This window comes from Aeromonas aquatilis, assembly GCF_054052405.1.
Window position 1 is genome coordinate 1 of sequence record NZ_JBSTYP010000022.1, and the last position, 57671, is coordinate 57671.

General features: G+C 58.3%; 49 protein-coding genes, 1 tRNA gene and 1 riboswitch (1 of these 51 running past the window's edge). Of the genes, 17 read left to right on the plus strand and 33 right to left on the minus strand.

All coding sequences use genetic code 11. The features are described 5' to 3' along the window. Positions 1-131: 131 nt before the first annotated feature. Positions 132-1298 (minus strand): type III PLP-dependent enzyme, encoded by a 1167-nt coding sequence (locus ACW5W8_RS10535; protein WP_498627773.1) that lies wholly within the window; start codon positions 1296-1298, stop codon positions 132-134. Between the two features lie 506 nt (positions 1299-1804). Then, positions 1805-1920, plus strand: a riboswitch (glycine riboswitch). A 264-nt stretch (positions 1921-2184) separates the two neighbouring features. Between ACW5W8_RS10535 and ACW5W8_RS10540 the strand changes: the two genes are divergently transcribed. Continuing rightward, positions 2185-3561, plus strand: a complete 1377-nt coding sequence (locus tag ACW5W8_RS10540) for an alanine/glycine:cation symporter family protein (protein ID WP_498627774.1) — start codon at positions 2185-2187, stop codon at positions 3559-3561. A 112-nt stretch (positions 3562-3673) separates the two neighbouring features. Here ACW5W8_RS10540 and ACW5W8_RS10545 read toward each other — a convergent pair whose 3' ends face one another. Together ACW5W8_RS10545 and ACW5W8_RS10550 are read right to left on the minus strand one after the other, a co-directional pair. Then, positions 3674-4390, minus strand: coding sequence for a lipoyl protein ligase domain-containing protein (locus tag ACW5W8_RS10545; RefSeq protein WP_498627775.1), 717 nt, complete (start codon positions 4388-4390; stop codon positions 3674-3676). Positions 4391-4490: 100 nt separating this feature from the next. Further along, positions 4491-5888 (minus strand): nucleobase:cation symporter-2 family protein, encoded by a 1398-nt coding sequence (locus ACW5W8_RS10550; RefSeq protein ID WP_498627776.1) that lies wholly within the window; start codon positions 5886-5888, stop codon positions 4491-4493. A 245-nt stretch (positions 5889-6133) separates the two neighbouring features. On the opposite strand from ACW5W8_RS10550, the gene ACW5W8_RS10555 reads away from it, so the two are divergent. Beyond that, positions 6134-7255: a GGDEF domain-containing protein gene (locus tag ACW5W8_RS10555; RefSeq protein ID WP_498627778.1), complete on the plus strand. Its 1122-nt coding sequence runs from the start codon at positions 6134-6136 to the stop codon at positions 7253-7255. Positions 7256-7288: 33 nt separating this feature from the next. On the opposite strand, the gene ACW5W8_RS10560 is transcribed toward ACW5W8_RS10555, so the two are convergent. Next, positions 7289-7537 (minus strand): YciN family protein, encoded by a 249-nt coding sequence (locus ACW5W8_RS10560; RefSeq protein ID WP_421254379.1) that lies wholly within the window; start codon positions 7535-7537, stop codon positions 7289-7291. Between the two features lie 123 nt (positions 7538-7660). Next, positions 7661-9040, minus strand: coding sequence for an MATE family efflux transporter (locus ACW5W8_RS10565; protein WP_498627780.1), 1380 nt, complete (start codon positions 9038-9040; stop codon positions 7661-7663). 120 nt (positions 9041-9160) lie between these two features. Between ACW5W8_RS10565 and ACW5W8_RS10570 the strand changes: the two genes are divergently transcribed. Both ACW5W8_RS10570 and ACW5W8_RS10575 read left to right on the plus strand, forming a co-directional pair. After that, positions 9161-10009, plus strand: a complete 849-nt coding sequence (locus tag ACW5W8_RS10570) for a helix-turn-helix transcriptional regulator (protein ID WP_498627781.1) — start codon at positions 9161-9163, stop codon at positions 10007-10009. A gap of 78 nt (positions 10010-10087) precedes the next feature. Beyond that, on the plus strand, positions 10088-11782 hold the full coding sequence (locus tag ACW5W8_RS10575) for an NAD-dependent malic enzyme (protein ID WP_498627782.1): 1695 nt from the start codon (positions 10088-10090) through the stop codon (positions 11780-11782). A 93-nt stretch (positions 11783-11875) separates the two neighbouring features. On the opposite strand, the gene ACW5W8_RS10580 is transcribed toward ACW5W8_RS10575, so the two are convergent. From ACW5W8_RS10580 to ACW5W8_RS10595, 4 genes are all read right to left on the minus strand, one after another. Beyond that, positions 11876-12913 (minus strand): OmpA family protein, encoded by a 1038-nt coding sequence (locus tag ACW5W8_RS10580; protein WP_498627784.1) that lies wholly within the window; start codon positions 12911-12913, stop codon positions 11876-11878. 228 nt (positions 12914-13141) lie between these two features. Next, positions 13142-14143, minus strand: coding sequence for a porin OmpA (gene ompA, locus ACW5W8_RS10585; RefSeq protein WP_498627786.1), 1002 nt, complete (start codon positions 14141-14143; stop codon positions 13142-13144). Between the two features lie 307 nt (positions 14144-14450). Continuing rightward, positions 14451-15473: an OmpA family protein gene (locus ACW5W8_RS10590; protein WP_498627787.1), complete on the minus strand. Its 1023-nt coding sequence runs from the start codon at positions 15471-15473 to the stop codon at positions 14451-14453. 308 nt (positions 15474-15781) lie between these two features. After that, positions 15782-16378, minus strand: a complete 597-nt coding sequence (locus ACW5W8_RS10595) for a hypothetical protein (protein WP_498627789.1) — start codon at positions 16376-16378, stop codon at positions 15782-15784. A gap of 256 nt (positions 16379-16634) precedes the next feature. On the opposite strand from ACW5W8_RS10595, the gene ACW5W8_RS10600 reads away from it, so the two are divergent. Both ACW5W8_RS10600 and ACW5W8_RS10605 read left to right on the plus strand, forming a co-directional pair. Beyond that, a complete protein-coding gene (locus tag ACW5W8_RS10600; RefSeq protein WP_005338367.1) occupies positions 16635-16901 on the plus strand; it encodes a helix-turn-helix domain-containing protein in 267 nt (88 codons plus the stop codon). 199 nt (positions 16902-17100) lie between these two features. Then, positions 17101-18441 (plus strand): APC family permease, encoded by a 1341-nt coding sequence (locus ACW5W8_RS10605; RefSeq protein WP_498627791.1) that lies wholly within the window; start codon positions 17101-17103, stop codon positions 18439-18441. A gap of 68 nt (positions 18442-18509) precedes the next feature. Here ACW5W8_RS10605 and ACW5W8_RS10610 read toward each other — a convergent pair whose 3' ends face one another. Beyond that, the gene (locus ACW5W8_RS10610; RefSeq protein ID WP_498627792.1) at positions 18510-19385 is read right to left on the minus strand and encodes a patatin-like phospholipase family protein; all 876 of its coding nucleotides are present in this window, start codon (positions 19383-19385) and stop codon (positions 18510-18512) included. 46 nt (positions 19386-19431) lie between these two features. Further along, positions 19432-20970, minus strand: a complete 1539-nt coding sequence (locus ACW5W8_RS10615; protein WP_498627793.1) for a diguanylate cyclase — start codon at positions 20968-20970, stop codon at positions 19432-19434. A gap of 197 nt (positions 20971-21167) precedes the next feature. On the opposite strand from ACW5W8_RS10615, the gene ACW5W8_RS10620 reads away from it, so the two are divergent. The 3 genes from ACW5W8_RS10620 (at position 21168) to ACW5W8_RS10630 (ending at position 27837) form a co-directional block, all read left to right on the plus strand. Next, the gene (locus ACW5W8_RS10620) at positions 21168-22217 is read left to right on the plus strand and encodes an efflux RND transporter periplasmic adaptor subunit (protein ID WP_498627794.1); all 1050 of its coding nucleotides are present in this window, start codon (positions 21168-21170) and stop codon (positions 22215-22217) included. Next, complete coding sequence (locus ACW5W8_RS10625; protein WP_498627795.1) at positions 22217-25345, plus strand: efflux RND transporter permease subunit; 3129 nt, start codon at positions 22217-22219, stop codon at positions 25343-25345. The genes ACW5W8_RS10620 and ACW5W8_RS10625 overlap by 1 nt, the downstream gene beginning before the upstream one ends. A gap of 194 nt (positions 25346-25539) precedes the next feature. After that, positions 25540-27837: a YgiQ family radical SAM protein gene (locus ACW5W8_RS10630; RefSeq protein WP_498627797.1), complete on the plus strand. Its 2298-nt coding sequence runs from the start codon at positions 25540-25542 to the stop codon at positions 27835-27837. A gap of 78 nt (positions 27838-27915) precedes the next feature. On the opposite strand, the gene ACW5W8_RS10635 is transcribed toward ACW5W8_RS10630, so the two are convergent. Continuing rightward, the gene (locus ACW5W8_RS10635; RefSeq protein ID WP_498627799.1) at positions 27916-29235 is read right to left on the minus strand and encodes a hypothetical protein; all 1320 of its coding nucleotides are present in this window, start codon (positions 29233-29235) and stop codon (positions 27916-27918) included. A 455-nt stretch (positions 29236-29690) separates the two neighbouring features. On the opposite strand from ACW5W8_RS10635, the gene ACW5W8_RS10640 reads away from it, so the two are divergent. Further along, positions 29691-30641 carry a transposase gene (locus ACW5W8_RS10640; protein WP_498627800.1) on the plus strand — a complete coding sequence of 317 codons (951 nt, stop codon included), beginning with the start codon at positions 29691-29693 and terminating at the stop codon, positions 30639-30641. 366 nt (positions 30642-31007) lie between these two features. Here the strand turns inward: ACW5W8_RS10640 and ACW5W8_RS10645 are convergent, their stop codons facing one another. The 3 genes from ACW5W8_RS10645 to ACW5W8_RS10655 form a co-directional block, all read right to left on the minus strand. After that, positions 31008-31226: a DUF7661 family protein gene (locus ACW5W8_RS10645; RefSeq protein WP_498627802.1), complete on the minus strand. Its 219-nt coding sequence runs from the start codon at positions 31224-31226 to the stop codon at positions 31008-31010. A gap of 49 nt (positions 31227-31275) precedes the next feature. Continuing rightward, entirely contained in the window at positions 31276-31920 is a 645-nt protein-coding gene (locus ACW5W8_RS10650) for a hypothetical protein (protein WP_498627803.1), read from the minus strand. Between the two features lie 358 nt (positions 31921-32278). After that, a complete protein-coding gene (locus tag ACW5W8_RS10655) occupies positions 32279-32887 on the minus strand; it encodes a short chain dehydrogenase (protein WP_498627804.1) in 609 nt (202 codons plus the stop codon). A 105-nt stretch (positions 32888-32992) separates the two neighbouring features. Here ACW5W8_RS10655 and ACW5W8_RS10660 point away from each other — a divergent pair, with 105 nt between their 5' ends. Both ACW5W8_RS10660 and ACW5W8_RS10665 read left to right on the plus strand, forming a co-directional pair. Then, positions 32993-33874 carry a LysR family transcriptional regulator gene (locus ACW5W8_RS10660; protein ID WP_498627805.1) on the plus strand — a complete coding sequence of 294 codons (882 nt, stop codon included), beginning with the start codon at positions 32993-32995 and terminating at the stop codon, positions 33872-33874. Between the two features lie 128 nt (positions 33875-34002). Then, positions 34003-34917: a Gfo/Idh/MocA family protein gene (locus tag ACW5W8_RS10665; RefSeq protein ID WP_498627807.1), complete on the plus strand. Its 915-nt coding sequence runs from the start codon at positions 34003-34005 to the stop codon at positions 34915-34917. A gap of 111 nt (positions 34918-35028) precedes the next feature. Here ACW5W8_RS10665 and ACW5W8_RS10670 read toward each other — a convergent pair whose 3' ends face one another. The 3 genes from ACW5W8_RS10670 to ACW5W8_RS10680 form a co-directional block, all read right to left on the minus strand. Then, positions 35029-35379, minus strand: a complete 351-nt coding sequence (locus tag ACW5W8_RS10670; protein ID WP_498627808.1) for a TusE/DsrC/DsvC family sulfur relay protein — start codon at positions 35377-35379, stop codon at positions 35029-35031. Between the two features lie 24 nt (positions 35380-35403). Beyond that, positions 35404-37557, minus strand: a complete 2154-nt coding sequence (gene yccS, locus ACW5W8_RS10675) for a YccS family putative transporter (RefSeq protein ID WP_498627809.1) — start codon at positions 37555-37557, stop codon at positions 35404-35406. Positions 37558-37721: 164 nt separating this feature from the next. Then, positions 37722-38378, minus strand: coding sequence for a Bax inhibitor-1/YccA family protein (locus tag ACW5W8_RS10680; RefSeq protein ID WP_042009855.1), 657 nt, complete (start codon positions 38376-38378; stop codon positions 37722-37724). Between the two features lie 208 nt (positions 38379-38586). Between ACW5W8_RS10680 and ACW5W8_RS10685 the strand changes: the two genes are divergently transcribed. After that, positions 38587-38674: transfer RNA gene (locus ACW5W8_RS10685), tRNA-Ser, on the plus strand. A gap of 114 nt (positions 38675-38788) precedes the next feature. Here ACW5W8_RS10685 and ulaR read toward each other — a convergent pair. The 4 genes from ulaR to ulaG form a co-directional block, all read right to left on the minus strand. Then, a complete protein-coding gene (gene ulaR / locus ACW5W8_RS10690) occupies positions 38789-39547 on the minus strand; it encodes an HTH-type transcriptional regulator UlaR (RefSeq protein ID WP_498627811.1) in 759 nt (252 codons plus the stop codon). Positions 39548-39644: 97 nt separating this feature from the next. Beyond that, positions 39645-40517: an L-ribulose-5-phosphate 3-epimerase gene (locus ACW5W8_RS10695; protein WP_498627814.1), complete on the minus strand. Its 873-nt coding sequence runs from the start codon at positions 40515-40517 to the stop codon at positions 39645-39647. 14 nt (positions 40518-40531) lie between these two features. Next, on the minus strand, positions 40532-41356 hold the full coding sequence (locus tag ACW5W8_RS10700) for a Cof-type HAD-IIB family hydrolase (RefSeq protein WP_498627816.1): 825 nt from the start codon (positions 41354-41356) through the stop codon (positions 40532-40534). Positions 41357-41481: 125 nt separating this feature from the next. After that, the gene (gene ulaG, locus ACW5W8_RS10705) at positions 41482-42549 is read right to left on the minus strand and encodes an L-ascorbate 6-phosphate lactonase (RefSeq protein WP_498627818.1); all 1068 of its coding nucleotides are present in this window, start codon (positions 42547-42549) and stop codon (positions 41482-41484) included. Between the two features lie 511 nt (positions 42550-43060). On the opposite strand from ulaG, the gene ACW5W8_RS10710 reads away from it, so the two are divergent. The 4 genes from ACW5W8_RS10710 (at position 43061) to ACW5W8_RS10725 (ending at position 46834) form a co-directional block, all read left to right on the plus strand. After that, complete coding sequence (locus ACW5W8_RS10710) at positions 43061-44812, plus strand: PTS ascorbate-specific subunit IIBC (protein WP_498627819.1); 1752 nt, start codon at positions 43061-43063, stop codon at positions 44810-44812. Between the two features lie 44 nt (positions 44813-44856). Beyond that, positions 44857-45333, plus strand: coding sequence for a PTS sugar transporter subunit IIA (locus tag ACW5W8_RS10715; RefSeq protein WP_498627821.1), 477 nt, complete (start codon positions 44857-44859; stop codon positions 45331-45333). A 40-nt stretch (positions 45334-45373) separates the two neighbouring features. Then, the gene (locus ACW5W8_RS10720; protein ID WP_498627822.1) at positions 45374-46066 is read left to right on the plus strand and encodes an L-ribulose-5-phosphate 4-epimerase; all 693 of its coding nucleotides are present in this window, start codon (positions 45374-45376) and stop codon (positions 46064-46066) included. 123 nt (positions 46067-46189) lie between these two features. Further along, positions 46190-46834 carry a 3-keto-L-gulonate-6-phosphate decarboxylase UlaD gene (locus ACW5W8_RS10725; RefSeq protein ID WP_498627824.1) on the plus strand — a complete coding sequence of 215 codons (645 nt, stop codon included), beginning with the start codon at positions 46190-46192 and terminating at the stop codon, positions 46832-46834. 123 nt (positions 46835-46957) lie between these two features. Here the strand turns inward: ACW5W8_RS10725 and chbG are convergent, their stop codons facing one another. From chbG to exeK, 11 genes are all read right to left on the minus strand, one after another. Beyond that, a complete protein-coding gene (chbG, locus tag ACW5W8_RS10730) occupies positions 46958-47734 on the minus strand; it encodes a chitin disaccharide deacetylase (protein WP_498627825.1) in 777 nt (258 codons plus the stop codon). A gap of 53 nt (positions 47735-47787) precedes the next feature. Then, positions 47788-49134: a 6-phospho-beta-glucosidase gene (locus ACW5W8_RS10735; protein ID WP_498627827.1), complete on the minus strand. Its 1347-nt coding sequence runs from the start codon at positions 49132-49134 to the stop codon at positions 47788-47790. Positions 49135-49279: 145 nt separating this feature from the next. Then, the gene (chbR, locus tag ACW5W8_RS10740) at positions 49280-50107 is read right to left on the minus strand and encodes a transcriptional regulator ChbR (RefSeq protein WP_108540997.1); all 828 of its coding nucleotides are present in this window, start codon (positions 50105-50107) and stop codon (positions 49280-49282) included. Positions 50108-50161: 54 nt separating this feature from the next. Further along, positions 50162-50515, minus strand: coding sequence for a PTS N,N'-diacetylchitobiose transporter subunit IIA (chbA, locus tag ACW5W8_RS10745; protein WP_498627829.1), 354 nt, complete (start codon positions 50513-50515; stop codon positions 50162-50164). A gap of 36 nt (positions 50516-50551) precedes the next feature. After that, positions 50552-51934: a glycoside hydrolase family 1 protein gene (locus ACW5W8_RS10750; protein ID WP_498627831.1), complete on the minus strand. Its 1383-nt coding sequence runs from the start codon at positions 51932-51934 to the stop codon at positions 50552-50554. 68 nt (positions 51935-52002) lie between these two features. Beyond that, positions 52003-53364 (minus strand): PTS N,N'-diacetylchitobiose transporter subunit IIC, encoded by a 1362-nt coding sequence (gene chbC, locus ACW5W8_RS10755; protein ID WP_108541000.1) that lies wholly within the window; start codon positions 53362-53364, stop codon positions 52003-52005. A 10-nt stretch (positions 53365-53374) separates the two neighbouring features. Next, the gene (locus ACW5W8_RS10760) at positions 53375-53695 is read right to left on the minus strand and encodes a PTS sugar transporter subunit IIB (protein WP_005350034.1); all 321 of its coding nucleotides are present in this window, start codon (positions 53693-53695) and stop codon (positions 53375-53377) included. A gap of 628 nt (positions 53696-54323) precedes the next feature. After that, positions 54324-55091 carry a GspN family type II secretion system protein ExeN gene (gene exeN, locus ACW5W8_RS10765; protein ID WP_498627833.1) on the minus strand — a complete coding sequence of 256 codons (768 nt, stop codon included), beginning with the start codon at positions 55089-55091 and terminating at the stop codon, positions 54324-54326. Beyond that, a complete protein-coding gene (gene exeM, locus ACW5W8_RS10770; protein WP_498627836.1) occupies positions 55088-55579 on the minus strand; it encodes a GspM family type II secretion system protein ExeM in 492 nt (163 codons plus the stop codon). The genes exeN and exeM overlap by 4 nt, the downstream gene beginning before the upstream one ends. Further along, positions 55576-56760, minus strand: a complete 1185-nt coding sequence (gene exeL / locus ACW5W8_RS10775) for a GspL family type II secretion system protein ExeL (RefSeq protein WP_498627838.1) — start codon at positions 56758-56760, stop codon at positions 55576-55578. The genes exeM and exeL overlap by 4 nt, the downstream gene beginning before the upstream one ends. Before the next feature lie 122 nt (positions 56761-56882). Beyond that, positions 56883-57671: the 3' portion of a GspK family T2SS minor pseudopilin variant ExeK gene (exeK, locus tag ACW5W8_RS10780; protein ID WP_498627840.1), read on the minus strand. 213 nt of this gene lie beyond the right edge of the window; the window shows 789 of its 1002 coding nt (coding positions 214-1002); its start codon lies beyond the right edge, outside the window — the gene reads right to left on this strand; its stop codon occupies positions 56883-56885.

The window sequence follows — 57671 nt, forward strand, 5'->3', positions numbered from 1 at the left end:
CTGGAGCGTTACGGGAGGGGCGTGAATATCAAAGCATGTTTGCATGAGGCGCTGGGGCACCCCATGCAACACGTAATTGGGACATAGCCTTGTTTTTGCCCAGTGAACCTGTTGGCGAGCGAGCGGTGTGCTCAGGCTACTGCCACCAGCTTCTGCCCCTTCTGGTTGCTGTCCAGAATGAGGATGCTGGCCTTGGGGAAGAAGTTGAAGGTGGAGGCCGATGCCCAGGTGTAGGCGCCCATCACCTTGCCAACCACCAACTCGCCGATAGCCAGATCCGGCAGCATGATGCCATCGCGGATCACATCCACGCTGTCGCAGGTCGGGCCGGAGAGCACCGAGTTGTGTTGCTCGCCACTGGCATAAGGCGTGCTCACCGGATAGGTTACGTGGTCATAGAGCTGGCCGTTGTAGCTGCCGTAGAGACCGTCATCCAGGTAGTACCAGATCTTGTCGCCACGGTGGGCCTTGCCCATCACGCTGGATACCGAAGTCATGGCCGGTGCGCTGATAAAGCGGCCCGGTTCGGCAATCTTCTGCACGGTAGCGGGCAACTTGGCCAGCGCTTCGCGGATCGGTGCGCAGAAGCCGTCGATATCGAACTCGCCCCCTTCATAGTCGACCGGGAAACCGCCGCCGATATCCAGTACCCAGGGCTTGAGCCCGAGCGCCCAGGCCTGCTCCATGATCTCGCGGCAGGCGTCGATGGCCTGCACATGGCGACGGGCATGAGGTACCTGGGAGCCGACGTGGAACGACAGTCCCATCACCTTGATCCCCTTGGCGTGGGCCAGTTGCAGCAGCGGCAGCGCCTGCTCCGGAGTGCAGCCGAACTTCTTGGAGAGATCGACCTTGGTTTCGGGGTTCGGGAAGCTGACCCGCAGCAGCAGTTTCACTTCGTCCTTGTAGGGAATGAACTTCTCCAGCTCCAGCGGGTTGTCGTAGACAAACACGGTGCAGCCGAACTCGAGCGCATAACGGATATCGCTGTCGCGCTTGATGGGATGGGTATGAATGCAACGTCCCGGGCGAACTCCCTGACTGCGCACCAGATCCACTTCGCCATTGGTGGCCAGATCGAAACAGGCCCCCTCTTCCTTCAAGACAGAGACCACCGCCTCATGGGGCAGGGGTTTGAGTGCATAGTGCAATCGTACATCGGGCAGGGCGGCGGCCAGGGCCCGATACTGTTTGCGGACGGCTGCCTTGTCGAGCAGCAGCAGGGGGGAGCCGAATTGTTCAACCAGCTGACGGTAATCTTGTGCGACCACATCTTTTGCAACCAGGGCGTCGTTCATTCTCTTTTGGTCATCCTTAGGGGGCGTGATATGCCCAAGCCATATGCGATTGAACCGGCGACGGCCGGGTCAGGCGAGCGGTCCGGTGGGACCAACCGAACACAGTGCATAAATTGATGGCAAAGTGCTTGGTTATGCAGCGGATTATCGGCTTATTGATTCTGTGCGCAAGCATTTTGATTGGATATGTCGGCAAGATTTTCTTAGCGAAACGAGAGGGATCACTGTTCTCTATCCGCCATTTTTCCCGTTTGGGCCACATTTGATCCGTGAGAGCCTAACTTGTTGATAGTTAACTAACATTTAACATTCTTGCCGCGGTTCTGGCGGTCACTAAAAAAATATAAATGGGGGCGGCAAGTGCGAGACAGCTCACATTTTTTGGATTAACATGCCGACTTCCTAATCCAAACTAGTTCGGATGAAGGTAGCAGGAGAGCGATGGGCAACCATCCACCGAAGAAGTGAATCTTTCAGGTACCGGGCAACCGGTGTGGACTGCTACTGGACGATACTCTGGAGAGACCCGTTAAATCGGGCGCCGAAGGAGCAAGGCACCATGACTACCCGCAAGGGCAGGCTGGCGCCGGAAACTCTCAGGCAAAAGGACAGAGGGGATGGGATGGTTGTACCTAGGCTTGGAACTGTTCACGATCTGTAACGAGAGGTCGTCAGCAAGGTAAAGAGCAGCGCAGGAACCGGAGCGTATAGACATACGTGAGCTTCTCGGTTCCACATAAGCGAGTCGCGCATGAGCCTTGATCACGGCCTCGCAGTAAGAGTGTGAACACGTTCTTGGCCTGCATCCGGTCGCCTTTGGCCGATCGCGACACCTATGGGAAGATCATCCTTCTCCTCCTTAATTTCTGTTTCTTAAGGAGGATGCATGTCATCAATTCAATCGGCGTTAACCGCCATCGATAGCTTTATCTGGGGGCCGCCCCTGCTGATCCTGCTGGTCGGGACCGGTATCTATCTCACCCTGCGTCTGGGTCTGCTTCAGGTAGTGCGCTTGCCGCTCGCTCTGCGGCTGGTCTTTGGCCGCGATCAGGGGCAGGGCAAGCAGGGGGATGTATCCAGCTTCGGCGCCCTCTGTACCGCGCTTTCAGCCACTATCGGCACCGGCAACATCGTCGGGGTCGCCACCGCCATCAAGCTCGGCGGCCCCGGTGCCCTGTTCTGGATGTGGATGGCAGCGCTGTTTGGCATGGCTACCAAGTACGCCGAGTGTCTGCTGGCGGTCAAATATCGCGAGCAGGATGCCAACGGCCAGATGGCGGGCGGCCCCATGTACTATCTGGAGAAGGGGCTCGGTTCCAAGCCGCTCGCCAAGCTGTTTGCCCTGTTCGGCATCGGCGTCGCCTTCTTCGGGATCGGTACCTTCCCGCAGGTTAACGCCATCAGTGACGCCATGAGCCTCTCCTTCTCGGTGCCCCGTGAAGCGACTGCCGTGGTGCTGACCCTGATCGTGGCGCTGGTGACCCTGGGGGGCATCCAGTCCATCTCCAGCGTGTCGAGCAAGGTGGTGCCCTTCATGGCCATCTTCTACATCGTCGCCTGTCTGGGCGTGCTGGTGAACAATGCCAGTGCCCTGCCGGAGGCGATAGCCCTGGTGATCGGTAGTGCCTTCACCGGCCATGCGGCGACCGGTGGCTTCGTCGGTGCCAGCATCATGCTGGCCATTCAGTCCGGGGTGGCGCGCGGGGTCTTCTCCAACGAGTCAGGGTTGGGCTCGGCCCCCATCGCGGCGGCGGCGGCCAAGACCGACTCTTGCGTGGAGCAGGGGCTGGTCTCCATGACCGGTACCTTCATCGACACCATCATCATCTGCACCATGACCGGCCTGACCCTGGTGGTGACCGGCGTGTGGAGCGGCGATGCAAGCGGCGCGGCCATGACCAGTCTGGCCTTTGCCCAGGGGCTAGATGCCCATGTTGGCCAGTATCTGGTGAGCATTGGCCTGCTGTTCTTCGCCTTTACCACCATCCTTGGCTGGAACTACTACGGCGAGCGCTGCACCGAGTACCTGTTCGGGGTGAAGGCAATCAAGCCCTATCGTCTGGTCTATCTGGCGCTGGTGGCGAGCGGTGCTTTCCTCCATCTGGACATGATTTGGCTCCTGGCCGATATCGTTAACGGCCTGATGGCGGTGCCCAACCTCATCGGCCTGATTGGCCTGCGCCATGTGGTGATTGCCGAGACCCGCGCCTACTTTAGCCGGGATCTGGATAGCGAAGCCGAGCCGGAGCCGCAGACGGCCTGAACGCCTCAGCCCGTTTCACGCTCCCCTTGAAATGAACAAGCCACGACTCCGGTCGTGGCTTTTTTGTGCGCTATCTCTGGATGGGCACTTTCCCTCTCCCTTAGGGATAAGGTCAGGACGAGGGGGATAGCCCCTCGCTCAGCAGGCTATCCAGACGTGCTCGCACTTTCTCTACCAGTGCCTGATCGCTACCGCGCCAATCGATGCAGCTTGCCAGCGTGGTGGAGGTTCCCGCCATAAAACGCAGCTCGCCGCCCGCCAATTCGTAGAAGCGGCTCGCCATCCTGGTTCCCTCATCCACATCACCCGCCACCAGCAGCATGGCTTGTGCCAGCACGGCACCCTGGTGATCCTGCCCCGGCGCCAGCCAGCGCTGGGCAGTGCCGGTGATCTTGCGTCCCCCGATCACCAGATTGTACTGACCATCGCAAAAAGAGCCGGGCACGAAGTCATAGCTTCCCTCAAGGCCGAACTCCGCCAGCAGGGTCAGCAGCGGCGCCCCCAGCAGCCGGTAGTAGTGGGCGAGCTCTGTGGTGGTGCGAGGCAGCAGCAGGGATAGGTTGAGGATCCCCGCCCCGTGGGGCACGGCGGTGCCACCGCTGTCGCGCACATGTACCGGCCAACCTTCAGCTGCAAGTTGCTGGCAGGCGGCTTCGTAATGGGGGAGGCGGGTATCCTTGCGAGTGACAATCAGGCATTGGGGCGCCTGCCACAGGTGAGCGCGGGGCTGGCCGTCATGGGCACAGTCGCGCAGCCAGCACTGCTCTTGCGCCAGTATCTGTGCGGGTGAAGCGGTATTGGAGAGGGGGGAGAGCAGGCGATAGGGCATGGCGGCATCCTCAAAAAAAGGCTGCCCAGCACACTACCCGTGGCGACTGGCAAGGTAAAGCCCCGCAGTGCGGGGCTGTTGGCTATCGGTAGGCGATCTCTTAGGAGTGACGCGCTTCGCGCTTGGGCAGCAGCAGGTTGAGCACGATGGCGGTGATGCCACCGGTGGCGACGCCATAGGAGAGCACGCTCTTGGCCAGCTCCGGCAGGTGTTGCAGCACTTCTGGCACCTGCGCGACCCCGAGGCCCATGGCCAGCGACACCGCCAGGATCATCAGGGCGCGGCGATCCAGCTCCTCGCGGGCAATGATGCGCACGCCAGCGGCGGCGATGGTGCCGAACATGACGATGGTGGCGCCCCCCAGCACGGGCTCGGGGATCTGCTGCACCAGACTGGCGACCGCCGGGAACAGGCCGAGCAGCGCCAGCATGGCGGCGATAAAGAGCCCGACATGACGGCTGGCGACGCCGGTCAGCTGAATAACGCCGTTATTCTGGGCGAAGGTGGACATGGGGAAGGTGGAGAAAACCGCCGCCAGCATGGAGTTGGCACCATCAGCCAGCACGCCGCCCTTGATCCGTTCCATATAGACAGGCCCTTCCAGTGGCTCGCCGGAGATATCCGAGGTGGCGGTCATGTCGCCGATCGCTTCGAGCGCCGTCACCACGAAGATGATGGCGAGCGGCACGAACAGCTGCCAGTCAAAGCCGAGGCCGTAGTGAAGCGGAATGGGCACCATCACCAGCGGGCCGTCGAAGGTGGGGGCGCTCACTTTGCCCAACAGCAGGGCCACGGCATAGCCCGCCAGCATGGAGATCATGATGGCGGAGAGGCGCAACCAGGGGTTGCGACTGCGTTGCAGCAACACGATAAGGCCGAGCACCAGCAGGGAGAGGAAGAGGTTGGTGTGGCTGGCGAAGCTGCCATCAGAGAGGGCTGCATAGCCGCCGCCCATGCTGATCAGGCCCACCTTGATCAGGGTCAGGCCGATCAGCAGCACCACTATACCGGTCACCAGCGGGGTGATGATCCGTTTCACCAGATGGAGGAAGCGGCTCATCACCACGATAGTGAGTGCGGCAACCATCATGGTGCCGAACAATGTGCCCAGCAGATCCTCGGTGGGCATGGTCGCCTGTTTGAGGGCGAGACCGGAGGCGATGATGGGGCCGAGGAAGTTGAAGCTGGTACCTTGCACCGAGAGCAGGCCGGAACCGATGGGGCCGAATCGGCGGGTTTGAATGAAGGAGGCGATGCCGGACATGACCAGCGACATGGAGACGATATAACGGGTGTCGGCGGCAGGGAGGCCGAGGGCATTGGCAATAATCAGGGGCGGGGTAATGATGGCGACAAACATGGCGAGCATATGCTGCAGGGCGGCGAACAGCGTCTGGGGCAGAGGGGGGACATCCTCTATGCCATAGACCAGTTCGCTATGGGCTCGCCTGGGTGGATGTGCCTCTCGATTGGCGCGTGTGACAGCAGCCTGTTCCATAAGTACCTCGAATTGTGTGGGGAGGGGGAGAAAATTGGGCGCTATTGTAGTGATTGAAATGAGACTGACCAGCGCTAATTATGCAAAAAAAGGTTTATTTTTTGATAGGTTGAAACGTTTGCGTGTTGCGATTATCATCTGTCGGTTTGTGTGATCTCCCTCTCTTTTTTATTCCCGCCACTAATGACAATTTTACCACTTTATAGGTGTAGAATGTTCATTCGACCTTGAAGTGGAGGGTATGGATGCTCAAGTTGTCAGAGTTCTGGAGTGCGAGGGTTCACTCCGAAGACTTTACTCGTACCCGTATGGGGTTTATGACGGTGCGGCTGCGTTTGCTCACCGCCCTGCTGATGATCGGGTTGCCAGCCTGGGCACTGATCGACTGGCTAACCCTCTCCAGCTCTCATTTCGAACAGCTGTTTCAAGCCCGCATTTTATGTACGTTGGCTCTATCGCCCCTCATTCCGCTCTCCTTTCTGATCCGGTTCAGGCGGGAACGAATGAGGCTGGCCCTCGCCTATCTGATGATGGTGATGATGGTTTTCTCGCTGGTCTGCCTGCACAGCTTTGGCAGTGAACAGGAGTTGCAAGCGGGTTACATCGCCTTTCCCTATCTGCTGATCACCCTGTTTGCCATCTTCCCCATCCCCCTCTCCCTCGGCTTGCAACTGGCAGGCGTGGTACTGGTGACCATGCTGCTGGGCCACTGGCTGCTGGTGGGCCAGAACATCTGGAGTCAGGCCACCCTGAATCAGGTGTGGGTGCTCGGCATGTTTACCATGGCCAGTTGCTGGGTGCAGTGCGGTCAACTCAACATGCTGCTGCGGCTCTATCGGGAATCGACCACCGATGAGCTGACCGGCATGATGAATCGCCGCCTGCTGATGAAGCAGCTGGAGCAGGCCAGAATCCGGCTGCAACTCAAGAAGAAGCCCTTTGCGGTGATGCTGCTGGATCTCGATCGCTTCAAGCGGATCAACGATATCTACGGCCATCTGGCGGGGGATGCGGTGCTCAAGGAGGTGGCTACCACCCTGGGCGAGCAGCTGGAGCCTGATATGGTGCTGGGGCGTTATGGTGGTGAAGAGTTTGCCATCCTGATGCACAACTGCGCCGATCCGGCGCTGGCGAGCAAAATGGCCGAGCGGCTGCGCATTGCTGTCGAGGCGCGGCTGGTGAAGAGCCCCACCTCGGACGAATTGCTGGAGGTGACTGTGAGTATCGGGATTGCCATGGCCCGTTCCGATGACACCATCGATATTCTGATCAACCGTGCCGACGAGTGTCTCTATCAGGCCAAGATGGCGGGACGCAACTGCGTGGTGGTCGAGGGGCAAAATCGCGCAAAAACAGATGCCGCCTGAGGGCGGCATCCTGTTGGCAAGGGGCTGACGAAATCAGCTCAGCTTGTACTTGCCGGAGAGTTGTTGGGCCAGCAGCTTGAACATGTTGAAGACCGCCATGGTCTTGCCGGTCGGGGTGCCATCTTCGGCCAGGAAATACTCCCCCTTGAACACCAGAATATCCCCCTTCTGCTCCACCGAATCGGCGCGCATACCGTGGATGAAGTCTTCATGCTCTTTGATGATCTTGTTGGCCATCTCAAGCAGGGCCGTCTCGGTGATCAGCTCTTTCTGTGGTTGCATGCTCGTCTCCTTAAACGACTACTGGACAGGGAAATCGTGGATCCCTGTCTCTGATTGAAGAGGCGCCCAGCATACTGCAAACAGGGTTTTTCTGTCATTGATATGACCCCGATTTGTGGCTGTTTATCCGATCACCAGATTCTTCAACCAGCAGCGCTGGCGAATACGGCGCTGCACCAGCAACACCTTGCTGAGCTCCTCCAGCAAGACCACCGCCACCACCCAGGAGAGGGACCAGCCGAGCAGCGTGACCGCCACCCAGGCGAGCGGGATACCGATGCACCACATGCCGACGATGTCGATAAAGATGCTGTAGTTCACATCGCCGCCAGAGCGCAGCACCCCGATGATCCCCACCATGTTGAACACCTTGAGCAGCATCCCGAGGCACATGATGCCGAGCACCTGTCCCGCTTCCGTCATCAGCTCGGGGGGCAGGTTGCCGACCCACTGCAACAGGTTGGCTTGCAGCAGCCAGACGATGATCCCCACCAGCAGGGCGCCGATGGGGGCGAGCAGCAAGAACAGCTGGGAGTGCTGCCAGGCAATCTCGTACTCCTCGGCCCCGAGCCGGTGGCCGAGCAGGGTGGAGCAGGCCACCGCCAGTCCGAAGAAGAGGGAGATAAGGATGCTCTCCAGGGTGCCAAGGGTGGTCATGATAGCCAGCGAGTCAGTGCCAAGATGGGCATAGAGAAAGCCGTAAATCAGCATGCCGAAGGCCCAGAGGCCGTCATGGAACAGCAGCGGCAGGGCGATCAGGGTAAAGCGCACCACCTCCTTGCGCTTGAAGGCGGCCAGCCAGTCTGGTGCGCGCGGGATCAGGCGCGCCTCATAACGCTTTACGTAGAGTAGCAGCAGGGCTGTCTGCAGCAGCCGGGAAATGGTGGTGCCCCAGGCCGAGCCGGCCACCCCCATTGCCTCGAAGCCGAAGTGACCGAAGATGAGGGCGTAGTTGAGGATGACGTTGGCTATGATAGCGATAATGCCGATGCGGGTTGGCGCAGCGGCATTGCCGACCGAGCGCAGGGCTGATTCAAGCGGCACTACGATAGCGGTACAGAGGATGGTGGCGCCGGTGATCATCAAGAATTGATCTGCCAGTGCCCGCAGTGCCGGATCTTGACTGGCAAAACCCAGTACGCTGCCCGGTGATAACACATAGATGAAGGCAAAGGGCAGGGTGACCAGCAGGGCACCCACTATGGCCAGCGCCAGGGAGCGGCGCACCCCGGCCATCTCCCCGCGCCCGAAGTATTGTGCTGCCAATACTGAGACCCCGCCCGCGAGGCCCGCTATCACCAGCAGATTGAAAAAGAAGACCCGGTTACCCAAGCCGACCGCCGCCACAGCCGTGGTGCCAAGCTGGCTCACCATCATGATATCGATGAGGCCGAGCAGGGAGAACATCATGGATTGCAGCGAGACAGGCAGGGCCAGCCGCCACAGTCGGGTCATGAACTCGCGATCGGTGGTTTGTTTTAAAATCGCTTGCCAATAATTCATAGTTGTTAACCGGGTATGAGAAAAGCAAGGTTTGTCAGGGGTATGATAGGGGCTGGTGAGGTCCTTCTCACTGTGAGTAGCTCTCGGTTTTCTTGTGTAAAACTATCCTGTTGAGGTGTTATGCCCTTTGTCAGCGAGTGTCTGGAGATAGCTCCCTCCTGCGATGAGCGGATGCTGGGGCGCGAAGGGCTGCCCCTGCTCGGCGAGGCCGGTATCTTTCTGACCGGCCTCTCGACCATTCGGGATCACTACCTTATTCGCCGCAATCGGCCCGAGTTTCACATTCTGATGGCGAGCCACAGCGAGGGGGGGGCGCTGCTTACCGATCGGGGCGAGCAGCCTGTCCCGAATGGTTCGCTCATCTTTTTGCCCGCCGCCGTGCCCGGTGGCCTCAAGCTGGTGGGGGAGCAGTGGCAGATGAGCTGGATTTTGCTCGATGACGTGCCGCGCTGGCAGCATCTACACCGCCTCGGCCACCGTATCTGGCAAGGGGATGGCGGTGATCAGCTTCATCATCTGCTCAGCCTGATCCAGCTCGAAGGGGTTCGTTCCCCGCTACAACCTCAACTGCTTAGCCTGTTGCTGGCGCTGCTGGAGCGCACCCTGCAGGGAGAGGTGCGTGGCACCCCGGAGCTGCGCCTGCAGGCGCTGTTTCGACGAGTGGAGGCGCGTCTCGACGAGCCCTGGAGTGTGGCCCTGCTGGCCCGACAGATGGCCTGCTCGGTGCCCCATCTGCACCGGCTCTGTCAGCAGCACTTTGGTATGGGGCCGATGGCGAGGGTGACCGAGCTCAGAATGAACAAGGCGCGCCAGTTGCTGCTCTATACCAACTGGCCACTTGGCGAGCTGGCGGCCCGGGTCGGTTATAGCGATGGCGCAAACTTTGCCAACAGCTTTCGTCGCCTCACCGGACAGACGCCGGGGGAATTTCGTCGCCTGGGTCGCAAACCTTTTGCAACGGATATGTAAATTCTTTGAAATTAAGGTGACAAGCCCCTAGGATCGGCGGGTTCCTGCGTCTAGCTAACCGTTTAGGTACCAAGATCCATGTTTGAAGATAATAACCAGAAACGTCCTCTCTACATTCCCTACGCCGGGCCTGCTCTGCTGGAGACCCCGCTGCTCAACAAGGGGAGCGCCTTCACCAGCGAAGAGCGCAGCAACTTCAACCTCGAGGGGCTGTTGCCCCAGAATATCGAGACCATCGAAGAGCAGGCCGAGCGTGCCTATCGCCAGTTTATGGCGTTCGGCAACGACATGGACAAGCACATCTACCTGCGCAACATCCAGGACACCAACGAGACACTGTTCTACCGGCTGCTGCACAACCATCTGACCGAGATGTTGCTCATCATCTACACCCCGACCGTCGGCAAGGCGTGCGAAGAGTTTTCCAACATCTATCGCCGCGCCCGTGGCCTCTTCATCTCCTATCCGGACAAGGACAGGATCGATGACATGCTGCAAAACGCCACCAAGCAGAACGTCAAGGTGATCGTGGTGACCGATGGCGAGCGGATCCTGGGTCTGGGTGACCAGGGCATCGGCGGCATGGGCATTCCCATCGGCAAGCTCTCCCTCTACACCGCCTGTGGCGGCATCTCGCCCGCCTACTGCCTGCCGGTGGTGCTGGATGTGGGCACCAACAACCAGCAGTTGCTAAACGACCCCTTCTATATGGGGTGGCGCAATCCGCGCATCTCCGGTGAAGAGTATGCCGAGTTCGTCGATGCCTTCATTCAGGCGGTCAAGCGCCGCTGGCCCGACATCCTGCTGCAGTTCGAGGACTTCGCCCAGAACAACGCCATGCCGCTGCTCAACCGCTACAAGAACGAGCTCTGCTGCTTCAACGACGACATTCAGGGCACTGCTGCCGTGACCCTGGGCAGCCTGATAGCCGCCTGCAAAGCCTCCGGCGCCAAGCTCTCCGAGAAGCGGGTGGCTTTCCTCGGGGCGGGCAGCGCCGGTTGCGGTATCGCCGAGCAGATCGTGGCGCAGATGAAGGCCGAAGGGCTGACCGATGCCCAGGCGCGCAGCCGGGTCTTTATGGTGGACCGCTTTGGTCTTATCACCGACAAGATCCCCAACCAGCTCGACTTCCAGCGCCGCCTCTCCCAGCCGGTGGAGCGCATCGCCGACTGGCCGGTGGGGGACAACATCTCCCTGCTGGAGGTGATGGAGCATGGTCGTCCGGACATTCTGATCGGGGTCTCCGGTCAGCCGGGGCTGTTTACCGAAGAGGTGGTCAAGACCATGCACAAGCACTGTGCCCGTCCCATTATCTTCCCGCTCTCCAACCCCACCTCCCGGGTCGAGGCGACGCCGGCAGACCTCATCCGCTGGACCGACGGTCAGGCGCTGGTGGCAACCGGCAGTCCGTTTGCGCCGGTGGAGCACAAGGGCAAGCGTTACGTCATCGCCCAGTGCAACAACTCCTTCATCTTCCCGGGGATCGGCCTTGGCGTCATCGCCTCCGGCGCCACCCGGGTGACCGACGCCATGCTGATGTCGGCCAGTCGCGCGCTGGCGGAGTGCTCGCCGCTGGTGAAAGGGGAGGAGGGTTCTCTGCTGCCGGATCTGGCGGATATCCATCAGGTTTCCCGCTACATCGCCAAGATGGTGGCCAAGACCGCCATGCTGCAGGGCAAGGCGGTGCAGACCCCGGACGAGGTGATCGATCAGGCCATCGAAGCGAACTTCTGGCATCCGGAATATCGCCGCTACCGCCGCACCTCGTTCTGATTGGACGGGGTGTGAATACCACGGAAAAGCAAAAGGGATGCCTCGGCATCCCTTTTTACTGCACGTCTGACATGGTTATCGCCTCAAGATGAACTACTCGCTGCCGCCCTGTACGCCGGTGACGCGCACCTCTACCCGGCGATCCGGCCCAAGGCAGTCGATGAGCGCCGTCTTCGCCTTGATGGCATCACACTGGTTGCCGGTGACCGGATTACTCGCGCCATTACCCTGGATACTCACCTTGTCGGCAGGCAATCCTTTGCTGATAAGAAAGTCGGCAACGGTTTGGGCCCGAGCTTCTGACAACCTCTGATTGTTGGCATCCGAACCGATACGGTCGGTATAACCCATCACTACGGCACTGCCATCCTTGGGCTGCACGTCGACGATCTGCTGGTAGAGATCGTCCAGCGCACTCATTCCCTCCGGTTTGAGGTTCGCTTTGCCAAAGGCGAACAGCACATCGGAACTTAGGTTAAAGGTCTGATCCACCACTTCCGGTTCGGCCGGTGGCGGGGGGACCACGACCGGCGCCGGGGTGGGGGCCGCTTCTGCGGGTTGGCTGCGGTTCGGGTGGATCACCAGCTCCAGCGTCGCGGTGCTGACATCGCTGACCCAGCGCTGGGTACCGCTGTTGGCTTTGCCGTTATCCGGATCATCGCCAACGCGCACTATGTAGCGATAACGCGCCTGCAGGTCGACCCAGTCATGGAGTCGGGCAGTGAGTCCCAGACCAGCCAGCGGTGCCAGGTTGTCGTCCCCGCCGTTGACTGATTCGACGTGATAGATATAGCCACCGCCCTCGGCAAACACCGAGAACATCTCGCTGAGCGGCAAGCGGCCAATCACTGACAGGGTTGCCCCCTTGCTGTTGAAGTCATGGCCGCTGATATCCCAGTCTCCGGTAGAGAGATAACCTATCTCGGCTCCCAGATTTTCCGTGAAGTTGTAGCCGCCAAACAGGGAGAGCGCAGTCGCATCCTTGCTGGCATCCTGACTGAAATCATTCAGATTGTGGGCAATGGCCCAGCCACCGCCGACCCCGGCATACCAGTCGTGAACCGGTACCGCTTGTGCGCCTGTGCTCGCCAATGCCAGTGCAATCCACACAGGTTTTACTCTTATGTTCATCGCGTATCCTCGTCGATGTTTGGTGTAGTGGGGATTTTTGTGAGTAAAACCCCACACTTATTTATAGGTGACGGGCTGCTTTTAACCACCCAAGAGGTATGGATAGTGGCAATAAGTGAACCCATGTCACTGAAACGATGCGGGGAGGAGGAAGGTGGTCTGCGGTGAGTGACAAAAGAGCCAAAAAAAGGAGGCCAGGTGGCCTCCTTGTTATGTCGGACTGCTGGGTTACTGTGTGACTTGCTGCACGCCGGTGACGCGCACTTCGACGCGGCGATCCGGTGCCAGGCAGCTGATCAGTTGAGCCTTGCCCTTGACGCTGTTGCACTGGGTGCCGGTGACCGGATTGGCTTCACCGCGACCTTCGATGGCAACCTTGCCAGCAGGCAGGCCTTTGCCAACCAGGAAGTCGGCCACGGTACGGGCACGGGCTTCGGAAAGCTTCAGGTTGTAAGCGTCAGAACCGATGCGGTCGGTGTAACCGACGACCACGGCGCTGCCATCTTTCGGCTGCACGTCGACGATCTGTTGATACAGGGTATTCAGCGCTGCGACACCTTCTGGCTTGAGGCTGGATTTGCCAAAGGCAAACAGCACGTCAGAGCTCAGGGCGAAGTTCTTGTCGACCAGTACCGGCTCGGGCACCGGCTCAGGGGCGGGGGCGGCAACCGGTGCAACATAGGAGGTACGATTCGGATGCATCACCAGTTCCAGGGTCGCAACGCTCATGTCGCTCTCCCAGGTTTTCTGCTCGTCACCCAGATTCCACAGATAGCGGTAGCGTGCCTGCACATCGATAAGGTCGGAGAGCTTGGCTGTCAGCCCCAGGCCTGCCAGCGGCGCAGTGCCGTTGGCGTCGTTGCCGTTACCGTTGACGTGGTTGAAGTAGGCACCACCTTCAGCGAATACGGAGAAGATATCGCCAAGCGGCAGGCGAGCGATACCGGACAGGGTCGCACCTTGGGTCTTGAAATCGGTACCGTCTACGCCAGCTTTGCCGGCGTAGAGATAGCCCAGCTCGGCAGCGAAGTTCTGGTTGAAGTTGTAGCCGCCGAACATGCTCAGTGCGGTGGCATCTTTGTCAGTGTCTTTGCCAAAATCATCCAGATTGTGGGCATAGGCCCAGCCAGCACCGATACCGCCATACCAGTCATCGACAGCAGCCTGAGCCGTGGTGCCAGCGGCGGCCAGCGCCAGTGCAATCAGGGTAGGAGCCATGTTGAGTTTCATCGGTTTATCCTCGTTGTGTTAGCCCAGTTTGGGCAATGCACTTGTTTTTATTGCTGCGAAAAATCGCCAGCAAAGTGGATAGCGAAGGCTTTGGGCTCTCATGATGCAGTGGCGTCATGGACAACAGACCGGACAAGAAGCGCTTTTTAGTGCTTATCCAATACCTTACAGGCGCAACTACTTTATGCTTTCGAGACGGGGCAGGCAAGGGCAGGGAGGCGGGAGTGAGGGATGCAAGCGAGAACGAGACAAACAAAAAGGGATGCCGCAGCATCCCTTTTTTTCGCACTATCTGAACGAGGTCAGATTATTGCTGAACTTCTTGTACGCCAGATACGCGAACTTCTACGCGACGATCCGGAGCCAGGCAGGAGATCAGTTGAGCTTTAGCAGTTACGCCGTTGCACTTGGTGCCGGTAACCGGGTTGGCTTCGCCACGACCTTCGATGGCCACTTTGCTGGCAGCCATACCTTTGCTTACCAGGAAGTTGGCAACGGTACGGGCACGGGCTTCAGACAGCTTCTGGTTGTAAGCGTCGGAACCGATACGGTCGGTGTAACCAACAACAACAGCGTTGCCATCTTTCGGCTGGAACTCAACGATTTGCTGATACAGACCATTCAGGGCTGCAACGCCTTCCGGCTTCAGGGTCTCTTTGCCGAAGGCAAACAGCACGTCTGAGTTCAGGGCGAAGTTCTTCTCTACCACTTGCGGAGCAGGAGCCGGCGCTTCTTCAACAACCGGAGCAGCTACCGGCGCTACGTAGGAAGAACGGAACGGGTGGTATACGGCTTCCAGAGTAGCAACGCTCTGGTTGGACTTGTAATGGGTGCCGTCAACGTTCAGGTCAGCCACGTCCCACATGTAGCGGTAGCGAGCTTGCAGATCCAGCGCGTCACTTACTTTGTAAGTCACACCGGCACCAGCCAGCGGGGAAACTTTAGTGTCGCTGATGCCCAGACCGTCGGTGTGAGCCCAGTAGGCGCCGCCTTCAGCGAACAGGGAGAAGTCGTTGCCAACCGGCAGACGAGCGATACCGGACAGGGTGGCACCCTGGTTTTCGTAACGCAGACCTTCGGTGTTGCCACGACCAGCATACTGGTAACCGAATTCGGTACCGAAGTTTTCGGTGAAGTTGTAACCAACGAAGGCGTTGGCTGCAGCTGCATCTTCAGTACCAGCGTAACCGCCGCCATCGATCTTGTTCAGACCGTTGAAGTGAGCAGCACCGACACCGGCACCGAAGTAGATGTCGTCAGCGGCGTGAGCAGCGGTAGCACCCAGAGCAGCCATGGCGATGGCGATCATGGACGGAGCCATTTTCATCATAAAAAAATCCTCGTTGAGATCGCACGTTATTCACGTGCTTCACACTTTGTAATTTATGTAAGCTGCAGGCTCCGCCGTACGGCTGGCGTCGAGTCTGGCAGATGACCCGGTATAACCGGGTGGCACACTCTCCTGGTGTGTCGAGTGCGCTGGCATGGCACGCAATGCGTGAAAAACCACGGCCAGGCAACTGATGTCATTCCAATGACGAGGCGCACTCTATGCCGATTTTAAAACATGATCAAGCTCACAAATGAGCCTTATGGCAAATTGTGTCGTGTTGTTAAATGGCTGTTTATCCAGATTAATTAGTGATCCAGATAGGCCCTGTGCAGTTTCTTTTCCAGCTTCATATAAGCCTGAACCCAGTCGGGATGCGGGTTGGCTGGATTCGCTCTGGCGGCAAAGACCGCGAGATAATCCTGCTCGGTTGCACTGTGCAAGAGCGGTGTAAAGCTGGTCAGAAAATGACGGGCCAAATAGGGATCCAATGGCCAGATATTGAGGATGGCCCGCGCCACCGGCTGAACCGCTGCGGCACAGAGAAAATGGCGGTGTCCCGCGTCCAGCCAGTCGGCCATCTCGCACATGCCCGATTCGGGCACCAGACCACCATCACCTTGGGTAGTTGCCAGCGCAATAACCTGACCATTTACCGTGATGAGCTGCTCATTGTTATGCAGGGTGCCGTCGTGGCTGCGCAGGGCAAGGTCCGCGCATGCCTGTTCAAGAAACAGGCTGCAGCTCTCCGGCAGGGCGGCCAGCAGCTCGCTGGCGTGGCTGGACATCAAGGCCGGAAGCCAGAATGCTTCGGCGCGATATTGTTCACCTTGCAGGCGCTGTTGTGCCAGCTCTGCTGGGCTTGAAACGGGGTGCAGGCGAGAGATAATGCCGGGAAACGCCATACTTATTCCTCTTAATGGGTAGCGGGCGGATTATACGAGTTATTGGGGTGGCAACAATAAAGGTTTCTTTTCGAGACTGTTTACCTGAGGCGGCTGAGGGATTACCATCCCCCTTGAAGGCAAGGGTTGTCGCCGAAAGGCGCTCATAAGATAGAGGCTCGACCATAACGAGTCCGCACAAAACTGATACACTTGACTACGAGTCGTCGCGAAAAATAAAGACGGATTTAATCCGTCAAACGGAGTATGGAACAATATGAATTCAAATATCGTCACTGTTGGCAAGAAGATCCGTCAGATCCGTGAAGCGGTTGGTCTGAGCCGTCCGAAATTTGCTGATCTGCTAGGTGTTCCCCCCACCACATTGAAAAACTACGAGCTGGGTTACCGTGAAGTTGGGGGCGCCTTCCTGGTTGCCCTGGCGCACCACCCGGATCTGCACAAGTTCACCCTCTGGCTGCTGGCAGACAAGAAAGTCGCCGAAATCGGCCAGATTGGCCCGGATGACCTCGCCAAGGCGTGATCATCGATGTGAATAGAAATGCCGCCTTCGGGCGGTATTTTTTTGGGTCGCCGATCGATATTTTGATCTAATACGCTTTGAATTATCCATGCAGGCCAACGAGAATAAGCGGCCCCGAAAAGTGGGCACCTGGTGGTATCTGGCCACCTGAACACTATTACATTCAGGATGATATGAGCAATCGGTATGGAGTATGGGTATGAGCAGTAATGAGTTGGATAAACGCTATGGCCTGATGACTGCCATTGCGATGGTGGTCGGGGTGGTGATCGGCTCCGGGGTTTTCTTCAAGGCCGATGATGTACTGCGTCTGACTGGCGGTAATCTGGCCATTGCGCTGCTGGCATGGGCGCTGGGGGCATTTTCGATGATCTTTGGCGCACTGGTCTTTGCCGAGTTTGCCCAGCGGATCGAAAAGTCCAACGGTATTGTCGATTATGCCGAAGCGGCATACGGCAAAATGTTTGGTTATCTGGTGGGGTGGTTCAAAGGCGTACTCTATTACGCCCCTCTTTCTGCCATCCTTGCCTGGGTCGCAGCTCTGTACACCATGATCTTACTTGGCAGCGATAATCCGACCAACTCTGGTGCGACCTGGATGCTGGCGGCTATCTATATGACAGTCACCTATCTGATCAACTTCTATGCCCCGGTTCTGGCGGGCAAGCTGCAAGTGGGTTCGACCCTGATCAAGTTGATCCCGCTCATTCTGGTTGCCATCGTGGGCACCATTTCTGGTCTGCTCAATGGCGTTACAGTAACCAACTTTGTGCAGGCGATGGATGGTATCGGCAGCACCGGAGGCACTCTGGCTACGGCCGTGGTTGCCACCGCCTTCGCCTACGAGGGGTGGATCGCTGCCGTGACCATCAACAGCGAAATTCGTGATTCCAAGAAGAACCTGCCCAGAGCGCTGGTGATTGGTACTCTGATCGTCTTTGTGGTTTATGTTACCTATTTCTTGGGGATCGCCAGTGTTCTGCCGACGGACGAGATAGTGGCGCAGGGGGATAACGCGGTGAATATTGCAACCACCAGCCTGTTTGGCGGGACTGCCTCGACTATTTTGACCGTGTTTGTGATTGTCTCCTGCCTCGGCACCCTCAACGGTTTGGTGCTGGCGACCATGCGCATTCCCTATTCGTTGGCGATCCGCAATCAGGGGCCAGCTCCCAAGTGGATGAGCCGTATCGAACCGCACCATCATATGCCCATCAACTCGGCCCGTGCAGCAGCGCTGTTGTCGGTGATCTATTCGGTGTTGTGGTATTGCAGCATCAACGAGACGTTCGGTCGTTACATCGCTCTGGACGAGATGCCGATCGTGCTGATTTATGGCCTCTATCTGTTCCTCTATGTCTGGTATATGCGCACCTTTACCGAGTTGGGCTGGATAAAGCGGTTTGTGATCCCGACCTGCGCCACCCTGGGCGCGCTCATCATTCTGTATGGCGGTATCACCAATCCCAGTCTGGGGCTCTATCTGCTGGTCTCTGTGGGGGTGATTCTGCTCGGGCTGCTCTTCTACCGTAAGGAGTGACCGGTTAAGTGAGTTGAAAAAGCGCCGAATGGCGCTTTTTTTATGTGTAAACCGCAGCATGCCGACAACTAACTGCCCAACAATCCGAGGCGGCCCAGTTCATCCTTGAGCTGATCGAGGTTGCGCTCGACGCAGGCTTCCCCCTCGTTGATGGCATCGCTGGCACGATGAAAATCCATGATGGAGAAGCTGCCAAGGCGCGGGCAGAGCTGGATCTCCGGCGGGTCACCGGCCATCCGGGCGCGGGTGATGCGTTCCTGCATGATGTTGATGGAGCCACTCATCACGCTCCACAGACCCGGGGTGGCTGGCGCGGATTCACCGCGATTGAGCCACTGGCTGAGCAGGCCGCCGCTGCCGGGTTGATCCGGTTCGTCGGTCCAGGGTTGGTGCATATCGGTGTTGAGGTTGACCGCAATCACCACCTCGGCCCCCATGGCGCGGGCCAGCGAGATGGGCACCGGGTTGACCACGGCGCCATCGACCAGCCAGCGGTCGTTGAACCGGGTCGGGGTGAGGATCCCCGGCATGCCGCAGGAGGCGCGCACCGACTGGCGCAGCGGGCCCTGTTGCAGCCAGATCTCGCGGCCGGTATCGAGTTCGGTGGCGATGCAGGCGAAGGGGATGGGCAGATTCTCGAGATCGGGGTCCCCCAGATGGCTGGCGGCAAGGCCAAATACCTTTTCGCCGCGAAACAGACCGCCGGAGAGGGCCGGGTCGAGCAGGCTGACCACCTGCAGGCGGGTAAAGCCGCGCACCCAGGTTTCCAGCCGATCCAGTTCACCGGCGGCATAGGCGGCACCGACAAAGCTGCCGATGGAGCAGCCAGCGATCAAATCCGGTTTGATGCCGAGACGTTCAAGGGCGCGGATGACGCCGATATGGGCCCATCCTCTGGCGGCGCCGCTCCCGAGAGCGAGCCCTACGCGGGGTTTACGTGGCACGACAGTCCTCCAAAAAAGGGGTTGAAGGCTCAGCTTACTCCGAGAGTCAGGAGGCGTCACCCTGCCATCTTTCGCTGCGGTTGCGACCGTTGGCCTTGGCCTGATAGAGCGCCACATCGGCGCGGCGCACCGCTTCGTGCAGGGGAAGGTTCTCCTGGTGGGGCAGATAGCCGAGGCTGATGGTGACCTCCAGCCCGGGTTCGATGGCGGCCCAGTCGTGATCCGCCACCGCCTTTCTCAGCCGCTCCGCCAGCTCGCCGAGCTGCGTTGCATCAGCGCGGCCAATCAGCAGCAGAAACTCTTCGCCCCCCCAGCGGATCAGGCGATCAGTGGGCCTAATCTGCTGCTGGCAGATCTGTACCAGCCGGATCAGCACGATATCGCCGACGGCATGGCCGAAGTTGTCATTGACCCGTTTGAAGTGATCCGCATCGAACATCAGGATCCCCGCTTGCAGCCGGGCCAGGTCGCCCGCCTGCTCCAGCAGCACCAGATAGTGGCGGTTGAAGGCACCGGTGAGGGCATCGTGGCAGGAGAGGTAGTTAAGCTGCAAGTTGAGGCGACGGGACCTGAGGCTGGAGAGGGCCGCCAACAGCAAAAAGAAGATGGCGAGCAGAGTTGGTGCTGATTGGCCGATCATGGCCCACGTCAGGGGCAGCAGGGTTACTCGGTGTACCAGTCGCAACGGGGTATCAGGGATCACCAGCGTCAACTGCAATGCCCCTTGCCGCCACTGGTATTCGTTGGTCGGCTCGGGGTCTTGCGGCACCACCGGTTGGTGTGCGCTGCTGGCCAGCACCTGATGGTACTGATTGAGCAGCAGATACTCACCCAGTGCCGGTGTCAGCAGGGACAGTTGTTGTTGCAGTTGAGTAAGCAACACGTCCATGTTGAGCATTCCCACCAAAGTTCCATCTCTATAAAGAGGTTGGGACATGGTGACCATCAGACCTCGCCCGATAAAGTCTTCATAGGGACGAGATAGCACGGTTTTTTGCTCTGGATTCGCGGTGTTGAGGGTGTCTTGCCAGAAGCTTTTTTGATAGATGGCTGGGTAAAACCGAAACACGCTGGAAGGCTGCCAGGGGTAGAGATAGATAAAGTTGTCCACACCGGTGAAGTAGGCCCAGATGATCTCTTTGCCAAGACGCTGGCTGGCCGTCGCCAGCAGGGGGGAGAGGCTAAGGGCCAGATGGATTCTCGCTTCTCGCTCGCTGCCTGTCGGTGGTAGCGGGCCTAATCCGGTGAGGTTACCCACCAATCCTTCAGGTAAATCGCCGGGCAATTTGTCCAGAACCAACCCCTCTGGCTGAACCTCGATATGACGATAGAGCTGGCGTGTCAGGCTTGACTGGGGATCGCTACGTAACCGCTCTTCGGCCTGCCCGCGCATCGCCTCCAGAAACACTTCGGTCTGTTTGAACCGATCCCGCAGGTAGATGGCGCTGTTGAGGGTATCGCTCTGGTAGAGCTGTTCTATCTGTTTGAGGCTGTGCTTCAGGGTTAAACCAATCAGCAGAATGACCACGATGACCAGTACCCAAGTCAGGCGAGTGATAAAGCGGTGGTCAGACATGTAGGGCATAGGCAGTCAGTCGGGTTGCGAAGGAAATTGTCGTTAGTGTATGCGATGTGGCGTGAAAACAAACGGCGCGACCTGAAACAGAGTGAGCTTATCCCGCTCTTGTTACGTTTTGTCACATTTATACATAGTCACGGCATAGTCTGGGGCTAAAATGGCCCCAATCTGGATTTACTCTCTCACTCTTCATGGACTGTTCGATGAAAATGCGTATCTGGCTCGGCTTGGGCCTTCTTCTAATCGTGGTTGCCGGCGTTTGGGCGCTGCGTTACAGCGAACCCGCCGCCAAAGCACCGACCAGACAGGTCAATATCCGCACTCAAACCGTCAAACAGAGTCTGGCCGAGCCGACCCTCAAGCTGGTGGGCAAGCTGGCGGCCAATCGTTCCGTTATCATCAGCCCCGAAGTGACCGGCCGCATCGTCAAGATTGCGGTGCAATCTGGTCAGAGCGTGGCGAAGGGGGAGACCCTTATCGCGCTCGATGCGGGCAAGCAGCAGGCGGAGCTGGCCGAGCAGAGCGCCAGTCTGCGCGACGAGAACCGCAAGCTGGGGGATATGCGCAAGCTGGTGGCCCGTGGCGCCGTGACCCAATCCGAGCTGGAGGGGCAGGAGGCCACCGTCGATCAGGTGCAAGCGCGGGTCGATGCCGCCCGCTACGAGCTCTCCCTGCGTAACTTGCAGGCGCCCTTTGCCGGTACCGTGAGCCTGATTGACTTGAGCGAAGGGGCGCTGGTCAACAGCGGCGACACCCTGCTGCATCTGGATGAACTGGACAAACTGCGCCTCGATCTGGCGGTGCCGGAGCGTTACCTCTCCCTGCTGCGACCGGGCATGGCGGTCACCGCCACCAGTACTGCCTGGCCGGATCAGCAATTCAACGGCACCCTGACCACCCTCGACAGCCGCATTTCCAACGATACCCAGAACATCAAGGCGCGGGTGATGATCCCCAATGGCAACGGCCAGTTGCGCCCGGGCATGCTGCTCAATGTGGAGCTGGCGCTGCCTGCCCAGCAGCTCACCCTGATCCCCGCCCAGTCGGTGGAGTATGCCGGTGAGCAGCGCTTTGTTTACCGTCTCGAGGCCGATGGCCGGGTCAAGCGGGTGCCGGTGGTGCTTGGCGAGACCGAGGGGGAGACCGTCTGGGTCACCGAGGGGCTGAAGGTCGGCGATCGTATCGTGGTCGAGGGGCTGGTCAATCTGCGTGATGGGGTGCAGGTGCGTGATCTGGCCGAGGTGAACGGCTGATGTGGCTCTCCGATATCTCAGTTCGCCGCCCGCTGGTGGCGGTGGTGCTCAGCGCCCTGCTCACCGTGTTTGGTCTGGTCGCCTTCAGCAAATTGACGGTGCGGGAGATGCCCGATGTGCAGATCCCCTCGGTCTCCATCACCACCACCTATGAGGGGGCGGCCCCCTCGGTGATGGAAAGTCAGGTCACCAAGCCCATCGAGGATCAGCTCTCCGGCATCAGCGGCATCAAGAACATCAACTCCATGACCCGCAAGGGGCGCTCGATGATCACCGTCGAGTTCAAGCTCGGCTGGAACATGGTGGAGGGGATCTCCGATGTGCGCGATGCCCTCTCCCGCGCGCGGCCCCGGCTGCCCGATGATGTGGACGAGCCGCTGGTGACCAAGGATAGTGGCAACGGCGATGTGGCGATCTGGCTCAACTTCAGCAGCAGCCAGATGGATCGCACCGCCATGACCGACTACGCCAACCGCGTGTTGGTCGACCCCCTGAGTCTGGTGGACGGCGTGAGCGAAGTGGCGCTCTCCGGCGATCTCACCCAGGTGATGTATGTGCGGCTGCGCCCTGCCGACATGGCCGCCCGTGGCATCACGGTGAGCGATGTGGAAGAGGCCCTCAAGCGGGAGAGCATCGAGCTGCCGGGGGGCGAGATCCGCAACAACTCCATGACCATGGCGGTGCAGATCGCCCGTCTCTATCACACAGCGGAAGATTTCCAGCAACTGCAAGTCACCACCGCCGCCAACGGCCAGAGCGTCTATCTGGCCGATATCGCCGATGTGGAGGTGGGAGCCAAGAACGAAGACAGCGCCTATCAGCGCAACGGCAAAGAGAGTCTGGGTATCGGTATCGTTGCCCAGTCCACCGCCAACCCGCTGGCGGTAGCGCAGGGGATCGAGAAGAAACTCGGCGAGATGCAGCGCTTCCTGCCTGAGGGGGCCAAGCTCGAGGTGGATTACGACTCCACCATCTTTATCAAGCAGGCCATCGACGAGGTGTACGAGACCCTGGCCATCTGCGCCGTGCTGGTGGTGGCGGTGCTCTATCTGTTCCTCGGGCAGGGGCGCACCACGCTTATTCCGGCCATCACGGTGCCGGTATCGCTGATATCAGCCTTTATCGGCGCCTGGTATTTCGGCTTTTCCATCAACCTCATCACCCTGCTGGCCCTTATTCTCGCCATCGGCCTGGTGGTGGATGACGCCATCGTGGTGGTGGAGAACATCCACCACCATCTGCAGCGGGGTGAACCGCCCCTGCTGGCCGCCTGGCACGGCACCCGCGAAGTGGGCTTTGCGGTCATCGCCACCACCGCCGTGCTGGTGATGGTGTTTGTCCCCATCGCCTTTATGGATGGCATGGTGGGGCGGCTCTTTACCGAGTTTGCGATATTGCTCTCCTTGGCGGTGCTCTGCTCCTCGCTGGTGGCGCTGACCCTCACCCCGGCCATGGGCTCCTGGCTGATGCGCCCGCTCGATCGGCCGAACCGGCTCACCGCCGGGCTCGATCGCGGGCTCGGCTGGCTGGAGGGGCACTATCGCCACCTGCTGGCGTGGGTGCTGCGTCGCTCCCGCTGGACGCCGCTGGTGCTGCTGCTCTGTCTGGGCGGTATCGGTGCCCTCTTTGCCCAGCTGCCGACCAGCCTTACCCCGACCGAGGATCGCGGCGTCATCTATGTCTTCGTCAAGGGGGCAGAGGGGACCAGCATCGAGCGGATGAAGCGCAACATGCAGCAGGTGGAGTCCGCCATCATGCCGATGCTCGGCAAAGGGGTGGTGCAGGCGCTGAGCTTCAGCACTCCCGCCTTTGGCCGTGGTGGCGATCAGACCGGTATGGTGATCATCCAGCTCACCGACTGGGCCGAGCGCGACGTCACTGCCACCGAGTTCTCCCGCTCGCTGGGTGCCAAGCTCTCCGGCATTCCCGATGTGATGATCCGCACCTTCCAACCCGGCTTCCGCGGTGGCTCCACCGCACCGGTGCAGTTCGTGCTGCAGGGCAACGACTATGCCGAGCTCTACCAGCAAGGGTTGGCGCTGCAACAGGCGGCGCAGGGCAGCGGCCTGATGCTGAGCCCGGATCTCGACTATGCCGAGAAGACCCCCGAACTGCAGGTGACCATCAATCGCGACAGCGCCAGCCAGCTCGGCATTCCGGTCTCCACCGTCGCCAGCACCCTGCAGGCGATGCTGGGCGGGGTGAGCAAGACCACCTATGTGGACAGGGGCGAGGAGTATGACGTCTACCTGCGCGCCAACCAGAAGGAGTTCAACGGCATCTCCGATCTCGGCCGCATCTACCTGAAGGCGGCCAACGGCGAGATGGTGAGCCTCTCGACGCTGGCGACGGTCAAGCAGGTGGCGACCGCCAACCGCCTCAACCACTACCAGCGCCAGAAGGCGGTGACCCTGACCGCCGACGTGGCACCGGATCACACCCTGGGCGAGGCGCTCGATTTCCTCGATGGCTGGGCCAACGAGCATCTGCCGAGCGGCATGACGGTCGATTACGCCGGTGACTCCAAGGATTACCGCGACAATCAGGGGGAGATGGCGATGGTCTTCGGCCTCGCCCTGCTGGTGGTCTATCTGGTGCTGGTGGCCCAGTTCGAGAGCACCCTCACCCCGACCGTGGTGATGATGACGGTGCCGCTCGGCATCTTCGGCGGCCTGCTCGGCCTCTGGCTGACGGGGCAGGAGATGAGCATCTACAGTCAGATCGGGATGATCATGCTGATCGGCATGGTGACCAAGAACGGCATCCTGATCGTCGAGTTCATCAACCAACTGCGCCAGCGCGGCGAAGGGTTCGAAGAGGCGATCATCGCAGGCTCGGTGCGCCGTCTGCGCCCGATCCTGATGACCTCGCTCACCGCCATTATCGGCGCGGTGCCGCTGATGCTCTCCATGGGGGCGGGCTACGAGAGCCGGATGGCGGTGGGTACCGTGGTCTTCTTTGGCCTCTCATTGGCGACCCTGGTTACCCTGCTGGTGGTGCCCGCCACCTACCACCTGATCGCCCGCCACGCTGGCATGACCGGGCAGCGGGATCAGCAGGTAGATGAGGCGCTGGCCGCCAAATTGACCGCCAAAGGGGAGGGGGACGAACAGACCCCGGCCCACTGACAGCCGCCGTCAGGGTGAGCGTTGCCAACAAGGGCGCCTGCGGGCGCCCTTGTTTTTGGCCGATTGCAGGCAGAGTGGCTAGCTGAATTGAGGAACAAGCCCTTATCCCGCGCGAATTCTGGGGGCAAAAAGCCATCGCCCCCCTTGACCGCAATCGGTATAATGCGCGACCCGAATTGTTCCAGGTGGTTAAAATGCAGCCGGTTACCAACCTTTTCTCCTATCCCCGCTATTGGGCCGAGTGCTACGGCACGGCGCCCTTCCTGCCCATGTCCCGCAAAGAGATGGACAAGCTCGGTTGGGACAGCTGCGACGTCATTCTGGTGACGGGGGATGCCTACGTGGATCACCCGAGCTTCGGCATGGCGGTCATCGGCCGCATGCTGGAGGCGCAGGGCTTTCGGGTCGGCATCATCGCCCAGCCGGACTGGTCATCGAAGGATGACTTTATGCGTCTGGGCAAACCGAACCTCTTCTTCGGGGTGACCGCGGGCAACATGGACTCCATGATCAACCGCTACACCTCCGACAAAAAGCTGCGCCACGATGACGCCTACACCCCGGGGGATGTGGGCGGCAAGCGGCCGGATCGCGCCACCCTGGTCTATACCCAGCGCTGCAAGGAGGCCTTCAAAGAGGTGCCGGTGGTTATCGGCGGCATCGAGGCATCCCTGCGCCGCATCGCCCACTACGACTACTGGTCCGAGACCATCCGCCGCTCCATCCTGCTTGATGCCAAGGCCGATATCCTCATCTACGGCAACGCCGAGCGGCCGCTGATCGAAGTGGCCCACCGCATCGCAGCGGGGGAGACCATCGAGACCATGCAGGATATTCGCGGCACCGCCGTCATCCGCAAGGAGCCGCTGCCGGGCTGGAAAGGGGTGGATTCGAGCAAGCTCGACCAGATTGGCCGCATCGATCCCATCATGAACCCCTATATGGAAGGGGCCCCATGCTCGGATGATGCGATCGAAGCGGCCCCTGCCGCGCAAGAGGCCAAACCCGTGCTGGTGCAGCCGGCCAAGCCCAAGCCGTGGGAGCTGACCTACGTGAAGCTGCCCGCCTATGAGCGGGTCAAAGAGGACAAGGTGCTCTACGCCCACGCCTCGCGCATTCTGCACCACGAGACCAACCCCGGCTGTGCCCGCGCTCTGTCGCAGGCCCACGGCGATCGCATCGTCTGGGTCAACCCGCCCGCCTTCCCGCTGGAAACCGAGGAGATGGACGGCGTATTCGGCCTGCCCTACCAGCGGGTGCCGCACCCGGCCTATGGCAACGAGAAGATCCCCGCCTTCGAGATGATCAAGACCTCGGTCAACATCATGCGCGGCTGCTTTGGCGGCTGCTCCTTCTGCTCCATCACCGAGCACGAAGGGCGCATCATCCAAAGCCGCTCGGAAGAGTCGATCCTCAAGGAAATCGAAGATATCCGCGACAAGGTGCCGGGCTTTACCGGCGTCATCTCGGATCTCGGCGGCCCCACTGCCAACATGTACAAGCTGCGCTGCAAGAGCCCCAAGGCCGAGCAGACCTGCCGTCGCGCCTCCTGTGTCTGGCCCACCATCTGCCCGCACATGGACACCGACCACAGCCCGACCATCAACCTCTATCGCAAGGCACGCGATCTCAAGGGGATCAAGAAGATCCTGATCGCCTCCGGTGTGCGTTACGACATCGCGGTGGAAGATCCCCGCTATATCAAGGAGCTGGCCAAGTACCACGTCGGCGGTTACCTCAAGATCGCGCCGGAACACACCGAGGAGGGGCCGCTCTCCAAGATGATGAAGCCGGGCATGGGCAGCTACTACCAGTTCAAGGAGCTGTTCGACAAATACTCCAAAGAGGCGGGCAAGCAGCAGTACCTGATCCCCTACTTTATCTCCGCCCACCCGGGCACTACCGATGAAGACATGATCAATCTGGCGCTCTGGGTCAAAGAGAACCGCTTCAAGCTCGATCAGGTGCAGAACTTCTACCCGTCGCCGCTCGCCAACGCCACCACCATGTATTACACGGAGAAAAACCCGTTAAACAAGTTGAGCCGCACCGGTGGCGATGTGTTTGTCGCCAAGGGCGAGCGCCGTCGCCGCCTGCACAAGGCGCTGCTGCGCTACCACGACCCCGCTGGCTGGCCGATGATCCGCGAAGCCCTGCTCGCCATGGGCAAGGGCCACCTGATTGGCAATGGCCCGGGGTGTCTGGTGCCGCCGGAAGGTCGCAACGAGCGCGCCGCCAGCGGCAAGGGGATGAAACCGGCCCTGACTCGCCATAGCAACATCAGTCACCAGCGCGGTAATGGGGCTGGCAACAAGGGGGCGGGCGGCAAGCCGGCCGCACAGGGCGAAGGCAAGAATGCGGGCCAGAATGCGGGTAAAAGCAAACCTGCCCATAAGGGCAAGGCGCCGACCCGTGCCGGCTCTGCCAAACCCGCTACTCAGGGCGGCAAGCCTGCGGCTAAAGGCAATGGTGCCAAGCGACCGGCGCGGTAATATTTCCTGACTGGAAGGTGATAACAAATAAAAAGGCGACCGGATGGTCGCCTTTTTGATATGAACATAGCCAGTACATTACCACTTTGGAAGTATGATTCTCTTAGGCACACCTGATTTAGTTACTCTTGCACCATCCACTTTATTAACTACTGTCGTGATGTAATTTATAAATGATGGTTGTTTAAGAGTGCTCTCTGCGTACTGATGAAGCTCGTGAATTGTTGTCAAATCGTTATTTAAAATAAGACTTACAATATCTTTGTATATAGTCCAAAGCTTCTCGCAAGAACTATTGCCATTATCTACACCTAATTCGTAGAAGCTTTTGCCATTATGAACTAACTCATTTCTAATATCGGTGTACAAATAATCGAAAGTCTCTAATGTATCGCTAAATTTTGCGGGGTCGGCACTGCTAGCTAAAGCCGCAATATATGTCCTATGCTTCCACCCTCGCCAATCTTGATCAGGGGATCCTAAACCATCTATTGAGAAAATTAAAGATAGAAACTTTGATTCATCGCCAATGGTATAAAATGCTTGGCGACAATTTCTCAGCGAGCCAATTAATAAACGACCTAATTCATGAACTTTATTTCCAAGCAAGATTTCAGAAAGTTTATAATCATTGAGACTGAATTGATCGGAAATCTCAGGCCCTAACCAATTATTAGAGGCAGATAAAGGCTTGGATAGCCCACCATAGACTTTAGGTTTGATTGGAATCCTTTTAGATGTATTTGGTGTTATTTGAACTTCATAAAACCCGCTTTCTAACTGACCCGCTGGATTAGGCGTAAATTCAGGCCTGTCAAAGGATGAGTACCTCAGCCTTATTAAGTCCATTCCTCTCTCTGCTTGGTCCAAACAAAGATTAATCACATAGTTATCATGTTCCAAGCTGCTATTGTTAAGTTTAAGTAAATCTCCATATTTAATATTTAAATTAAATTCAATTTGTTCAGAATTAAAGTCGGCAACACGAGGGACTATTATAGTGTCATTTATTTCATTAGCAAGATACTTATAATTATCTGCAATTTCACATGATGTTTCTATTCTTATTTGTTGCAGAGGAACTGTAACAATACAATCAATGAAAATTTCAGCATCGATTAATGCCAACTGTTCAATGGCTACTTTATGCGAAGTTTTTACAATATCCAACCAACTGAAGCATTCTTTAAAATCCGAAGTAATCTCATCTTCTGTTTTTTTTGTGTTAGGTTTAAAAGTAATCCCATCACCTTCAGGGAATGGACTAGCCCAGTAATCCATATTAACAATTTTATTCAGAGATGCGTGTATTTCAGTTGTACGTTTTTCGCTTTGAAATGGACTCCACAATAAATTACCTGAATGATTATCATGCGGCGGTAATAAAAAAGCTTTCATGTTTCACCTTTTAGATGTAGAAGGAAATCTGGGAAATCTGGGAAATCTGGGAAATCTGGGAAATCTGGGAAATCTGGGAAATCTGGAGGAAATCTGGGAAAAGAAATATGGGACACCCATCATTCTGTGTGAGGCCTATCACAACCAATTTCCACGCTACCGCCCGTGGATTACAGCTTCCAATATGCTCCCTTGACCCGCGCTGGCAGCAACCCATCGCAGTTCAACAGGTTCTGAATGGCCATGGTAAGCCAAATGAAACTACCTGGGCGAGCCTTAAAGAGATGTAACTATCAGAAACGTCTCGTTTTTTGACCTCTATCAAACTCTTCATTTTCTGCGACCTTGCCGTCAACCGGACAGTGATCGGGCGCCGGAAAATCTGGGACACCCACCTTTTTGACAGTGGCGTAGTGCTGGTCTTGACTTGAGAGGTCACCGTTGAGGGATGCGCCATGACCATTGCCCGTTCACGTCAAATCAGTTTGCAGGATACGCCTTACTACCACGTGGTCAGCCGATGTGTGCGGCGAGCCTTTCTGTGTGGTGACGATGCCCATTCTGGCCAGAGTTACGAGCATCGGCGTCAGTGGGTGGTCGACAAGTTGGGGCAACAATCGCGGCTGTTTGCGATCGGCATTTGTGCCTATGCGGTGATGAGCAATCACTATCATCTGGTGCTCAAGGTGGAGCCCGATACCGCAGCCAACTGGAGTGAGCGGGAAGTGGCTGAGCGCTGGGCGGCGCTTTTCCAGTGGCCGCTGTTGGTCAGGCGTTGGTATCAAGGGGAGATGTTGATCGAGCCTGAACTGGCTGTCGTGCAGCAATTGCTGGCCCAATGGCGGGAGCGGCTTCACTCCATCAGCTGGTTTATTCGGCTACTTAATGAAAATCTGGCCCGTCAGGCCAATCAGGAAGATGGTTGCAAGGGCCATTTCTGGGAGGGCCGCTTCAAGAGTCAGGCGTTGCTCACCGAATCAGCCTTGTTGGCCTGTATGGCGTATGTTGACCTCAATCCGATACGAGCCGCGTTGACCGATCGGCCAGAGCAGAGTGACTACACCAGTATCAAACAGCGCCTTGACGAGCCTGCTACTAATGAGGTTTTGCCACCACTGTTGCTGCCGTTTGCCAGCCAGGGGGAGCCTGAAGAGTTGCCCTATGCCTTCACCGACTACCTGATGCTGGTTGATTGGACTGGCCGTGCTATTCGGCCCGACAAGCGGGGTCATATTCCGGCCCAACTTGGACCCATTCTGGAACGATTGGGACTTGATGGTGTTCGCTGGTTGAAACAGGTGACGCTGTTCAGGCGACAAGGGATTCGAGTTGTGGGAGACAGAGATCAATGCCAGCAGTTTGCCCACCACTGTGGCCAGCGGCGATGCCATCAACCACGGCTTTGATTGCGTCGCGTCCACCCTGCCGATAGTTCTGGATAATGCACACAGTTCAGTGAATGGCTGTGCAGGGGTTGCTGCTTTCTAAACCTGAAAATCTCTCTCACCAGCCGACTTTGCAGGCATCAGTTCGGATGCATGCACCCTTATGGTGCCTGCAACTGCGCGATAGTGGCTTGCTCCAAAAGGTGAGTGTCCCAATTTGAGAATTCCAATTTGAGAATTTTTTACTGGTGCAACGCAGAAGCGATCAGCTGTTGCGCTGGTGGAACAATCAAGGGGCGGAGCGGGCAGGGCAACAGGAGCGGGCAGGGACAAGCAGGCCTGCCGACCTGAACCATGGTATGGCCTACAAGGCAGCAAGCGGGCGAGTTACTCGATACGAACCACATCGGGATGGGCGGTGCTGGCGGCTTCGTGATAGATATCGTCAAGCCAGCGCGGGATCTCATCCTCGGTCAGAAAGTCGGGAATAATCACGTCGCGGATACGCGAGTATTTGCGCTCGGGCAGGCTGACGTTAAACAGCAGCCACTGATCTCCCTCCCGTTTTACGCCAACCAGTCGGCCAAAGACGCTGAATATCATCATGCTGTGCCCCTTCTCATGCTGTTGCCTTGCCGCGCTCTGTTAGCCCCTTTCAATACCACGCCAAGATGGCATCGAACACCCGGATATGGCGCAGCTGCAGGTTATCCCCCTTGAGCGCAATGGTGGCGCTATAGAGCTGGGCACCGGGCTCATCATAAGAGTGCACCAGATAGTTTTTATGGCGACAGGCTTCATAGAGGGAGAGGCTTTTTCTCGCGCAGTGGCCGAGAAACAGCACGGCGCCAAGGCCGATCATCAGGCCGGATATATCCAGCAGATTGATATCCAGCAGATTGACGGCGGGCAGGGCAAATTGAGCCTCGGCTTGCAGGGCGAGTTCATAGAGCGACACGGCAAACATGGTGCCGCAAAGCAGCAGTTTGAGGCGGGCGAGGCGGGTGAGCTTGGCCTGCATCACTTCCGGCGAGACAAAATAGAGGTTTTCCAGATGCCGTCTCTGCTCCGTGATAAGGATCCCGCGCACATTGACATCCACCTCGACCTGAGTTGATTCGCGATAGACCAGCCCCGCTTTTTCCCAGTCGTTGGCCAGAATGGCAACCAGCACCGGATAGAGCACCACGGCGAGGCCGCAATAGATCGGCAGCGCATTGTATCCGCTGGATATCAGCCCAACTGACAAAATGACGAATATATAGGGCGACAGGGCCCTGACTGCAATTGATGCTTTCATCGTTATACATCCATAAATAACGCGTTTTATAAGTGCCGATAGCGCACAGGCCATCATGGCCGCCGCCAATAAACGGCAGCAACCAAACAGGGGGTCGATCAGCGGTAATCCATTCCGGCAAATAGCCTGCAACAGCCCTTTGCACGGCAGCAGGGAGAAGAGCGCCATAGTAAGCCAAACGAGGCCACTCTGACAGTGACCCGGATGACATAAATCTGTGTGCCGCCGTCGAATAAAATCACAATCTGTCGTTGTTCTGGCTCCGCTATACAAAAAGCCCCGAGAGCTTGCGCTTTCGGGGAAGAGGAAAAACATCGACAAGGAATTACAAAGGCATTGGGATCAGGTCTGAACCGGATCAGGCATCGACATAGAGCACCTGACCGCTAATAAAGCCATCGACGGAGCGCTCAAACGCCTTGCCAACCAGGGCGCCTGGCACCGGCTGGAAGCCCGGCATCATCTCGCCATATATGTCCCACGCCTCTTCCAGCACGGTCGGGTTGACCACATTGATGCGGATGCCGCGGGGCAGCTCGTGGGCCACGCACTGGACAAAGGTATCGATGGCGCCGCTGGTGGTGGCATCGGCAATGGCCAGCGGGATTGGCTTGATATTGAGGATGCCGGAGATCAGGGTGAAGGAGCCCCCCTGATTGATGTAGTTGAGGCCGACATTGACCAGATTGATCTGGCCCATCAGCTTGCTCTGGATGGTGGTTTGCCACTGCTCGTCGCTCATCTCGCCAAAGGGGGCGTATTCGCAAAATCCTGCGGTATTGACCACCGCATCGAAGGATCCCACGTTTTGGTAGAGCCGCTCGATAGACTCTCGGCTGGTGATATCCACCTGAAAATCACACCCCTCGCCGGAGCGGCTGGCGGTAATGACCTTGTGCTTGCCCAGACCACTGAGGGCGGCTTGCCCCATTTTCCCCTGAGCACCAATCAGAATGACAGTTTTCATCGTTAACCTCGCTTTGCTGGAAGAGCTGCAAGGTTAGAGAGCCACTGATACAATGTAAATCATGGGTGACTTGTATGTGATACAACTTAAATTGGTGAGGTGAGGGTGGAGAAGATCGATATCAGGCAGATGCGGGTGCTGGTGCTGCTGGCGAGATACAAGAGTGTGTCGCGGGTGGCCGAGCTGCTGGAGATCTCCCAGCAGGGGGTGAGCAGCCATTTGAAAAAGCTGCGCGACCTCTTTCCCGCCGAGCTGTTTATCCGCCAGAGCGCCGGGTTGCAGCCGACCGATTACGCCTGCGAGCTGGCTGACAAGTTTGAGCAGATCCTGGCCGATATCGACGGGGTCTTTGTGGCCGCCCCCTTCGATCCCGCCAGCAGCCAGCGCACCTTCAGGGTGATGGCCAACGAATATCCCCAGCTTGCCATTATTCCAAGGCTGGCAAGCGCCCTGCGCAGTCAGGCGCCCTCCATCCGGCTCGATGTGGTGGACTTTCAGGCCGAGCAGCATCTGGAGGCGCTGGCCAGCGGCGAGGTCGATCTGGTGATTGGTTTTGATGCCTATCTCGACCCGGGGTTGCTGCGCGCCACCCTGCGCCGGGATCACTACTGCTGCGTGCTGCGCCGCGACTCCCGTTATCTTCCGGACAACGCCCCGCAGGATATGGCGGCCATCCCCTTTGTGCAGTTCGCCAACAGCGTCGGCAATTTCGAAGGGCAGATGAACCCGCAGCAGGTCGCCAGCGCGGCGGTGGCGACGCTCCCCTGTTACACCTCGCTGCAAGCCTTTATGTCGGTCAATGACGTGGCGGCCTGCATTCCGTCGGCCATCGCCACCCTCGGCGATTTTCGTGTGCTGGAGCTGGCCGGGGCGCCCCAGCCGTTCGAGGTGGTGGTCGGCAGACACCGCAAAAGCCAGGGCAATCTCGCCATCGAGTGGCTGGCCGAGGTGATCAAGTCGGTCTGCGATCTTGCCATGCCGAGATAACGCCGCCGTTTGCCGAGAGCTGCACACGCCAGCCAGTGCGCTAACGGCAGGCTGGATCTGCGGGAGAAATCCTGCGATGGTGCGGGCAGTTATCCGCTTGTCCCGTTATCGAGTGAAAAGGAGTTGAGATGCGCATTGCCATGATTGGTCTGGGGGATATCGCCCAAAAAGCCTATCTGCCGCTGCTGGCGAGCGATGAGCGGGTCACCCCGCTGCTCTGCACCCGCAATCCGGCGGTGCTGGAAAAGCTGGCCCGCCAGTATCGGGTCGCCGAGTGCTTTACCGATGTGGCAGCCATGCTGGCCAGCCGCCCCGACGCCGTGATGATCCACGCCGCGACCGCCGTTCATCGCGAGCTGGCCGAGCAGTGCCTGCGCGCAGGGATCCCCACCTTTGTCGACAAGCCCCTGTGCGACAATCTGGCCGAAGCCGAGGCGCTGGCCAATCTCGCCATCGCGCAAGACTGCGCCCTCTTTACCGGCTTTAACCGCCGCTATCTGCCCGCCATGGACGCTGCGCGGGCCCAGCCGCTCACCGAGCTTAACTGGCAAAAACACCGCTTCGCCCTGCCGGGCAAGGCGCGGGATTTTTTGTTCGACGACTTTATCCATGTGCTCGACAGCCTCTGCTTCTATGGCGGCGTGCCGGACGGCGACTTTCATGCGGTATTGCGACCGGATACGAAGGACAACAGCCTGCTGGCCGGGGTAAGCGTCAGCTGGCAGAGCGGCGATCGCGCCATCAGCGGCAGCATGAACCGCAGCGCCGGGATCACCGAGGAGCGCATCGATGCCTATGGCGACAATCTCTCCCTGCACCTTGAGAACTGCACCCGCGGCAGCATCGCCCGCGACAAGCAGGCGCAGATGCTTAGCCCCAACGACTGGCAGCCGGTGCTGGCCCAGCGCGGCTTTGCCGCCATGCTGGAGCACTGGTATCAGCAGATTGCAATCGGCAAGGCAGATAGCGAGCTGATCGCCTCCTACCTGCACGGTCATCGGCTGGCGGAGCAGTTGGTGGCGCTGGCTGACAAGCGGGGATAAGGCTGGCTGGAAGCCTGAGGGATATGAAGACGAGGTGTGCGAAGATAGCGCACCAAAAACAACGGGGGCCGCAGTTGCGGCCCCCGTTGTTATGGGATGAGATGCATGGGATCAGATGCACTTCACCGGCTTGGGCAGGCCACCAATCTTGGTCGCCTGTTTGGCGGGTCCTTCCGGGAACAGCTTGTAGAGGTAGCGGCTGTTACCCTTCTCGGGGCCGTACTGCTTCTCCATCGCCTTGACCAGCGCGCGGATGGCGGGGGAGGTGTTGAACTCCAGATAGAAGGCGCGTACAAAGCGCACCACTTCCCAGTGCGGCTCCTCCAGCTCGATCCCCTCCTGCGCCGCCAGCACCAGCGCCAGCTCCTCGCTCCAGTCGTTGCTGTTGAGCAGGTAGCCCTTGGCATCGGTCTCGATGAGTTGGCCGTTGAATTCCAGCTGATGTTGTTCGGACGCAGACATGGGGGCTCCTCGCTAATGGGGCTATCAGGATTGGGCGGGCATGGTAGCGCCTTGATCCCCGGTGAGCAACCGACTCTCGTTGGCCAAATGCAGCAGCTGATCCGCCAGCTCGCTGATCAGGTTGAGCTGCTGGGTCAGCATCAGCTGCTCCTCGCTGCTATCCGGACTTATCACCGGGCACTGACCCCCGATGGAGCTGGAGGGGTTACCCGCCAGATGACCGGCGGCCTGCTCCAGGGTGTGGCAGATGTGGTGGCGTACCTCATCCAGCCCGCTAATGGCCTCCAGTTTGTCGCGATGGGCCCCCAGCGCCGAGATGTAGGAGAGCAGGGCGTGGTTGCGCCAGGTGAGGGTAAAGCAGAGATCGAGGAAGCGGCGGCGCTTTTGCGGCTCCACCAGCATGCTCTGCCAGGCGGTGGCCAGCTCGCTGTCCGCCAGATGGGCGCTCTTGCGCGCCACCCGATAGTCGATGGACTCGTCCCGCTGCTGCTTGAGGCTCGCCAGCACCGCCGAGAGGTAGCGGGCGTTGGCCGACAGGGAGTTGGCGATCAGGGTCGGCAGTCGCTTGTACTGCCAGTCCGGCCAGAGCCAGGCCACCAGCCCGTAGGAGATCAGGCAGCCGAGCAGGGTATCGAGCAGCCGCGGCCCGAGGATCGCAAAGCCGATGCCATCGAGCAGGTTGAACGCCATCAGCACGTAGAGGGTGATAAAGCAGACCGCGGCGCTGTAGTTGTTGCGCACCTGAGTGAAGAAGAGGAAGGCGGCCAGCCCCATCACCACCAGCTGGACGTGCAGCTCGGGAAACAGCCAGAGCACCGGAATGCCCACCAGGATCCCGACGAAGGTGCCAAACATCCGCTGCACCAGTCGGCGGCGGGTGGCGCTGTAGCTGGGCTGGCAGACAAACAGTACGGTCAGCAAAATCCAGTAGCCCTTTTCCAGATCAAAGGCTTGCAGTATGCCGTAGCCAATCACCAGCCCCAAGGAGAGGCGCAGCGCGTGGCGAAACACCATGGAGTGCAAGGTGAGGTGCTGCTTGAGCTGGGCCAGCAGCGGCAGGCGGGGCGGCCGCGCCAGCGCTGGCAGATCCTGCTCCGGCTGCTCGGGGTTTTGCAGCACTTCGGCGCTGCCCAGCAACTGGTTGATGCTGGCCAGATTGCGGCGCAGGAACTTCATCGGCGTCAGCAGGGTTTTCGGGTAGTGCTGCTTGAGATTGGTGAACTCCAGCTGATCGCCAAGGGCCTCCAGCGTCCAGTGGATGCGCTTGTTATGGGCGTAGGGCTTGTGCACCAGAATGGCGTAACCGAGCCGCTGGCACGCCTCGGAGAGTTGCAGGAACACCTCCTGAAATCCTTCCAGTACGATGCCCTGCTTGAGCTCGGCTTCCAGCCGACTATAGGGATAGTGGCTGGAGGTGGCGCGCTCGTGAATTTCCAGCGCCAGCAGGTAAAGGTGTAGCAGGCTGGCCAGCTCGGGGCTGGCCGGATGACGGCGGCTCAGGCGAGCGTTGAGGGCCGATTTGGTGAGGATCAGCGCGCTCACCAGATTGATATTGAGCTGGGCCAGATTGTGGCGAATGGCCTGGGCGCCGTGCTCGTCCGCCGGGAAGAAGCGGGATTTTTCCAGCAGGTAGCGACCAAGGGCGAAGTAGCTCTGGGCCAGCTGCTCGTGCAGGGTTTTGTAGGGCAGCAGCCAGAGCCAGATAAACGAGACCAGCCCGTACCAGAGGGCACCCGCGCCGAGCGCCAGCGGCTGGTAGAAGAGATCTGGCGCCTTGGCGGCTCCCAGCATGGTGTAGATGGCGATCAGCAGCGAGCCGAAGCTGATGGTGGCGTAGCGGGCACCGAGCGCCCCCACCATCACGAAGATAAAGGTGGAGCTGGCCAGCCCGATGGCAAACAGCCAGGGGGTGGGGTAGAGATACTGCACGCACAGGGACGCGAACATGAAGCAGATGAGCGTCATGGCGAGGTTTTTAAGCCGTCCCCACAGGCTGTCGTCGGTTTCGGCGATGGCACCGGCCACGACCCCGAGGGAGAGCAGCACGGTGAGCTGGATATTGCCGGTGGCCAGGGTGAAGGCGAGCAGACCGAGAATGGCCAGCAACACCTTGAGGGCGAAGTAGATGTGACTATCGCTTAGCAGTCGGCGCAGCAGGCCAGAGAGATCCATCGGCATGAAACAGGAACAACCCTTGAACGAAACGAGGGCAGGATGTTACCCCGCCAAAGGAGAAACGGCCCTGATTTGGATCAGGGCCGCTTCGCATCATATCCTTGATTTGCAACTTATCCTGACAGAAACAGGAGCCAATAAAAACCCCGCCGAAGCGGGGTTTTTGATTAGTTGCGGTTGCCGCCAAGCAGGCTCAGCAGGCTCAGGAAAATGTTGTAGATGGAGACATACAGGGTGACGGTGGCGGAGATGTAGTTGGTCTCGCCGCCGCGCACGATCTGCTGGGTGGTCAGCAGGATGGCCCCGGAGGAGAAGAGCATGAACATGGCGGACAGGGCCAGGCTCAGGGCGCTCATCTGCAGGAAGATGTTGGCCACCATGGCCACCAGCAGCACCCAGAAGCCGACAAACAACATGCCGCCGATGAAAGAGAGGTCACGCTTGGTAGTCAGGGCATAGGCCGACAGACCGAAGAAGGTGAGCGCGGTGCCGCCAAGGGCGGTCATCACGATCTCGCCACCACCATTGTTCATGTACATGTTGATGATGGGGCCCAGGCTATAGCCCAGCAGACCGGTCAGGGCGAAGGTGAAGACCAGCCCCATGCCGTTGTTGCGATTCTTCTCGGTCAGGAACATCAGACCGTAGACGCCGATCAGGAACACGGCCCAGTGCAGCGGCGGCATGTTCATCACGGTAGCGACCCCCGCCACCACGGCAGAGAAGCCCAGAGTGAGGGAGAGCAGCATATAGGTGTTACGCAGCACCTTGTTGGTATCGCGTACGGCACTTTGGGTGCCAGTGTAGATAGAACGGGTATCCATCTTGGGTGTCCTCTTGATGTCCGGGTGAGACGGCGAGCAGCCGCCTCGTGATCGCTGTTTGTTACTGCATGTTTACGCATTGTATGTAGAACAAATAGGGATGACGAGGAACAATTTCAAGCCACCTGCCATTTTGCTCCCGCACACTATCCCACAGGAAATATGTATTGCATATGAACAAGGGCTTAGCGTAGTATGCACGCCGTTCGGAGGGGTGGCAGAGCGGCTGAATGCACCGGTCTTGAAAACCGGCGATGGGCGACCATCCGTGGGTTCAAATCCCACCTCCTCCGCCATATTCAAAGAGAAAGCCCAAGCGGTCACCCGCTTGGGCTTTTTCGTATCTGCGGTTTCTGGCCGAAAATGGCCTTGAATGAAGGCGCCTACAAAGCGCCCTCGCACTCTATGTCCTAGACCAGAATGACCTGCACATCTCTGGCTTTGATCTGCTCGATGACCTCTTTATCCGCATCCTTGCCGGTGATCAGAATGTCGATCTTGCTGGCGGCGCAAAACAGCATGCCTGCCCGTTGCCCCACCTTGCTGCTGTCGGCCAGAACCACCAGTCGGCCGACGTGGTTGAGCATCTTCTGCTCTGCCATGGCGGTCAGCATATCCATCTTGTAGAGACCATCTGCGGTGACGCCCTTGCCGCTGGTAAACATCCAGTGTCCGGCATAGAGGGAGGAGATCTCGTCCTGCGGTGCCAGGGTGATGGATTGCGACTTGTTGTATTGACCGCCGATGATCACCACGCCGTCATGGTCATTCTCGATCAGGTAGTTGGCGAGCGGGAAGTAGTTGGTGATGACCTGAACATCCTGCCCGCAGATCTCCTGACCCAGCACGAAGGCGGTGGAGCCACAGTTGATGACCGCGCTTTCGCCCGGATTGATCAGCGCAGCCGCCGCCTGGGCGATGCGCACTTTTTCGCTGTGATTGAGGCTTTCGTTGCTGTCGAGAGGAGACCAGTGGGCCTTTCTGGCCAGCATCAAGGCTTCAGCCCCGTTGCGCACCTTGCGAAGTTTGCCGGAGTCATTGAGCTTGTTGATATCGCGGCGCGCAGTAGCCGGAGAAATATCAAAGGCTTGCATTATGCTGTTGACCGACAGATGACGTTTCTGATTGAGCAGTTCCAAAATGGCGTTATGGCGATGTGCTTCTGTCATATCATGCCTGATGATGATTGAATCTGATTGGGTGGTGATTATATCGCGCATAGGTGTCGATGACAGCAACCTTGTTAACTCTTCTGATAACGGGCGTTCAGGCGATCGTCAGACCGGCTTGTCGCGCGTGTTCGACCAGTCGCCCCTTGGCCGTTTTCAGGTTGCTGGCCCACTCTTCATCCTTGGCCCACATCTCCAGCACCAGGGGGCCGTTGTAACCGATTTTTGCCAGAGTGTGGAAAATGGCGGCAAAGTCGACCTCTCCTTCGCCAATGACCAGATCACGGAACTGCCCGCTGCAACTGGCCGTTACCTTGCGGGTGTCTTTGAGGTGGATCTGCACGATATGGTCTGCACTCAATTGCAGCTCGGTGCAGGTGTCATAGTTCCAGCCGGTGATATTGCCGACATCCGGATAGGCCATGAAGTAGGGGGAGGGGATCTGCTTTTTCAGCACCTCGAATTTGCTGAGGGAGTTGAGATAGGGGGTATCCATGATCTCCACACCCAGCATGATGCCTGCCCGTTCCGCCATCTTGGCGGCTGCCAGCATTCCTTCGATGAAGTGGCGGTGGGTTTCGTCGCTTTGCGGTTCGTAATAGACGTCATAGCCTGCCAGCTGGATGCAGCGAATGCCGAGCTTGTACGCCAGATTGATCGCTTTTTCCATGATGATGGCCGCCTGCGCGCGGATGGCCGGATCCTGCGAACCAAACGGAAAGCGGCGATGGGCGCTCAGGCACATGGAGTGCAACGGCAAGCTGTGCTGCTCGCACAGGCGTCTGAGCCGATAGATTTCGCTATCTGACCAGTCGAGCCGTTGCAGTTTTTCATCTGATTCATCAATGGATATCTCGATGAAATCAAAGCCAAGCTCCTTGGCCGATAGAATTTTCTCTTGCCACTCCAGTGCAGAGGGCATCGCTTTTTCATAAAGGCCGAGGCGTAAGGCATGGTCAAAGTGGTGCATACAAGCTCCTGCATTCAGATAGGGAAATAGCGGTTCAATACTTCGAGGATCCCGCCCTCGTCGTTGCTCTCGCAGGTGACCCGGTTGGCCATCTGTTTGACCTCCTGCTCGGCATTGGCCATGGCGATGCCCATCCCTGCGAGGCAGAGCATGGAGGTGTCGTTGTGGTTGTCGCCGATGGCGACCAGTCGCGCCGGGCTGATCCCTTGCTGGTCCAGATAATCCTGCAGTCGCGCTCCCTTGCTGTTGCCGCGGCGGGCAAAATCGACCCGATTGGCCCATGACTGCTCGCCACTGAAGTGTTCGCGTACCCAGGGGTGATGTGAGAAGGCCTGAATGGCGGTGATCTCTCCCTCGGCCACGAACTTCCAGACATGTCTGCTGTTGGCCAGCTCCTCTTCAAACGAGTCAACACTGGCTACCTGCGGCTGGATCGGCGGCGCAAAGCTGCTGGCCCACTGTTGCAGGGCCGCCACGTAGCGCACCGACTGATGAGCGGAGTAGACCATGCGGTCAGTGACATACATGACGAGGTTGAGCCGGTGATCCCTTGCCAGTGCGATAAAGCGTTGTGCCAGTTTATGGGGAATTGCGTTCTCTGCCAGCACGGCGCGTTGCTCGTAGTCGTAAACGTAGGTGCCGTTGCAGCAGATAATGGGGGTGGTCAGACCCAGTTCGTGATGATAAGGGTGGGCTGCCGTGTGATGTCTGCCGGTGACCAGCATGACGGTGGCCTGCTCCTTGATCCTCATGATGGCCTCTTTGACGGCCGGCATGATGGTGTGAGCACTGGTCAGGGTGGTGCCGTCGAGATCGAGGGCCAGGGCGTGATAGCGCATCGTCTGATCTTCTTGTTATCTGGTGAGAGTGGGGAAAATGCAGGGCGTGATTGATACGATGCTCTTGTCGGCTCATATCAATCACCACCCATTGCACTACCCGACGTACTGATAAGCCGTGCTTATTAGAGGAAAGACTTGTAAGGCAGCTCCGGCTCGTCGATGAAAATGTCATCAAATCCGCGCGGGTGCTGGTAGTGCAGCTTGCTCTGGTCGGTCGGGAAGGTGTATTTGCCACCGACTTGCCAGAAGAAGGGGCTGAAGCGATAGCCGAGGCGCTCTTTCTTCATATTCCACAACACTTCGATCTCGCGGGGATCATTTTGGAAGTTGGCCCAGATATCGTGATGGAACGGGATCACTACCTTGGTGTTGAGGGATTCCCCGGCGCGCAAGATGTCTGAGGAGGTCATCTTGTCGGTCACACCGCGCGGGTTCTCGCCATAAGAGAGCAGGGCTACATCGATTTGGTAGTCGTTGCCGTGCTTGGCATAGTAGTTGGAGTAGTGAGAGTCACCCGAGTGGTAGAGGTTGCCACCGGATGTTTTGACCAGATAGTTCACCGCCCGATCGTCCATGCCATCCAGGATGTTCTTGTCGGTGGATGAGACCCCCGCCGGCAGGGTGACCAGCGCGGTACGGTCAAAGGCATCGAGTACCTGGATCACGATATCGCCCACCGGGATCTCGTCACCCACACGCGCCACCACACAGCGCTCGGCCGGTACTCCCCAGCGCTGCCAGAGTTCGACACAGGCCTTGGGGCCAATGAACTTCACATGTTCACCACAGTTTTGCAGCACGGCAGCCGCCACATTGACGTCGATATGGTCGGCATGGTCATGGGTGGCCAACACCGCATCAATATCTTTAATCCCGAAAGGATCGAGCACGAAAGGTGAGGTTCTCAGATTGGGTTGCAGCTTGCGCACGCCCCCCATCCGCATCATCTGGTGCTGCTTGTTCATGTTGGGATTGCCATGGGTGCGCTTGCCGGTGCCGCACCAGAAGTCGATGGAGATGTTGGTATTGCCGGCAGACTTCAGCCAGATACCGGTGCAACCCAACCACCACATGGCGAATGTGTTCGGTTTTACCTCTTCCTGTTCAATCTCTTCATTCAGCCAGGTGCCCCACTCGGGGAAGGTGCTGAGGATCCACGATTCACGGGTGATTTCTTCAATCTTGCTCATCTCACATACCTTTCTGATTTGATGGTTCACACAGTGGTGATTCATCGGATGATGACATGGCTTGCATGGTTGCGAGCCAGTGATTTGTTTTGATTGGTTGTGACTATATTACCAGCCGTTGTGATTATCAATGATTATGGTGATTGTTTTGTGAGATTAATTGCGGCATATCACAATCAAGAGACGAGTATGTTTTTAAGTATTTGTATTTATTGGATTTACTTATTTTTAGCATATTTTAAGGGATTCTTTGAATCCTTTTATGCGGTTTTGATTGCCCTTTTAACCGAAATTTCACATCCGGCTTGTGGAAAAAAGAGATTCTCTCGACATAGATCTTCATCACAATAAATCACATTGTGACTATGTATGATTATTTTAGATTTTGCAGTGAGTGGTGACAGTTGAATCTGCTCGCGGGACGTCAGGTAAAGCAATGCCCATATGAATGGTGAGATGTCTGCACCAATCCAATAGCAATGAGTTGTCCTCATCTGGACGGAGCATAAATATGGAAACCCTCTACAACGCTTTTTACATCTTTTACAGTCAGGTGATGACCAAGGCACCCCTGCTGTTGGGGCTGGTGACCTGTCTTGGCTACCTGTTGCTCAAGCAGGATGGCACGACGGTCGTCAAGGGGACGGTGAAGACCATCGTCGGTTTCATGCTGGTGCAGGTGGGCGCCAGTACGCTGGTGGCCGGCTTCAAGCCGGTGGTGGACAAGATTGCGGAATATCATCACCTCACCGGTTCAGTGATTGACCCCTACACCACCATGATGGCGACCATGGAAACCATGGGAGAGAACTACTCCTGGGTCGGATATGCGGTATTGCTGGCCCTTGCCCTCAATATTCTGCTGGTGTTGCTGCGGCGCTATACCGGGATCCGCACCATCATGCTGACCGGCCACATCATGTTTCAGCAGGTAGGTCTGATCGCGGTCTTCTATATGGTGATGGGGGCCTCGATGTGGGAAACCATCCTCTATTCCGCCGTCATCATGGCGCTCTATTGGGGGATCTCCTCCAATATCATGTTCAAGCCGACTCAAGAAGTGACCGGCGGGGCCGGGTTCTCCATCGGTCACCAGCAACAGGTCGCTTCCTGGATTGCCACCAAGGTGGCTCCGAAACTGGGCAAAAAGGAGGAGAGCGTCGATCACCTGAAGCTGCCCAAGTGGCTGCATATCTTCCACGACAGCATCACTGCGACCGCGATTGTGATGACCATCTTCTTCGGTATCATCCTGCTCTCGTTTGGTCTCGATAATCTGCAGCAGATGGCGGGTCAGACCCACTGGTCTATCTATATTCTCGAGACCGGCCTCAAGTTTGCGGTTGCCATACAGGTCATCGTGGTGGGGGTGCGGATGTTTGTCGCCGAGCTCTCCGAGGCCTTCAAGGGGATCTCCGAGCGGGTCATTCCCAACGCCGTCCTGGCAATCGATTGCGCTGCTATCTACGCCTACTCACCTAATGCCATGGTCTTTGGCTTCATGTGGGGGGCCATCGGTCAGTTCCTTGCAGTGCTTGCCCTGCTGGCATTCCAGGCGCCCATCATGATTATCCCGGGCTTTATTCCCATGTTCTTCTCCAACGCCACTATCGGGGTGTTCGCCAACCACTTTGGCGGCTGGCGAGCGGTGATGAAGATCTGCTTCGTCATGGGGATCATCGAGGTGCTTGGCTCTGCCTGGGCGATCCACCTGTTCGCGGTCAATGGCACCAGCTTCAACGGCTGGATGGGGATGGCTGACTGGGCGCTGGTATTCCCGGTGATCATGCAGGGCCTCTCGTTATCTTCCCTGTTCTTCTTGGTGTTACTGGCTGGTGCCGGGCTCTATATGTACTTCGCTTCCCGCACGTTGCGGATGGAAGAGGATATGGCTGTTCCGGATACTGCCGTGGCAGAAGAAGTGACCGAACTGTCAGCCTTGCCAGCCGAGAGTGCCAAAGGGGGACATGCGGTGCGGATCCTGGCGGTATGCGGCAACGGTCAGGGCTCATCCATGATGATGAAAATGAAGATCGGCAAGTTTCTCGAGCAGCGTGGGGTGCCCCATGTCATGGACTCCTGCGCCGTGGCCGATTACAAAACCAAGCTGCAGACCACCGACATTATTGTCTCTTCCAAGCATCTGGCCGGTGAAATGAGTCCCGGTGAGGGCAAGTTCGTGCTGGGTGTGCAGAACATGCTTAACCCGAATTCGTTTGGCGATGAGCTGTTGGGCCTCATCAAAAACAACTTTGCAAATTAAGCCGATGAGCCTCGCTGCATTTGGCCGCGGGCAAGGAGAACAAGATGAAATTCAAACAATCTCTGATGGAAAACAACTCTGTATTGCTCAACGCGGTAGCGACTGATTGGCGCAGCGCCATCAAATTGGGTACTGACATGCTGATCCGCTCCGGCGCCGTGGAGCCGCGTTACCACGATGCCATTATCGGTAGTATCGAAAAAATGGGTCCCTACATTGTGATTGCACCGCAGTTTGCGATGCCTCATGCCAGACCAGAAGATGGGGTCAATCGCACGGCGTTCGCACTGGTCACCCTGACCACACCGGTGAAATTTGAGGGGGAAGAGGAGCCGGTGGACGTGCTGGTAACGCTGGCGGGGAGCACCTCGGATGAACACATGGAGGGGCTGATGGAGGTGACTCAGGTGCTGGAGGATGAATGCAGCGAGAGCGGGATCAACCTCGACAAGCTGCGAGTGTGCCAGAGCACAGCAGATGTATTCAACGTCATTGATCAGGCGCTGGCGCAAGTGGTCTGAGGCACCCAAAGCGGCCCCGTAAGGGGCCCAGGAGAACGAAATGTACAACTCATTGAAAGAGGCGGTACTGGAGGCCAACCTGCTGTTGCCCCGGTACGGTCTGGTTACCCTGACATGGGGCAACGTTTCCCAGATTGATCGCACCCGGGGCGTCGTGGCTATCAAGCCGTCCGGAGTCTCTTACGACAATATGACCATTGACGATATCGTGGTCGTTAATATGGATGGGAAGGTTGTTGATGGGCATTTATCCCCATCCAGTGATACTGCAACCCATCTGGTTTTATATAAAGCGTTCCAAGGTATTTCTGGTATTGTGCACACGCATTCTCGTCATGGCACTATTTGGGCGCAAGCAGGCATGGATATTCCTGCATTGGGGACGACCCACGCCGATTATTTTTATGGGGATATACCCTGCACGCGTCCGCTGACCGAAGATGAAATTCGCGTTGATTATGAGAAGAATACCGGTGAGGTCATTGTCGAAGAGTTCTATCGGCGCGACCTTGACCCGCTGGCCTTGCCAGGCGTAGTCATTACCGGCCATGCCCCGTTTTGCTGGGGCAAGAGTGCGGTAGACGCGGTGCATAATGCGCTGGTTCTGGAAGAGGTTGCAACAATGGCACTGGCAACCAGAGCGTTGAATCCGGCCATCCATATTGCGCAGGAGTTGTCTGACAAACACTATTTCAGGAAACACGGTGCCAATGCTTATTATGGTCAGCGTTAATTAGTCACCATATACGTTAAATTTTAAATATATTATTTAGTGACTTCAGGTTACGGCCTCTTTTCGACATTAAATCAATGGCCTTGTGTATCCTGCCAACAATTTAAATTAAGGAAATATATTATGACTAAGCCAATGTTACAGATTGCTCTGGATTCAACCGATCTTGCAACTGCAGTAGATATTGCAGATCGCGTCGCCGGTTATGTCGAAGTGATCGAGGTCGGCACTATTCTGGCTTTTGCAGAGGGCATGTCTGCGGTACGCACCATGCGCGAGCGTCATCCTGATCACATCATCGTATGCGATATGAAGACCACAGACGGTGGCGCCATTCTGGCCCGCATGGCCTTCTCTGCGGGTGCTGACTGGATTACGGTGTCAGCGGCCGCCCACGTCGCTACCATTGCAGCCTGCAAAAAGGTGGCAGATGAGTTTGGCGGGGAGATTCAGATCGAGATCTATGGTAACTGGACACTGGAGGATGCCAAGCAGTGGGCTGATATGGGGATCACTCAAGCGATTTATCACCGCTCGCGGGATGCCGAGCTGGCCGGTGTCAGTTGGATGCAGGCCGATTTGAGCAAGATGCGGGCACTCTCCGAGCTGGGGCTGGAGCTGTCGATCACCGGCGGTATTGTGCCGGAAGATATCCATCTGTTTGAAGGTATCCGCGCCAAGACCTTTATCGCCGGGCGGGCATTGGCCTCTGAAAGCGGACAGGCAACCGCCGAAGCGTTGCGCCGCGAGATAAACAAATATTGGTAATGGGATCGGGGCGGCGCCACCTGTGCCGCCGCCCTGTTTTTTCTCTTACATTTTCTTGCCTGCCAGCTTCATCCCTGTTCACTGCTCTCTTTTTTCCACCGGCAATGCTTTGGTTGTTTCGCTCTATTTTGTGTTACACCACCACTCCCGATAGCTGGCGAGGCGGTAGCCGCGCTCGGTGATAAGAGCGGGCAGGGACGGGTCGGTCAGGATCGCCAGTTCGTTGAGGCGGGGCTGGCAGTAGGAGCTGCCCTGCATCTCCATATCGATAAAGGAGGGGTGGCACATGATCTCGAGCGAATGGGTCCCCTGTTCACTGGCCTCATCGAGCAGTTGCAGCAGACTGTTTTGGGTCAGCTGCGCGCCGTAGAAGCGGTCATCGAACCGATCGCAGCTGTGCGGGTGGTTGACGGTCAGACCGTGGCGGGCGATTTCGCCCCGGTCGATGCGAAGTGGCAGGTCATGGGCTTTGGCGAAGGCCTCCACCAGCGGGTAGAGTGTCGGCAGCATATGAACATGGTGGTGGCTGTCGATATGGGTCGGCTGCTGGCCGAAGATCGCGACAAAGCGCTGATACTGACTCGCCAGCTCGCCGGATATCTCCGCCAGATCCAGCTCTCCGGCTTCACTCTTGTGCCAGATCCCCTTGTTGAGATCGCCCTGCTCGTTCACCAGCGAGGTGAGCGGTGTGAGCGGTTTGCCCCAGCTAAGCATAAAGTGCAGCCCGACTGGCAATTCGGGGAAGCGTTTGGCCAGCCAGGCGGCATGCTCGATGGCGGGGGAGGTGACAATCGCAGTGGTGGAGCTGACGACCCCGTGCTCGAACGCCTCTACGATGCCGTAGTTTTGGGCGCGGCAGAGGCCGAAATCGTCGGCGTTGATGATCAATCTCTTGCTCATGAGGATTCCCTTGCGGTTAAGCGCCCCGCCGGTTCGGGCGGGGCGTGTTGGCCTCAGGCGAGGGCGTCGATGGCGGCAGCGAAGTTGGGCAGGTGTTCGCGGTGGGCCAGCAGCAGCTCACGGGCGACGATGCGGGCATCGTTGTCGGAGTGGATCAGTGGGTTGAGGTTCATCGCCAGCAGCAGGTCATCGAAGTTGCCACTGATGGCGGCGTTGGCGGCGGCGATCTCGAAGCTCTTGATGAGATGCACCAGCCCGTTCACTTTGTCGTCAAAGCGGGTGAGACGCGGGTGGGGGATGGCGCCGTCACGTCCGATCAGGCAGCTCATCTCCACCGTCCAGTCGGCCGGGATATTGGTGACATGGCCCTGATGGGGCACGATGACGTAGTGCTCGCTCTGCTTGTCGTTGTAGATGGCGCTGATCACTTCGCAGGCTGCATCGGAGTAGTAGGCGCCGCCACGCAGCTCCAGCTCCTTGGGCTTTTCGCACAGCTCGGGGTTCTGGTAGAGCTCGAACAGTTTCTTCTCGACCTGCTGCACGACTTGAGCCCGTGCGCCGCCTTTATAGAACTCGCCCATCTCGATCCCCAGCATCTCTTTCTCCTTGAAGTAGTAACGCAGGTAGGAGCAGGGAAGCAGGCGCAAGCCGCGGATAAAATCGGGGTCGAACGGCAAGTCGAAGATGTTTTTGACCGAGCTGGCGCGGGTCAGGCTGCCATCGGCGACCCCTTCCAGCAGCTCGTCAAAGCGGGATTCGCCGTTGATCAGCACATCGCCGATAAAGACCAGATGGTTGAGGCCGAACAAATCCATGGAGAGGTGATCCTGTTCGGTCAAATGGAGGGCATCGCGCACAAACATCTGCATGCCGACCGGAATGTTGCACACCCCGATAAAGCGGCGGAAGTTGGTATGACGGCGCACCGCTTCGGTCACCATGCCGGCCGGATTGGTGAAGTTAATCAGCCAGGCATCCGGGCAAAGCTCTTCGACGTCGCGGATGATGTCGAAGATGACCGGAATGGTGCGTAGCCCTTTAAACAGGCCGCCTGCGCCGTTGGTCTCCTGCCCCAGCATGCCGTGGCTCAAGGGGATGCGCTCATCCTTCTCCCGCGCCTGCAACTGGCCTACTCGAAGCTGGGTGGTGACGAAGTGGGCGCCCACCAGTGCCTCGCGGCGATCCAGGGTTTTGTGCAGGGTCATGGGGATGCCAGCCTGGTGGATCATCCGTTGGCAGAGGTCGAAGATGATGTTCAGTTTCTCTTCGCCAGCGGGAATATCCACCAGCCACAGCTCGCTGATGGGCAGCTCGGCATAGCGCTTGATGAAACCATCGACCAGCTCGGGGGTGTAGCTGCTGCCGCCGCCTATGGTGACTACCTTGATCTTCTCGCTCATAAATCCCTCTTTATCGATCTTTCTAGGTTTGATGGTGGCCGCTCTGTCATCAGGGTGAGAGGGGCCGCAGCCGCCTGTGGCAGGGGCTGGTCACAATGGATTGGTTCTCTTGAACCGGGTTGTTTAGGTCAGCAACTCGCTGGTCTCAGGCTGAACTTTCGAATTTCGGATAGAGATATTTGCGGTAACTGCCCGGGGTAAACGAGGTGAGCTTCTTGAAGTTTTTGATAAAGAGGCTGACGTCGTTGTAGCCGGTCTCGAAGGCGATATCGGCCACCGAGTTGTTGGTCACCTCCAGCTGCATCTTGGCGTAGTTGATCCGGATCTCGTTGATGATCTGCATCGGCGTCTTGTTGTAGTAACGCCGGGTGGCCCTGGTCAGATACTCCTGGCTCTTGCCACAGAGGGAGACCATGTTGGCCAGCGCATCCTCGGCAAAGAGGGGGCGATCGTGCATCCGCTCCACGGTTTCGTGCAGCCAGAGCGGAAGATCATCGCTGGCGGAGGTGTCCTTGTAGTGACGCAGCCGGTTCATCACCGCGTAGGTCACCACTTCGAGAAATTCGGTCAGCGCCTCTTCCCTAAACCCCGGCGAGACCAGCACCGACTCGATGTAGCTGAGGAACTCGCTCTTGAGCGCATAGGCCTGTGAGGCGACGAAGTGTTCCGGCAGCAGGTATTTGAAGTGCTCGTCAAAATAGGTACGGGTGATCCCGACGTTGAAGATGCGGGTGGTGCCGAACTCGTAGAAGCTCTGATGGCGGGAGCCGAGCGGGATAAATACCACGTCCCCCCGCTCCAGCAGCACCCGCTTGCCGTTGACCTCCTGATAGTAACGACCGGTCAGTACCAGGGTGAACTCGTAGTAGTCGTGCTGGTGCAAACCGGTTCCGCTCACCTGTTTGTTGTAGATGAACATGTGGAACGGTTTGTTGTTAAACAGTTCGGTTTCCCGGATTGTTTTGACGCTCATGAGTCGCTTCCTGATCTGCGGGCCGATGACGGGGCCTCTCGCCCTGTCCGGAGGTTATTGGTTCTGCAGCTTTTCGTGCAGCTCGATCAGCTCGCTGATCTGCTCACGGGCCAGCATGGAGGTCATCAGGTGATCCTGGGCATGAACCAGCACCAGAGTGACCGGGATCTTGCCCTCGCCCTGATCGTCCTCGATCAGCTGGGTCTGTACCAGATGGGCGGCATTGAGCGCCTCGCGGGATTGAGCCATCAGCTGGTGAGCGGCGGCCAGATCCCCCTCCTTGGCCTTTTTCAGCGCGGTGTAGGCGAGACTGCGGGCCTGCCCGGAGTTGATGATAAGCCCCATTACCACCTCTTCCAGATCGTTGCTGGTGGTGGCCTCTTCAGTGATGTTGTCCAGATCGAACATGTGTCGTTCCTTACGTAAATGCGTTAATTGAAACCGTTAATTAAAACCATGGTTGCGCGCTACCTCGGCAAACCAGTAGCCGCTCTTCTTGATGGTGCGCTGCTGGCTCTCCAGATCGAGGCGGACGAAGCCGTAACGGTTCTTATAGGCGTTGAGCCACGACCAGTTGTCGATAAAGGTCCACAGGTGATAGCCGCGACAGGCGCTGCCCTCTTCCAGTGCGCGATGCAGCCACTGGAGGTGCTCGCGAATGAACTGGATGCGGTAGTCATCCTCCACACGTCCCTCGGGACCGATAAAGCGCTCTTCCCCTTCGACCCCCATGCCGTTCTCCGAGATGTAGCAGGGCAGGTTGCCGTAGTTGACTCGCAGGTCGGTGAGGATGTCGTAGATCCCTTTTTCGTAAATCTCCCAGCCGCGGTGGGGGTTCATCTTGCGGCCCGGCATCTCGTAGTAGTCGAACAGATCTTCCGGCGTGCGCGGTACACCCTGCCACGCCACCTCTTTGGCCTTGACTCGGCGTGGCTGGTAGTAGTTGATGCCGAGGATATCCACCTTGCCGGCGGCGAGCAGCGCCTTGTCACCCTCTTCGATCTGTGGCAGCAAGTCGTACAGCTCTAGCAGCGCGACCAGCTCGGGGTCGTAGCTCCCCTTCAGGGCCGGATCGAGGAAGCTTTTGTTGAGCAGCAGATCCGCGATGCGGGAAGCGGCGAGATCAGCCGGATCCTGCGAGCGGGGATAGGTCGGGCTCAGGTTGAGGATGATGCCGATCTCGCCATCATGCTGGCAGGCGCGATAGGCCTGCACGGCACCGGCATGGGCCAGCGCGGTGTGGTAGGCGACGGTGGCCGCCCGACCAAAATCGACCACGCAGGGGTAGTGGTAGTGGCCAAGGTAGCCGCACTCGACCGGCACAATCGGCTCGTTGAAGGTGAACCAGTGCTTGATGCGACCGCCAAACAGGTCGAAGCAGCGGGTGGCGTAGCGCACATAGGCGGCCACCACTTCCCGGCTCTCCCAGCCGCCACGCTCCTGCATGCACATCGGCATGTCGAAGTGGTAGAGGTTGATAAGCGGGGTGATCCCCTCGGCCAGCAGCCGGTCAAAGACGGCGTTGTAGAAGCTGACCGCCTCCTGGTTGATTTCGCCCACCCCGTCCGGGATCAGCCGTGACCAGGAGATGGAGGTACGAAAACTGTTGTGCCCCAGCTGCTTGAGCAGCTTGATGTCGCTCTCGAAGTTGTCATAGAAGGTGGAAGTGTCGGTCGGGCCGACCCCGTTGTGGAAACGCTGCGGTTCGATGGAGAACCAGTAGTCAAAGATATTGGCGGATTTGCCGCCGCGGTTGGCGGCGCCTTCCATCTGCGGGGCCGAGCTGGCGCTGCCCCACCAGAAGTTATCCGGAAAACGATACTGCATGGGTTACTTCTCCAGGCTGTTAGGGGAGGAGTTTTGCTCCTCCCTTGCTGTCATTGGAATGGCTGTTATCAGAACTTCAGAGCCAGAGCGATATCCTCTTCGCTCTCCTCTTCTTCATCGATGACGTTCTGCGCTTTGTTGGCAATCAGCACGAAGGGGATATACATCATGGTCGCGACACCCAGGTTGAATATCGCCAGACAGAAGGCGGCCACGCTGCCGTTGGTGTTGAAGAAGGCACCCAGGCCGGTCGGCATGGTCCATGGCGCTATGTTGGTGATGGGCGGGATGATCCCGGCGTAGTAGGCCGCCATGGTGATCCCCATCAGTACCGGGTGAACCAGGATGAAGGGCACCAGCAGGATGGGGTTCATGATGACCGGCAAGCCGAACAGAATGGGCTCGTTGATCTGGAACATGCCGGAGGGCAGACCCAGCTTGGCGACCTGACGGTAGTCATCGCGACGGGAGACCATAAAGATGGCGATGATGAGGCCCAGCGTGGCACCGGTGCCGCCGAGGAAGACGAAGGAGTCAGTGATCGGCTTGGCCCAGAAGTGGAACTGCTTGCCTGCCTCCAGCGCCGCTTCGACCGAACCGTACTGGTTGTAGAGGGCGACGTTTTCCAGGGCGAAGGGGAAAAGTACGCCTGACTCCAGCGCAGTGAGCGCCAGCATGCCGTGTACACCGAAGAACCAGAGGAAGGAGGAGAAGATCACATAGACCCAGCCCACCAGACCCCCCATATTGGCCAGCGGGGTGGAGATACTGTCCATGATCAGCTGGTGGAAGTTGGTGCCGGCATTGTTCAGCAGGTAGGAGATCACCCCCATGATGGAGAGGATGATAAAGCCCGGGATCAACGCCGAGAAGGAGCGGGAGACAGAAGCTGGAACGCTGTCTGGCAGGGTGATGACCCAGTTGCGACGGACGATAAAGGCGAACATCTCGGCTACGGCGATACCGATCAGCATGCCGGAGATGATGTTGGCTCCGCCCAGCCAGTTGGCGCCGACCGCATAGGCTTCGCCCACGCTGAACGGCGTGACGGTCATAAAGGCTGCAACCGACAGCAAACCGGAGGCCAGGGGGTCGGTCTTGCGCTCTTCGGCCAGTGCCAGACCAATAAAGAAGGGGGCCATCAGGGACATGATCCCCAGGGTGCCGTTATAGACGTTGCCGCCGATGCTCTTGAGGCCATCAAGGGTGGCGATGGTGGCGGGATCGATCCGCACGCCGATAGAGTAGAAGAAGGAGCCTTCGCCAAAGCTCAGAAAGACGTTATTGATGAGAACGAACATGGCCCCGACCAGCGTCAGGGGCATCAGCTTGATAAAACCGTTCTTGATGGCGTTGACATGAGGTTGTTTGCCTAGCTTGACGGCTATGGGCAGTATGACCTTCTCCAACGATGCGATGATGTTGCTCACAGGGATCTCCTTACTGCGCGAGGCTCTTCTTGATAGAGGCTACCGCCGCCTTCAGTACGCCGAGGCCATCGACCTTGCCGTAGAGCAGGGTGTCGATCACCTCGACCGGCTTGCCCGGCAGTTGCTGCTGGATCTCCGGCAGCATGTAGGCGATTTGCGGGCCCAGCAGCACCAAGTCGGCATCCTGTCCCTTCTCGCCGGCCAGGGTCTCCGGGTAGGCATCGATCAGCACCGGCACATCATATTTTTCCGCCTGCGCCTTCATCTTTGAAACCAGCAGTGAAGTGGACATCCCGGCAGAGCAAAACAGGTAGATACGCTTCTTTTCCATAACCCTTCCCTCAACGCTTGAAAACCAAATGAACAGATCGGTCGAGATGGTTGCCTGTTGTGTTATCAAGACAGATCAATCATCTCCAGTTGACCTCATTGTATCTACCCATGGGTTTCATCTGGTATTTCGATATTTATATCAATAGTCTTTTGTTGACCATGGTTTTTGCCGTCGTTCACATTTTTGATGGGCAGGCGCAGCGGAAATGAGAAGGGATGGGGCGCAAGGAGGATGTTTTCCTTGGTTTAATCTTTATTTTTCAGTTGGTTATTTTTGTGGCCTTAAAGATTGCTGCAAGTTGGCTGAAAAAGATCAATAACGGGTGCTAGCTCACGTTTCACAAAGAATGCAACCTGATTGATATTCAGAATGGCGGGGATGAGCTGCCACTTTTTCAACAAGGTGTGCGCTCATTGACCATTTGCGGCAAGTGGGTTGACGAGTGAGGATGGTTGTTGCTGCGCAGAGCGGGTTGAAAGAGAGGGGGAGCAGACACTCTTACAGGGGACGTGGCGGTACGTCAGAGTTAAATGAGTAAGGGCTGAGGGGTCAGTGCAGTGAGAGGAGAAGGCACAAAGGGATAAAAGCTGACCCCGGAGTAGCTCCGGGGTCGGCGGGGAGGGCGTTAGATCCGCCCCTGATAGCGCAGGGGGAAGCGGCCCTGACTGTCGGGCTGGCCGAGGAAGGGGAGCCCTTGCTGCATCTGCGGCGGCAGTTCGGGGCCCGGTTTCAGGGTGCCCTGGAACAGGTACTGGCCATTGGGTTGCAGCTCGAGGCGACCCATGGTCTGTACCGCATCCGAGCCCTGCTTGAGTTCGGCCACCAGTTTGGAGTCGAGGCAGGCGAGTTTCACCTCGGGGTCGGCCAGATCCAGTTTGCCCGCCGGGGTATCGGCGCTGGCGTTGTACCAGTCGAGGTTGCCGTAGAGGTTGTCACACCAGGGGTTGCCCTGGGCAAACTGCTCCACCTTGAGTTGCAGCTGGCCGGTGATGGTGAGCGGGATCGGCAGGCGCATCGGCACCCGGCTCTGCAACCAGGGGGCGGGGGCGTTGAGGGTCAGATCCCGGCCGAAGGCGGCACCATTCCAGCCGACAATGCCCTGACCGTTCAGCCCGTTGCGATCGCCAAAGCGTATGGCTACTTCGGGGGCGAAGCGCAGCAGCGACCAGCCGTTGAGATCCCAGCGCAACTGGTTCACCGATTCGCTGGCATATTGCAACCGGGCGATCTGACCGCTCCAGAGGGTGCCGCTCACCCCTTCCAGTTTCAGCAGGTTGGCAACGTTGGCAGGCAGCGGCAGATAGCGCGCCACCAGCGCGGCAGGCAGGGTGGCCAGCAGGAAGACCAGATAGGCGGCCAGAAACAGGCTGGCAATCAGGATGCGTTTTTTCATTGTGGACGACTCAACTGCAAACGTCTGACCTTGACCAGACCCAGGGCCAGATCCTCTCGGGCGATCTCGATGATTTGAACCTGAATGCCGTGCTGCTCCACCAGAGTGGAGAGCCAGAGCAGCAAGTCATCGAACTGGACCGTGTCGATCCACACTTGCAGCTCCTGCGCCTGGGGTTGCAGCCGGGCAATCTTGATCTTGTGGTTGAAGGCGGTGCGGTTGACGACCCCTTCCAGGGTGCCGCTGGTATCGATCTGACGACCCGATCCACCCTGCATGGCCAGCACCTCTTCCCCCTTCTCCTTGAGCCAGGCGAGGGTCTGCTGCTGGTTCTGCACCTGCCGCTCCCGCTCGGCAATGCGATTATTGATCGGTTGCCAGATGCTCCAGTAGAAGAGGCCGACCAGCAACAGGGCGCCACCTGCGACCACCAGCCGCTGTTCCCGTGCGGTGATGCCGTGCCACCAGCTCTGCAATTTTTCCATCATGATGATTTACCCTTGAGCACCAGTGCGCCCTCTACCTTGCCCTCGGTGCTGCGCACCTCGCCCTGTTGCACCTCGAATTGTTTGCCTGCCAGCTCGCGGAACCGCTCGATCTCGGCAAAGCCGGGGGCGGTCACCTGCAGCCGCAGCTCGCGGCGACTGGCATCAAAGCGCATCACCTGCGGTTTCAGACCGGGTATTTCGGCAAAGGTGGGGGCCAGCTCGGTCAGCATCAGCAGCACGCCGTTTTGCGGGGCCTGTCCCATCTGTTGCAGGTGCTGGGTCATCTGGCTGCGCACGTTCACGATGCGGTTCTCCCCCGGGAAGATGCGGGTATAGACGGCACGGATCTCCGCTTTCAGCGCCTTGTCCTGCTCGGTGAGCTGATAGAGCTGCACCCCGCGCTGGCCGAGGGCCACCAGCAGCAACAGGCCGGCGGTGATGGCCACCTTGCGCCACTGCAACCAGTAGCGGGCATATTCGGTCTGCGGTCGGTAGGGGCCGGTCAGCAGGTTGGCCCGGCAGGTGAGGGCCCCCTTGGCCAGCAGCAGCATGGGCAGCTCGGGCTCCGCTGCCTGCCAGTTGGCGGCGGCAATGGCGGGCACCGGGGTGTGGCTGTGGATGGTGACCGGCTCGGCTTCGGTTGCCAGCAAGATGGCCAGCAGTGGCTCGTCGGCGACGATCCCCTGACAGGGGCCCTGGCGTACCAGCCACTCGCTGCCAAGTTGCAGCGCAGACCAGCCATCAGCGGCCTGTGGCAGCGCCAGCACATCGGGCAGCAGTTGCAGGCTCTTGAGGCCAGCGGTATCGAGCCAGTCGAGCCACTCGGCCATCTTCTGCCGATCCACCGCCATCAGGTCGACCTGTTGCCCTTCGTGGGCCAGCACCACCAGATGGAGCTCATCCACGTCGGAGGCGATCTGCTCCTCCAGCAGGTAGGGGAGGGCCGCCGCTGACTGGCGGTTGTAGCGACCCGGCAGGGTGACGCGCCGGAAGATCAGATTGCTGCCCGGCACTAGCGTGACCACGGGGCGGCCACCGGCCCGCTCCTGCAGCTCGCCCAAGGCATCGGCCGAGGGCAGGGTGCCGGAGGCGATGATCTCCTGCTCCTGACCGGACCAGACCAGCCAGGCCACGGGTTGTTGTTTATTGGTCCCCAGTCGGATGACCAGACTTTCGCTCACGCATCTCTCTCCTGCGATACCGGTTTGCAAAGGGCGTTGTGCGCCCTGGCAACCGGTGCGCAGCCCGCAGGCTGCATCCAACATCTCTCGTACCCGCGGGCGAGGGCCTGCAGGTGCGCTGTTTATTCGGCGCCGCTACTGAGGCGGCGCAGCATCACCAGTTTATTGTCCTTGCCCCGCTGGAACAGGGTTTCGAGCCAGGCCCGGTTGTCGCCGACCTCAGCCACGACTCGGGCTTCGAAGAAGTCGCTTTTCACCACCAGCGCCTCTTTCAGCCCTTTCACCGAATCGACCGGAGCGAGCATGTCCGTCATCAGCTTGCTCTCTTTCCACCCCTTCTGTGGCCGCTCGTTCAGCACCCGCTTGGCGTCATCCAGCCCGATAGTGCCCAGATAGAGGGCAACCAGCAGCTCGGGGCGCTCGGGCAGCAGGGTGTTGATATTGATCTTCAGCTTGTCGCTTGGCAGCGTGCAGACATAGGGGGCCAGTTTGGCATAGACCCTGGCCGTCACCCCGCGCACCGCCCTCAGCTCATCCTTACCAAGCATCCACTGATTGGCGGTCAGATAGGGTGGCTTGAGCCCCTCGTAATAGGCGTCCTCTGCACCAAGGCTGGAGACCAGCACGGTATCTTTGTCGGTCCAGTCACGGATGGCATCGGTGAGTTGGGCCGCCTCGTAATCATCCATCGCCAGCTGTTTGAGCAGTTCGCGAAACACTTGCACCGGATAGGGCTGCTGCGCCAGCTCCTCGCCGCTCCCCGCCTTGGAGGCCACGCTCAGGCTGTTGAGGTTGAAGCAGGATTGCAGGTCGGTCACCTCGCCCTTGAGCTGGCCATCGTCCACCGGAAACACAGTGTTCTTGCGGGCCCAGTTCTGGCTGAGGTTGACCACCTCGGGGTTGTCCTTGAA

What these genes read in the sequence shown, in the direction of transcription:
- ACW5W8_RS10550 (WP_498627776.1), bottom strand. Translation starts at nt 5,888, where the DNA reads ATGGAACAGGCTGCTGTCACACGCGCCAATCGAGAGGCACATCCACCC.
- chbG (WP_498627825.1), bottom strand. Translation starts at nt 47,734, where the DNA reads ATGAGCAAGAGATTGATCATCAACGCCGACGATTTCGGCCTCTGCCGC.
- ulaR (WP_498627811.1), bottom strand. Translation starts at nt 39,547, where the DNA reads ATGACAGAAGCACATCGCCATAACGCCATTTTGGAACTGCTCAATCAG.
- ACW5W8_RS10575 (WP_498627782.1), top strand. Translation starts at nt 10,088, where the DNA reads ATGTTTGAAGATAATAACCAGAAACGTCCTCTCTACATTCCCTACGCC.
- ACW5W8_RS10555 (WP_498627778.1), top strand. Translation starts at nt 6,134, where the DNA reads ATGCTCAAGTTGTCAGAGTTCTGGAGTGCGAGGGTTCACTCCGAAGAC.
- ACW5W8_RS10735 (WP_498627827.1), bottom strand. Translation starts at nt 49,134, where the DNA reads ATGAGCGAGAAGATCAAGGTAGTCACCATAGGCGGCGGCAGCAGCTAC.
- ACW5W8_RS10600 (WP_005338367.1), top strand. Translation starts at nt 16,635, where the DNA reads ATGAATTCAAATATCGTCACTGTTGGCAAGAAGATCCGTCAGATCCGT.
- ACW5W8_RS10615 (WP_498627793.1), bottom strand. Translation starts at nt 20,970, where the DNA reads ATGCCCTACATGTCTGACCACCGCTTTATCACTCGCCTGACTTGGGTA.
- ACW5W8_RS10645 (WP_498627802.1), bottom strand. Translation starts at nt 31,226, where the DNA reads ATGATGATATTCAGCGTCTTTGGCCGACTGGTTGGCGTAAAACGGGAG.
- ACW5W8_RS10655 (WP_498627804.1), bottom strand. Translation starts at nt 32,887, where the DNA reads ATGAAAACTGTCATTCTGATTGGTGCTCAGGGGAAAATGGGGCAAGCC.
- ACW5W8_RS10630 (WP_498627797.1), top strand. Translation starts at nt 25,540, where the DNA reads ATGCAGCCGGTTACCAACCTTTTCTCCTATCCCCGCTATTGGGCCGAG.
- ACW5W8_RS10695 (WP_498627814.1), bottom strand. Translation starts at nt 40,517, where the DNA reads ATGCACCACTTTGACCATGCCTTACGCCTCGGCCTTTATGAAAAAGCG.
- ACW5W8_RS10565 (WP_498627780.1), bottom strand. Translation starts at nt 9,040, where the DNA reads ATGAATTATTGGCAAGCGATTTTAAAACAAACCACCGATCGCGAGTTC.
- ACW5W8_RS10535 (WP_498627773.1), bottom strand. Translation starts at nt 1,298, where the DNA reads ATGAACGACGCCCTGGTTGCAAAAGATGTGGTCGCACAAGATTACCGT.
- ACW5W8_RS10665 (WP_498627807.1), top strand. Translation starts at nt 34,003, where the DNA reads ATGCGCATTGCCATGATTGGTCTGGGGGATATCGCCCAAAAAGCCTAT.
- ACW5W8_RS10545 (WP_498627775.1), bottom strand. Translation starts at nt 4,390, where the DNA reads ATGCCCTATCGCCTGCTCTCCCCCCTCTCCAATACCGCTTCACCCGCA.
- ACW5W8_RS10580 (WP_498627784.1), bottom strand. Translation starts at nt 12,913, where the DNA reads ATGAACATAAGAGTAAAACCTGTGTGGATTGCACTGGCATTGGCGAGC.
- ACW5W8_RS10725 (WP_498627824.1), top strand. Translation starts at nt 46,190, where the DNA reads ATGACTAAGCCAATGTTACAGATTGCTCTGGATTCAACCGATCTTGCA.
- ACW5W8_RS10635 (WP_498627799.1), bottom strand. Translation starts at nt 29,235, where the DNA reads ATGAAAGCTTTTTTATTACCGCCGCATGATAATCATTCAGGTAATTTA.
- ACW5W8_RS10640 (WP_498627800.1), top strand. Translation starts at nt 29,691, where the DNA reads ATGACCATTGCCCGTTCACGTCAAATCAGTTTGCAGGATACGCCTTAC.
- ACW5W8_RS10625 (WP_498627795.1), top strand. Translation starts at nt 22,217, where the DNA reads ATGTGGCTCTCCGATATCTCAGTTCGCCGCCCGCTGGTGGCGGTGGTG.
- exeM (WP_498627836.1), bottom strand. Translation starts at nt 55,579, where the DNA reads ATGATGGAAAAATTGCAGAGCTGGTGGCACGGCATCACCGCACGGGAA.
- ACW5W8_RS10680 (WP_042009855.1), bottom strand. Translation starts at nt 38,378, where the DNA reads ATGGATACCCGTTCTATCTACACTGGCACCCAAAGTGCCGTACGCGAT.
- ACW5W8_RS10590 (WP_498627787.1), bottom strand. Translation starts at nt 15,473, where the DNA reads ATGATGAAAATGGCTCCGTCCATGATCGCCATCGCCATGGCTGCTCTG.
- exeN (WP_498627833.1), bottom strand. Translation starts at nt 55,091, where the DNA reads ATGAAAAAACGCATCCTGATTGCCAGCCTGTTTCTGGCCGCCTATCTG.
- ACW5W8_RS10570 (WP_498627781.1), top strand. Translation starts at nt 9,161, where the DNA reads ATGCCCTTTGTCAGCGAGTGTCTGGAGATAGCTCCCTCCTGCGATGAG.
- ACW5W8_RS10760 (WP_005350034.1), bottom strand. Translation starts at nt 53,695, where the DNA reads ATGGAAAAGAAGCGTATCTACCTGTTTTGCTCTGCCGGGATGTCCACT.
- chbR (WP_108540997.1), bottom strand. Translation starts at nt 50,107, where the DNA reads ATGAGCGTCAAAACAATCCGGGAAACCGAACTGTTTAACAACAAACCG.
- ompA (WP_498627786.1), bottom strand. Translation starts at nt 14,143, where the DNA reads ATGAAACTCAACATGGCTCCTACCCTGATTGCACTGGCGCTGGCCGCC.
- ulaG (WP_498627818.1), bottom strand. Translation starts at nt 42,549, where the DNA reads ATGAGCAAGATTGAAGAAATCACCCGTGAATCGTGGATCCTCAGCACC.
- ACW5W8_RS10715 (WP_498627821.1), top strand. Translation starts at nt 44,857, where the DNA reads ATGAAATTCAAACAATCTCTGATGGAAAACAACTCTGTATTGCTCAAC.
- ACW5W8_RS10605 (WP_498627791.1), top strand. Translation starts at nt 17,101, where the DNA reads ATGAGCAGTAATGAGTTGGATAAACGCTATGGCCTGATGACTGCCATT.
- ACW5W8_RS10720 (WP_498627822.1), top strand. Translation starts at nt 45,374, where the DNA reads ATGTACAACTCATTGAAAGAGGCGGTACTGGAGGCCAACCTGCTGTTG.
- chbA (WP_498627829.1), bottom strand. Translation starts at nt 50,515, where the DNA reads ATGTTCGATCTGGACAACATCACTGAAGAGGCCACCACCAGCAACGAT.
- ACW5W8_RS10710 (WP_498627819.1), top strand. Translation starts at nt 43,061, where the DNA reads ATGGAAACCCTCTACAACGCTTTTTACATCTTTTACAGTCAGGTGATG.
- ACW5W8_RS10595 (WP_498627789.1), bottom strand. Translation starts at nt 16,378, where the DNA reads ATGGCGTTTCCCGGCATTATCTCTCGCCTGCACCCCGTTTCAAGCCCA.
- ACW5W8_RS10700 (WP_498627816.1), bottom strand. Translation starts at nt 41,356, where the DNA reads ATGCGCTATCACGCCCTGGCCCTCGATCTCGACGGCACCACCCTGACC.
- ACW5W8_RS10620 (WP_498627794.1), top strand. Translation starts at nt 21,168, where the DNA reads ATGAAAATGCGTATCTGGCTCGGCTTGGGCCTTCTTCTAATCGTGGTT.
- yccS (WP_498627809.1), bottom strand. Translation starts at nt 37,557, where the DNA reads ATGCCGATGGATCTCTCTGGCCTGCTGCGCCGACTGCTAAGCGATAGT.
- ACW5W8_RS10540 (WP_498627774.1), top strand. Translation starts at nt 2,185, where the DNA reads ATGTCATCAATTCAATCGGCGTTAACCGCCATCGATAGCTTTATCTGG.
- ACW5W8_RS10750 (WP_498627831.1), bottom strand. Translation starts at nt 51,934, where the DNA reads ATGCAGTATCGTTTTCCGGATAACTTCTGGTGGGGCAGCGCCAGCTCG.
- ACW5W8_RS10650 (WP_498627803.1), bottom strand. Translation starts at nt 31,920, where the DNA reads ATGAAAGCATCAATTGCAGTCAGGGCCCTGTCGCCCTATATATTCGTC.
- ACW5W8_RS10560 (WP_421254379.1), bottom strand. Translation starts at nt 7,537, where the DNA reads ATGCAACCACAGAAAGAGCTGATCACCGAGACGGCCCTGCTTGAGATG.
- ACW5W8_RS10670 (WP_498627808.1), bottom strand. Translation starts at nt 35,379, where the DNA reads ATGTCTGCGTCCGAACAACATCAGCTGGAATTCAACGGCCAACTCATC.